Source organism: Oscillatoria sp. FACHB-1406, assembly GCF_014698145.1.
GTDB lineage: Bacteria > Cyanobacteriota > Cyanobacteriia > Cyanobacteriales > Spirulinaceae > FACHB-1406.
Genome location: NZ_JACJSM010000001.1, coordinates 346029 through 403699 on the forward strand (window position 1 = coordinate 346029; position 57671 = coordinate 403699).

42 protein-coding genes and 2 pseudogenes (2 of these 44 cut by a window edge) are annotated in these 57671 nt (G+C 47.6%); 23 read left to right on the forward strand and 21 right to left on the reverse strand.

The features are described from left to right. The 3 genes and pseudogenes from H6G50_RS01555 to H6G50_RS01565 all read right to left on the reverse strand — a co-directional run. Window positions 1-270, reverse strand: the beginning of a protein-coding gene (locus tag H6G50_RS01555) for a TIGR03943 family protein (RefSeq protein ID WP_190712574.1). Its footprint begins 516 nt before the window's first position; 270 of the gene's 786 nt are visible here — the first part of the coding sequence; the start codon lies at window positions 268-270; its stop codon lies off the left edge, out of view. A 77-nt stretch (window positions 271-347) separates the two neighbouring features. Further along, window positions 348-1379 (reverse strand): permease, encoded by a 1032-nt coding sequence (locus tag H6G50_RS01560; protein WP_190712576.1) that lies wholly within the window; start codon window positions 1377-1379, stop codon window positions 348-350. Window positions 1380-1452: 73 nt separating this feature from the next. Next, window positions 1453-2436 (reverse strand): annotated as a pseudogene (locus tag H6G50_RS01565) (YegS/Rv2252/BmrU family lipid kinase); the annotation flags it as partial. A gap of 348 nt (window positions 2437-2784) precedes the next feature. Here H6G50_RS01565 and H6G50_RS01570 point away from each other — a divergent pair. Beyond that, complete coding sequence (locus H6G50_RS01570; RefSeq protein WP_190713013.1) at window positions 2785-3144, forward strand: BON domain-containing protein; 360 nt, start codon at window positions 2785-2787, stop codon at window positions 3142-3144. Window positions 3145-3362: 218 nt separating this feature from the next. Here the strand turns inward: H6G50_RS01570 and H6G50_RS01575 are convergent, their stop codons facing one another. From H6G50_RS01575 to H6G50_RS01590, 4 genes are all read right to left on the reverse strand, one after another. After that, entirely contained in the window at window positions 3363-4430 is a 1068-nt protein-coding gene (locus H6G50_RS01575; RefSeq protein ID WP_190712580.1) for a DUF3616 domain-containing protein, read from the reverse strand. An 82-nt stretch (window positions 4431-4512) separates the two neighbouring features. Further along, a complete protein-coding gene (locus H6G50_RS01580; protein WP_242032661.1) occupies window positions 4513-4962 on the reverse strand; it encodes a DUF2294 domain-containing protein in 450 nt (149 codons plus the stop codon). Window positions 4963-5460: 498 nt separating this feature from the next. After that, entirely contained in the window at window positions 5461-6510 is a 1050-nt protein-coding gene (locus tag H6G50_RS01585; RefSeq protein WP_190712582.1) for a hybrid sensor histidine kinase/response regulator, read from the reverse strand. 85 nt (window positions 6511-6595) lie between these two features. After that, entirely contained in the window at window positions 6596-10942 is a 4347-nt protein-coding gene (locus tag H6G50_RS01590; RefSeq protein ID WP_190712584.1) for a PAS domain S-box protein, read from the reverse strand. A gap of 665 nt (window positions 10943-11607) precedes the next feature. Between H6G50_RS01590 and H6G50_RS01595 the strand changes: the two genes are divergently transcribed. Next, a complete protein-coding gene (locus H6G50_RS01595) occupies window positions 11608-12339 on the forward strand; it encodes a response regulator transcription factor (RefSeq protein WP_190712585.1) in 732 nt (243 codons plus the stop codon). A gap of 505 nt (window positions 12340-12844) precedes the next feature. Continuing rightward, a complete protein-coding gene (locus H6G50_RS01600; protein WP_190712587.1) occupies window positions 12845-14134 on the forward strand; it encodes a PRC-barrel domain-containing protein in 1290 nt (429 codons plus the stop codon). 55 nt (window positions 14135-14189) lie between these two features. On the opposite strand, the gene H6G50_RS01605 is transcribed toward H6G50_RS01600, so the two are convergent. Continuing rightward, window positions 14190-15299, reverse strand: coding sequence for a hypothetical protein (locus H6G50_RS01605; RefSeq protein ID WP_190712589.1), 1110 nt, complete (start codon window positions 15297-15299; stop codon window positions 14190-14192). A gap of 112 nt (window positions 15300-15411) precedes the next feature. On the opposite strand from H6G50_RS01605, the gene H6G50_RS01610 reads away from it, so the two are divergent. The 3 genes from H6G50_RS01610 to H6G50_RS01620 all read left to right on the forward strand — a co-directional run bounded on the left by H6G50_RS01610 (window position 15412) and on the right by H6G50_RS01620 (window position 18197). Then, window positions 15412-16356, forward strand: coding sequence for a metallophosphoesterase (locus H6G50_RS01610; protein ID WP_190712591.1), 945 nt, complete (start codon window positions 15412-15414; stop codon window positions 16354-16356). Continuing rightward, window positions 16357-17184: a TIGR02452 family protein gene (locus H6G50_RS01615; protein WP_190712593.1), complete on the forward strand. Its 828-nt coding sequence runs from the start codon at window positions 16357-16359 to the stop codon at window positions 17182-17184. It abuts the gene before it with no gap. 173 nt (window positions 17185-17357) lie between these two features. Next, complete coding sequence (locus H6G50_RS01620) at window positions 17358-18197, forward strand: hypothetical protein (protein ID WP_190712595.1); 840 nt, start codon at window positions 17358-17360, stop codon at window positions 18195-18197. A 50-nt stretch (window positions 18198-18247) separates the two neighbouring features. Here H6G50_RS01620 and H6G50_RS01625 read toward each other — a convergent pair. From H6G50_RS01625 to H6G50_RS01635, 3 genes and pseudogenes are all read right to left on the reverse strand, one after another. Further along, window positions 18248-18442 (reverse strand): annotated as a pseudogene (locus H6G50_RS01625) (IS982 family transposase); the annotation flags it as partial. 186 nt (window positions 18443-18628) lie between these two features. Then, complete coding sequence (locus H6G50_RS01630; RefSeq protein WP_190712597.1) at window positions 18629-20644, reverse strand: cation:proton antiporter; 2016 nt, start codon at window positions 20642-20644, stop codon at window positions 18629-18631. Window positions 20645-20729: 85 nt separating this feature from the next. Then, window positions 20730-21944, reverse strand: coding sequence for a DUF4336 domain-containing protein (locus H6G50_RS01635; RefSeq protein ID WP_242032662.1), 1215 nt, complete (start codon window positions 21942-21944; stop codon window positions 20730-20732). 192 nt (window positions 21945-22136) lie between these two features. Between H6G50_RS01635 and H6G50_RS01640 the strand changes: the two genes are divergently transcribed. Together H6G50_RS01640 and H6G50_RS01645 are read left to right on the forward strand one after the other, a co-directional pair. Next, on the forward strand, window positions 22137-22304 hold the full coding sequence (locus H6G50_RS01640; protein WP_190712599.1) for a metallothionein: 168 nt from the start codon (window positions 22137-22139) through the stop codon (window positions 22302-22304). A gap of 281 nt (window positions 22305-22585) precedes the next feature. Beyond that, window positions 22586-22900 carry a hypothetical protein gene (locus H6G50_RS01645; protein ID WP_190712601.1) on the forward strand — a complete coding sequence of 105 codons (315 nt, stop codon included), beginning with the start codon at window positions 22586-22588 and terminating at the stop codon, window positions 22898-22900. 146 nt (window positions 22901-23046) lie between these two features. Here the strand turns inward: H6G50_RS01645 and H6G50_RS01650 are convergent, their stop codons facing one another. Continuing rightward, window positions 23047-24846, reverse strand: coding sequence for an ABC transporter ATP-binding protein (locus H6G50_RS01650; protein WP_190712603.1), 1800 nt, complete (start codon window positions 24844-24846; stop codon window positions 23047-23049). 337 nt (window positions 24847-25183) lie between these two features. On the opposite strand from H6G50_RS01650, the gene H6G50_RS01655 reads away from it, so the two are divergent. Together H6G50_RS01655 and H6G50_RS01660 are read left to right on the forward strand one after the other, a co-directional pair. Continuing rightward, complete coding sequence (locus H6G50_RS01655; protein WP_190712605.1) at window positions 25184-25432, forward strand: type II toxin-antitoxin system HigB family toxin; 249 nt, start codon at window positions 25184-25186, stop codon at window positions 25430-25432. 260 nt (window positions 25433-25692) lie between these two features. Continuing rightward, window positions 25693-26094, forward strand: coding sequence for a transcriptional regulator (locus H6G50_RS01660; RefSeq protein ID WP_190712607.1), 402 nt, complete (start codon window positions 25693-25695; stop codon window positions 26092-26094). Window positions 26095-26301: 207 nt separating this feature from the next. Here the strand turns inward: H6G50_RS01660 and H6G50_RS01665 are convergent, their stop codons facing one another. The 3 genes from H6G50_RS01665 to H6G50_RS01675 form a co-directional block, all read right to left on the reverse strand. After that, entirely contained in the window at window positions 26302-27990 is a 1689-nt protein-coding gene (locus tag H6G50_RS01665; protein ID WP_190712609.1) for a serine/threonine-protein kinase, read from the reverse strand. Window positions 27991-28043: 53 nt separating this feature from the next. Continuing rightward, window positions 28044-28715 (reverse strand): phosphoribosyltransferase, encoded by a 672-nt coding sequence (locus tag H6G50_RS01670; protein ID WP_190712611.1) that lies wholly within the window; start codon window positions 28713-28715, stop codon window positions 28044-28046. Between the two features lie 74 nt (window positions 28716-28789). Further along, window positions 28790-29986, reverse strand: a complete 1197-nt coding sequence (locus tag H6G50_RS01675) for a GNAT family N-acetyltransferase (RefSeq protein WP_190712613.1) — start codon at window positions 29984-29986, stop codon at window positions 28790-28792. Window positions 29987-30317: 331 nt separating this feature from the next. On the opposite strand from H6G50_RS01675, the gene cruF reads away from it, so the two are divergent. From cruF to H6G50_RS01690, 3 genes are all read left to right on the forward strand, one after another. Then, complete coding sequence (gene cruF, locus H6G50_RS01680) at window positions 30318-31235, forward strand: gamma-carotene 1'-hydroxylase CruF (RefSeq protein WP_190712614.1); 918 nt, start codon at window positions 30318-30320, stop codon at window positions 31233-31235. 92 nt (window positions 31236-31327) lie between these two features. Further along, window positions 31328-32491: a 2'-O-glycosyltransferase CruG gene (cruG, locus tag H6G50_RS01685; RefSeq protein WP_242032663.1), complete on the forward strand. Its 1164-nt coding sequence runs from the start codon at window positions 31328-31330 to the stop codon at window positions 32489-32491. Window positions 32492-32604: 113 nt separating this feature from the next. Beyond that, window positions 32605-33549: an aldo/keto reductase gene (locus H6G50_RS01690; protein WP_190712616.1), complete on the forward strand. Its 945-nt coding sequence runs from the start codon at window positions 32605-32607 to the stop codon at window positions 33547-33549. 172 nt (window positions 33550-33721) lie between these two features. Here the strand turns inward: H6G50_RS01690 and H6G50_RS01695 are convergent, their stop codons facing one another. From H6G50_RS01695 to H6G50_RS01705, 3 genes are all read right to left on the reverse strand, one after another. Next, window positions 33722-34327, reverse strand: coding sequence for a class I SAM-dependent methyltransferase (locus tag H6G50_RS01695; protein WP_190712619.1), 606 nt, complete (start codon window positions 34325-34327; stop codon window positions 33722-33724). An 81-nt stretch (window positions 34328-34408) separates the two neighbouring features. Continuing rightward, a complete protein-coding gene (locus H6G50_RS01700) occupies window positions 34409-34885 on the reverse strand; it encodes an SRPBCC family protein (protein WP_190712621.1) in 477 nt (158 codons plus the stop codon). Between the two features lie 3 nt (window positions 34886-34888). Further along, on the reverse strand, window positions 34889-35077 hold the full coding sequence (locus H6G50_RS01705; RefSeq protein WP_190712623.1) for a CPXCG motif-containing cysteine-rich protein: 189 nt from the start codon (window positions 35075-35077) through the stop codon (window positions 34889-34891). Between the two features lie 266 nt (window positions 35078-35343). On the opposite strand from H6G50_RS01705, the gene H6G50_RS01710 reads away from it, so the two are divergent. Continuing rightward, window positions 35344-36885 carry a hypothetical protein gene (locus H6G50_RS01710; protein WP_190712625.1) on the forward strand — a complete coding sequence of 514 codons (1542 nt, stop codon included), beginning with the start codon at window positions 35344-35346 and terminating at the stop codon, window positions 36883-36885. Here the strand turns inward: H6G50_RS01710 and H6G50_RS01715 are convergent. Next, the gene (locus H6G50_RS01715) at window positions 36882-37082 is read right to left on the reverse strand and encodes a hypothetical protein (protein WP_190712628.1); all 201 of its coding nucleotides are present in this window, start codon (window positions 37080-37082) and stop codon (window positions 36882-36884) included. The genes H6G50_RS01710 and H6G50_RS01715 overlap by 4 nt on opposite strands. A 94-nt stretch (window positions 37083-37176) precedes the next feature. Here H6G50_RS01715 and rimP point away from each other — a divergent pair, with 94 nt between their 5' ends. The 5 genes from rimP to H6G50_RS01740 all read left to right on the forward strand — a co-directional run bounded on the left by rimP (window position 37177) and on the right by H6G50_RS01740 (window position 42945). After that, complete coding sequence (rimP, locus tag H6G50_RS01720; protein ID WP_190712630.1) at window positions 37177-37638, forward strand: ribosome maturation factor RimP; 462 nt, start codon at window positions 37177-37179, stop codon at window positions 37636-37638. A 44-nt stretch (window positions 37639-37682) separates the two neighbouring features. Then, window positions 37683-38966, forward strand: coding sequence for a transcription termination factor NusA (gene nusA, locus H6G50_RS01725; protein WP_190712632.1), 1284 nt, complete (start codon window positions 37683-37685; stop codon window positions 38964-38966). A 1-nt stretch (window position 38967) separates the two neighbouring features. Then, window positions 38968-39261: a YlxR family protein gene (locus H6G50_RS01730; RefSeq protein WP_190712634.1), complete on the forward strand. Its 294-nt coding sequence runs from the start codon at window positions 38968-38970 to the stop codon at window positions 39259-39261. 202 nt (window positions 39262-39463) lie between these two features. Then, on the forward strand, window positions 39464-42466 hold the full coding sequence (infB, locus tag H6G50_RS01735; RefSeq protein ID WP_190712636.1) for a translation initiation factor IF-2: 3003 nt from the start codon (window positions 39464-39466) through the stop codon (window positions 42464-42466). Between the two features lie 272 nt (window positions 42467-42738). Then, entirely contained in the window at window positions 42739-42945 is a 207-nt protein-coding gene (locus H6G50_RS01740) for a hypothetical protein (protein ID WP_190712637.1), read from the forward strand. A 118-nt stretch (window positions 42946-43063) separates the two neighbouring features. On the opposite strand, the gene thiS is transcribed toward H6G50_RS01740, so the two are convergent. Together thiS and H6G50_RS01750 are read right to left on the reverse strand one after the other, a co-directional pair. Then, window positions 43064-43288, reverse strand: a complete 225-nt coding sequence (gene thiS, locus H6G50_RS01745) for a sulfur carrier protein ThiS (protein ID WP_190712639.1) — start codon at window positions 43286-43288, stop codon at window positions 43064-43066. Continuing rightward, window positions 43281-44354, reverse strand: a complete 1074-nt coding sequence (locus tag H6G50_RS01750) for a thiamine phosphate synthase (RefSeq protein ID WP_190712641.1) — start codon at window positions 44352-44354, stop codon at window positions 43281-43283. The genes thiS and H6G50_RS01750 overlap by 8 nt, the downstream gene beginning before the upstream one ends. 138 nt (window positions 44355-44492) lie before the next feature. Between H6G50_RS01750 and H6G50_RS01755 the strand changes: the two genes are divergently transcribed. From H6G50_RS01755 to H6G50_RS01770, 4 genes are all read left to right on the forward strand, one after another. Further along, window positions 44493-45320, forward strand: a complete 828-nt coding sequence (locus H6G50_RS01755; protein WP_190712643.1) for an inositol monophosphatase family protein — start codon at window positions 44493-44495, stop codon at window positions 45318-45320. Window positions 45321-45546: 226 nt separating this feature from the next. Beyond that, entirely contained in the window at window positions 45547-47430 is a 1884-nt protein-coding gene (locus tag H6G50_RS01760) for an FAD-dependent oxidoreductase (RefSeq protein ID WP_190712645.1), read from the forward strand. Window positions 47431-47549: 119 nt separating this feature from the next. After that, window positions 47550-52850 (forward strand): AAA family ATPase, encoded by a 5301-nt coding sequence (locus H6G50_RS01765; RefSeq protein ID WP_190712647.1) that lies wholly within the window; start codon window positions 47550-47552, stop codon window positions 52848-52850. A gap of 103 nt (window positions 52851-52953) precedes the next feature. Then, on the forward strand, window positions 52954-57671 hold the 5' portion of the coding sequence (locus tag H6G50_RS01770) for a SpoIIE family protein phosphatase (RefSeq protein WP_190712649.1). 646 nt of this gene lie beyond the right edge of the window; the window shows 4718 of its 5364 coding nt (coding positions 1-4718); the start codon lies at window positions 52954-52956; its stop codon lies off the right edge, out of view.

Consider the following 57671-nt stretch of genomic DNA (forward strand, 5'->3'; position numbering starts at 1 on the left):
TCCGGGAGGGAAGATCGTAAGATGTTGGACGGTTTGACTATCGCTTGTACGACGCGGTTTGAAACGTTCCAAAAGTTTAAAGCCCCCCATCAACAGCAGGACAATCCCCGTACCGAGAACGAGGGATGAATAATTGGGGTGAATAAGCAAGCGCAGTTCGCCGGTTAACCAGAGTTCGATCAGTAGAGCGCCCCAAGCAGCTAAGGCGAGGAAATCGAGCCAAGGAACAATCGTTTGAGAAAATCGGTTTCGCGTTGCTTTTGCTGTCATAAATTATGAATGATGAATTACGAATTGTGAGTGATGAATGGGGAATTACGAATTACGAATTACGAATTACGCAAAAGTTAAAAGAAATAACTGTAACCTAGGGTCAAGATGAGGGTAAGTTGCGCCGCGATCGCGAATAAATAAATAATCGTCCTGGGTCGAAAAATCGACAGCATCAAGCCAATTCCTTTAATATCGATCATCGGCCCGAAAACCATAAAAGCGAGTAGCGATCCGGTGGTAAAAGTCGAAGCAAAAGCTAAAACAAAAAACGCATCCACCGTCGAGCAAATCGAAACAAGCGCCGCCAGCAACATCATTGCCAGAATGGAGGTAATCGTGCCTTGTCCTAAGCTTAAAACCAACTCGCGCGGCGCTAGCACTTGAATGGCTGCCGCGATCGCGCTTCCTAAAACCAATACGCCGCCTAACTCTCGCAATTCCTGCACCATATTGTTGAGAAAAAAGCGCAGTTTATCGACGGGCAGATTAAAAAGACGGCGTTCCGGACGCGCGATCGGCTCAAAAGTTGCATCAAAGCGCTTCGGTTGTCCTTGCTGACCTAAAATAAACGTTCCCGACTGCAATAGCGCTGGCATTGCTTTTTCCTCTATCGCTGGGGAAGGGCGTTGCTGACTGGAAACTTGGCGGCGAATAAGGCGTTGAGCCAAATCCGGCTGCAACATCGGGCGCGGATCTTTTTGAACGCTAAACAAACAGCCGATAATGGTGGCAATAGCTAAAGAAAAAACAATGCGTAAGACTACAACTTGTACGTCTTGGAACGCCACCCAAGTTGCCCAAATGACAACAGGATTGATGGTAGGGGCAGCGAGTAAAAAACCAATCGCAACCGATGTTGGCGCGCCTTGAACGAGTAAGCGTCGCGCTACGGGGACGTTACCGCACTCGCACACCGGAAATAGAAAACCCGCACAGCTACCAGCAAAGGCACCCAAAAGCGGGTTACGCGGTAACTTGGCGATGAGTTTGCCTTCATCCACAAATAAAAGTAAAGCGCTCGAGAGCAATACGCCTAATAACAGGAAAGGCATTGCCTCGACCAGCAAGCTCAAAAAGAGCGTAAATCCGTTATACAGTTGATTCATCGCGATCTGCATCAGCAGGAAATCGAGCTACAAAGCTGCCACCGAATTGTAGCCCATTTCGGAACTCGCGCCTTTACTGCGGCTCTGCCTCTTCTTTCAACTCAATCTTGACGTTAGGCAAATCCTCTAGTTTTTCAATCGGTTCTCCATCGGGGATAAGTATCGCCGGGACGAATAGCGTTAAGCCTTGGGGGATACACTCGACTTCTATCGGGGTCTTGCCTATGGGTTCGCCGTCCAGTGCGACTTTTTGGGGCGGTTCGGTAGAAATTTTTACCCGCTGCGCCCGCAAATAGCCGATATCGTCCCGTTCGACTGCTTCGCCGCGCATCCCAGTTTGTAAAAGGTGATAGCTTGCTGCGACCGCACTGGCGCGATCGCTCGGTGCGACTATTGTTATATCTAACAAACCATCATCCTCAATAATTCCCGCCGCGCCTTGGGCGAGAACTGAAGTAGGCGGTGCTACATTCGCTACCGTGACCGCCGCCGCCACCGTCGTAATAATTTTATCGTCGGTTTCAATTTTGACCTCAAACTGCTCGAAATTCCGCAGTTGTTGGATGCCGGACAAAATGTAGGCCAACATACCAAAGCGATTTTTGACCTCCCGACTGGCTCCTTCAATGGTTTCAGCCTCAAAACCGATGCCAGCAAGGAGAACCATTGGTTTGCCGTTGCACAAAGCCGCGTCTACAATGCGCGTCTTTCCTTCTACAATGACTTGACAAGCTTCTTCGATTGTCGTGGGAAAACTTAGGGCTGTCGCAAAAGCATTGGCTGTACCGCGAGAAATAATACCAACGGGAATGTTGGTTCCGAGTGTCGCTCCCGTTACCGCAGAAAGAGTTCCGTCGCCGCCCGAAGCGATAATTGCATCCGCTCCGCGCGCGATCGCATCCCGCGCTAACTCTCCGGGATCGCAATCTGCCGTCGTTACCCGAACCTCTAGCTCGAACTCCGGCTCTAAAAGGCTTTTGATAGTTGCCAAATCCTGTTCGGGGTTTCCTTGACCGGCAACGGGGTTAAAAATCAAACAAGCAGAACGAGTCATAGTTTCAGTTCGATATCTAACTCTCTCTAATCAAAACTAACCGCATTAACGGGTATTGCGAATCGCTTCAGAATTTTTGGCTTTAACACTTACCGCACCCTTGCATTTAACAGTACCAACATCAATGAACTTTATGATAATTTTAGGACTTTAGGTTGCTGCAACGCATCTATCTGGCGAATGAGCCGTCTTTTGGCGCTTTGCTGCTTGCCATCTTGTTCTGAAGTGTAGCGCCGTCAGCAAGTCTTAATTCTTTCAATGGATAGACGACAGAAGCTGACATTAACCCCTAAAATTGCGATCGCGGTTCACCAAAGAACAGCAAAATTAAAAATTAAGGAGTTTATCTTTATGGGTTGGTTACAACGAATTTTTGGAATTGGTAAAAAAGAGGCAGAGGAAGCCGCTCAAGCCCCTCAAGCTGCTCCTCAAGTATCGACTCCCACAGCAAGCGGTGACAACATTCCCCCCGAACGAGTTGGGTTGAATGGCGAATACGACCAAAGCGGTTTGGCCAAACGAGTTGCGCTCGCCTTTGACAATAACTCCAACCTGACTGATATTGAGACCCTCTGGGTTGCTCAAACCAGCGGCACTGTCGTTCTTAAAGGGAGCGTCCCCTCTCAAGATATCCTAGACCAAATGGTAAGCACCGCTCGCGGCGTAGAGGGTGCCACCTCAGTAGATACCTCCCAAGTGACGATTGGTTAGCAACTCGGGTGTAGTTCAAAGAATATATATAGCCATCGCCAAGACAGCTAGGACAAATTTGGGTAGGGGCGAATGCCATTCGCCCGGTTTTCTACCGCTCGGATTGTCCTCATCGATGTGTCTGTTGCTATAGAGTTAGCGCTTCGGAGGTACGGCTTTTGCCCCCTCCTCGAAGCGCAACCACAGCCTTCAGTTAACCCAGCGAGCGTTAATCTGTTTTAAGTTAGTTGAAATACATCTGCAAAAACCTCCCCAGAATTTGGCTTTCGCGTTGTATGGGGCGAATCGTAAACCACCATTAAAGCTTCTGTCCCCTCCGCTCCCGGATACAACGTTAGTCCTTCCGCGCGGTCTGCACCCGCCACAACCGGAAGATTAAAAAGTAACTTTAAACGTTGCGAATCTTGCGAGCTTAACGTACTGCCCAAACCCCGTCCGATATCCCGAAGCTGAAACACCTTTAAGGCTCCATCAGCCTCCATTGTCGGCCCAGCCAGCACGAGCAAATCCTCTCCTCGCCAACACAAATCTCGCACGCCCAGTCCGTCAAGCTCGAGAAAATGCTTATTGTAGAGTTCTCCGTTGGTGCCGAGGGGAGCGAGCGTAAAAACCCCTGTCGCGCTGGTTGTCGCTTCGATTTCCAAAATAACTGCCCAACCTCGCAGAACCGGGCCGCGCAAGCCCAAAAAGATGCGATTTCCCCGCACTGCTAATCCCTCGATATCAAGCCCATTTTCTTTTGAGGGCAACCCGCTCCTAACAATTGTCCCTAAATGAGGATCGGTTGCCAAAGCATCAATGAGAATGTTACTCGTTTCAGTCCTTTGTAGGGCGGCTGCGGTTAAACTTGTCTCAGCGTTTTGATAAGATTCCACTAATTCGCCGTTCGCGACGGGAATGCGAGCGAGTAAATAACGATTGGGTTCGGCTTTAATTTCAGTCAGTCGCGCGATATCTTCAGTTTCATTGTTTCCTTTCGCTTTCTTTCGCTTGGTACTGTGCGAACCAACGACCCAAAGATAACCGTCTGCGTAATCTAACCCTTCGACATCGATTTCGGTTTTAGGGTCTAAGAATGGGAAAAATGGACTGAGGGGGAAGTGCCGCCAATGACCGAAAGTATCAGCTTCGGTCGGCGAAAGGCGCTCGATACCTAAACCTTCATCAGAACCCAGCCATAGGTTTCCTTCAGGAGTTAGCGCTACAGCAGAAAGCTCGTCAGATACTTGATTTTCCTTGGAATCGAAGCGGAGTCGAAGGCGAGAGAGTGAAATAGAGTCTGGCATAATTGGCAGTGAGAGATGACGACTTCAGGTTCCAATTAACATCGATAATGAGTGGCTTACCGGATTGTTCTCGCGTAATAATTTAGCGATCGCACTGTCCCCGTTCTAACTTGACTTTCGGGATAGCATTAGGATTGCGCACTCGAGGAGTCTGGGTCAAAATGGCTAAAATTCCCGTATAGCCTGTTTCTAAGGTTGTATCGCAGAGCAGTTCGACAACCTGCACTCCTAGAATTTCCTCAATCAGAGCTTTAAGATGGGGCTTAATGGCACTCTCAATTGTCGTGCGCACGACTTGATTAAGATCTGAGCCGCCATTTTTCAAGAGTAATTGTTCGACAGGCGTAATTGCTTCTTCTCCAACCACCGCTAATTTATTTGCAAAAAGATGGCAAATTAGCTTTTGAGGTCGATGTCCGAGGTGACAATTATATAAAGCTTGAAGGCTTTGAGCTAAACTTCTTTCGAGTTCTCCGCTTGTCGGGTAAATCGATGGAATAAGTCCTGAATATGATTCTTCTTCCCACATCATGGCGATAAAAGTTAGGGATTATACGGAATTTTGCCAGGAAGTGCGGTTACTACAGTTTAAACTTCTGCGATCGCGCACTTTTTACGACTATGGATAAATTTTGGGCAAATATTAGCGTTTGGAGGTTGAGGGACAGTAAGCGACCGTTAACCTTAAAACTAAAAGTTCAAGCCCAAAGCTTTATAGCAGTAGCTATTGAGGTTGCGGCAAGAATAACTTGAAAGTTTTTACCCTTCCAATTGGGGCATACCGCCACCTTTCCGAGCTTCGCTATACATATGATTTAAGCAAAGTGCTGGACAAATTCACATCTCCCAAATTTAATATTTTTTACATTTTACAGCCTACATCAATCCGTTTTTAGGGGGGTTTTACTATGGATAAAGGGTTATAACCGAACTTTTACTGTACCGCCAGATACTTTATAATTTCTAACCTAAGCTCGGCTCCGGTAAAGCAAAGTGGCTTAAGGGGTTGAAAAGCTTACCTTCAAAAGCATTAAGACTTTTTAATTGGTAAATAGAGGCTAAATAAAGTCCCCTTTCCAAGTTCAGATTTAACGTCAATCCTTCCGTGGTGTGATTGCATAATTTGGTTGCACAGGTATAATCCCAACCCGCTCCCCGATCGCAAATGATTGCCCTGACGAAAACGCTCGAACAGTTTAGCTTTTTCGTTCTCTGAAATCCCGATTCCGGTATCCTCAACTTCCAAAATCAGTTCTTCCCCTCGGCGAGAGAGGCGCAAGTCGATCGCTCCCTCATCGGTAAATTTAATCGCGTTGCCGATTAAATTGGTTAGCACGCGGCGCAATTCCATGCGATCGCCCCGTACTGTATCGATCTCCTCCTCAATCTCAACGCGCAAATCGAGTCCCTTTTCCATCGCTAACGGCGAGAGTTCGCGCGCCACCTCTTCAATCAACTCGGGCAAGTTGAAATCGATAAAACTGAAAACTTTTTTGCCGACATCGTAGCAATAAACTTCTAGCAACGTATTCAACATCGACAAAAGGTTTTGATTGCTGCTAATCGCACTGCCGAGTGCCTGTCTCATTTCTGGCGAGACTTCTCCAAACGTACCCTGGCGCATTAAACCCAACATTCGATCCGCCGCAATTAAAGGCGTGCGCAGATCGTGAGTAAGACAATGAACGAAGTTCTCGCGCTGGTCGATACTCTGCTTGAGGCGCAACAGAGAACGCACCCGAGCTTGCAATTCATCCACCTTGAAGGGTTTGCGAATAAATTCATCCGCTCCTGCATCCAACCCGGTTACAACGCTGGATTGGTCGTGGGCGGTAATCATTAAGATCGGGATGAAGGGCAAGCGGGGATTGCTGCGGAGGCGGCGGGCGACTTCATAGCCGTCCATTCCTGGCATCATTACATCGAGCAGGATTAAATCTGGGTGAGCTTTTTCGATTTGAGCTAGCGCTTGCGCGCCGCTTTCGACCAGCTTGACTTCGTGGCCTTCTTGCTCGAGGGCGAGTTGCACTAAAAGGAGGTTATCGGGATAGTCATCAACAGCGAGAATGTAGTTACTCATGCAGCTTTTAGGATAGAGTATCGGCGCTAAAGAGCGTACCGATGGAGAAGGAACAACCAAATAAGAGAGAGCCTTATTGACACACTCATATTGACGTACAGCGAGGTAAATTAATGCTGAAGGTCGTACCCACATTAACTTCGCTTTTTACGTCAATCGCGCCCTGCATCATCTCAACTAAAGATTGAGTAATTGCCAAACCCAAGCCCGTACCGGAATGTTGGCGGGTCAAGGTTTGATCGACTTGCCGGAATGCTTCAAAGATTTTTTCGATATCTTCCGGGCTGATGCCAATCCCTGTATCGCTAACGCAAAGCTCGATGCGTTCTGACCCAACCTCTCTCACTTTCACCGCAATCCTACCGGATTCGGTAAATTTAATTGCATTGGAGATGAGATTGGTAAGGATGCGGCGCACCGCACTCGAGTCGTTAACAACAGTGGGATTTGCCATCTGACAATTAACTTCGATCGCGAGGTCTTTTTTCTGGGCGAGGGAGCGGAGTTCTTCGACGGTCAACCGCGTCAGACCGTTAAGGTCAAAAGATTCGGGTTGTAGTTCCCAACGACCCGCTTCAATTTTAGAGAAATCTAAGACTTCGTTTAACATCTCCAATAAATGTTTGCTGTTATTGAAGATGCGATCGACCATATCTTTCTGTTTGGGAAGCAGAGAACCGTACTGTTGCAATTGCAGCATCTGCGAGAAACCGCCGATCGCATTTAAGGGCGTGCGCAATTCGTGGGACATGGTGGCCAAGAATTCCGATTTTAGTCGAAAAGCTTGTTGCAGTTGCAGGTTTTGTAGGTGAATTTGCTGGCGCTGTTTGGCGAGTTCGTCGGCGCGGGACTTGAGGATCGCTTCGGCTTGCTTGCGCTCGGTAATATCATTTAAGGTGCCGTAAAGCCCGGAGATGCTACCATCTTCGCTTTCTTCGACGCGGGCGTACATCTCCAACCAACGAAATCCCTCTTCTTTCGTCGGGCAGCGGAATTCGCAGCGGAAGGAGGTACGGCGCTGCGCGATCGCGTCGGCAAAGAGTGTCGCGACTAACTGCCGGTCTTTAACCGCATAAATATAGTCGAGCAGGGGCGTATTCAAACTCTCTTCTACGGTGAAGCCGAGAATCTCCGTCCAAGCAGGACTCAGAAAGATCCAGCGTCCGGTGCAATCGGTTAAGAAAATCACTTCTTGAACGCTGTTGATCACCGAACTGTAGAGGCGACCGATGGCACGCAGTTTGCTGCGGCGATCGATTAGTTCGCGCTCGAGTTGCTCGTTGAGCGCGACTAAGGTGGCTTCGGCTTCTTTGCGATCGCTAATATCCCGCGCGATCGAAACAATGACGGACAGCCCATTATAATCGGCAGCGGGACTGATGCGATTGGTGGTTTCCAACCAGAGATACCCGCCATCGCGCTGGCGCATCCGGAAGCTTTGGGTATATTCCTGTCTTGAAGGCGAGAGCGCCTCTTTAACACTTTGTAATGCGACTGCATCTTCTGGGTGCAGAAACTCATAAAATGAACGCCCGATCAGTTCGTCCGGTTCGTACCCCAACAAGCGGCGACAGGCGGGCGAAACGTAAAGATAAACGCCCTCTAAGGTTTGCGTGGCAATGAAATCCGAGGAGTTCTCCGCTAGCATTTGATAGCGCTTAATCCCTTCGACCAACTGGGTTTCTGCTGCTTTGCGATCGCTAATATCTTTGTGGGTTCCCGTCACCCGCGTTGGATTTCCAGCCTCATCGCGCGCTACGACTCGGCCGTAATTTCCGAGCCATTTCCACTCGCCCGATCGCGTCTTTAAGCGATAATCGTAGTCATAAGGCAAGGAACTATCTTCTAGGTGAGCCTGCCATAGTTCCCGAACCCAAGGCAGATCCTCGGGATGAACTCGCGCTCTCCAATCTTCAACGCTCATGGGGAATTCATTCGGCTCGTAACCCAGCATCTGATACCATTGCGGGCTGAGGTACAGGGTTCCCGTCGTAATATCCCAGTCCCACAAGGCGTTCCCCGAGGCTTCTAGAGCGAATTGCAAGCGCTCTTTTGCCTCCTGCAACTCAACTTCGGCCTGTTTGCGCGCCGTAGTATTTTGCAATGAACCCACCATGCGCAAGGGTTTCCCCTCAGAGTCCCATTTCGTTTCTCCCCGTGCCAAAATCCATTTATAGCTGCCGTCTTTGCAGCGCATACGATATTCGGCAGTATAGTGAGGTGTCGTGCCGTTGAGATGGACTTGCACGATTTCTTGGACGCGATTAATATCGTCTGGGTGCAGAAGTTCCGCCCAGGCAAGATAGTGATTTTCGATTTCGCTGTCGCTGTAACCGAGCATCTTTTTAAACAGCGGCGACATGAAGGCTTCGCCCGTCGGAATATTCCAGTCAAAAATTCCGTCGCCCGTACCGGTGAGGGCTAACTGCCAGCGTTCTTCGCTTTGTCTGAGGGCGGCTTCCGCTCGCTTGCTTTCGGTAATATCTCGACCTTCAGCGATCTCTAAGATTACCTCTCCTTCGTCGTTAAAGACGGGTTTGAGGGAAAAATCAATGATGGCGACGGTATCGCCCGCCCCCCGAACTTCAACTTCGTAGCGGATGAATTCTCCTACTGCGGCGCGCGCGATCGCATCTTTTAACTGTTCCTGCTGCGGTGAGAGTTCTCCCTCAATAGGAGCGATCGACTGCCACCAGGCTGTTTTATAGAACGGAAGACCGAGAACCTCTTCTGCCCGCAAGCCGCCAAATTCGAGGGCGCTTTCATTAGCCTCTAGCAGGATGCCGTCGGGTTGCAATAGCCCCATAAATTGGAACGTCGAGTTAAACAGCGCCCGAAAACGACGTTCGCTCTCTCGCAACTGAAATTCGGTATGTTTGCGAGCGCTTATGTTTTTGATTTGAGCGATTACATACAGCGGTTCGCCGTTCTCATCGCGTACTAGCGAAACGTTCAACGAAATCCAGACGTGATGCCCCTGTTTGTGAATGTAGCGCTTCTCCATTTGATAGCGTTGAATTTCGCCCTTGAGGAGTTGTTGGAGATAATCTAAATCGGTATCGAGATCTTCGGGATGGGTAATCGTTTGGAAATCGATCGCGAGCAATTCTTCGGCATTGTAACCGACCAGTTCGCACAAGGCTTGATTGACCTTTAACCAGCGCCCATCCGGCGCAACCAGCGCCATCCCAATTGCAGCGTATTCAAACGCTTCGTAAAAGCGCTTTTCGCTCTCTTGGAGGGCTGCTTCTACCTGTTTTCGTTCGGTAAGATTTAAACTCGTGCCGATGATGCGATAGATGCGTCCTTCTGCATCCTGTACCGGGTTTAAACTGGTCAGCCACCAAGTTGCGTTCTCGCTCAACGGGACATATTCTTCGTAGGTTATTGTCTCGCCTGCGGCTATACAGTTCGCGTAGTTCTGACTGAGTTTTGCGGCGACTTCCGCCGGGAAAAACTCTTCTGGGGTTTTACCCTTAATTTCTCGGTCGAGTAGCCCCGTCAAGCGCTCGTGGGTAGGGTTCAAACCGGCATAACGAAATTGACCATCTTCTGCTATGTCAATGACAAAAATCCCTAAATCGACTCCGTTATAAATGCTGCTGAGAAATTCTTCTTTCTCTCGCAACGCAATTTCTGCTGCTTTGCGCTCGCTGATATCCTTCATCGCCACTACTGCTCCCAGTTTTTTCCCTTCTGGAGAGATAATGGGTGCGCCGCTGGCTAAGAGGGAGCGAAGCGGTCTATCTTGGGTTGCGATCGCGAGTTCGGCATTGCGTACATTTTCTCCTTGCAGCGCTCTAAATAAAGGAATTTCCTCCTTACGCAGCAGCGTTTTGCCGTCGGCTTGGTAGAGACTGTAATGTTGCGCCCATTCTTCGGGAGAAATATCCTCCCTGGTAATCCCGTGAAACTCTTGAGTGGCTTTATTGAACAGCGTTAGTTCCGCTCGTTCGTTACAGGCGACAATCCCGTCAGAAAGATTTTCGAGTAAGGCTTGCAGAAATTGTTGCTCTTGTTTGAGTTGGGCTTCCACTCGCTTGCGCTCTGCGACTTCAGCCAGTAGCATTTTGTTGGCTTCCTCCATTTGAACGGGGGAGGGAAATGTCAAGATCTGCGGTCCGTAATAAGCCACCGCATAAGTTGTTCCTAACGATAGGGCGGCTGTTACGGCTCTGACACTGCCCGATAGCCAATAATCGGAATGCCACAGCGTCCAAATATCGGTTAAGTAACTACTGCCACAGACCACTAGAAAAGCTGCAAATAAAATTAGCAAGCCGTTGAAGGGAATATCGGGTCGTCTACGGGCAATATGAACGAGCGTTAGCGGTATCGAAAAGTACGAGATGGCAATCAGAATATCGCTGAGCCAATGCAGCCCAATTAACTCTGGCGGCATAAGAGCGCTCGCCCCACTGGTAGTAGCCATAAAGGGGTTAATTGCCCAAAAATTTTCAGAATTTGCGAACCTCAACATGGTCTTGAAAACTTTTCAAAACATTAGACTCAATCGAGTAGTGCATAAATATCTATAAATATCTGTAAATATCTATCTATAGAATCTGTAAATGTAGCTGCGGATGGAAGCGGGAAAGAGACTTAAGGGAGTCTGAGAAACAGCCCCGGCAGATTATATTTCTTTCTTGAGATTTTTTTCAGGGCAGTTAGGTTGTTCTCTTATCCACAAGTCATTAGGGACAAGCTTCTACAGTAAGCTCTGTTGGCTACAACTTAAGTATAAATGAATAATTGCATTATAAAGAAAAGCTTAAGAAATAAGGGTGAAGATAGCCCCCGGCAGAAAAGATTGCGGGGGCTATATCACAGTTTAAAATAATGTTGCTTCGGAATTATCTTCCGATCGGTAGGTTTTTCGCGAAGTCTTTTTGAGGAGGAAGGGAGCTTATCGGTTCTCTCGAAATCTCTAAAGAGAGGGATTGTATTATTTCTTTAGATAGATGCGAGCGCTCAATCATGCTTTGATAATGGGGTAAATAATGGTGTTAAATAGCTAGAAGGGAGTACGACTCGCGATAATCCTTAGCCGGATTTTTGGGTCGTCTCAATTTCTGTCCCTTCTTAACCCGATACTTTATGAGCAAGATTCGCGTTGTTCTTATAGAAGATCATGACCTAACTCGCATCGGTCTTTGCGCCGCTCTCAAGCAGAGCGAAAAGGTTGAAGTTGTCGGCGATGCAGCGAATGCACGTCAAGGTTTAAAGACAATTGAAACGATGCAGCCGGATGTTGCCGTGGTGGATATTGGCTTGCCCGATTGGGATGGGATCGAGTTGACGCAGCGTTTGAAGCAGTCGCTCGTTAACAGTTCGGTACAAACGCGCGTGTTGATACTCACCTCCCATAGCAGCGAGGACTCGGTTCTAGCCGCGTTTGCAGCGGGTGCAGATTCTTATAGCCTCAAAGATGTAAGTTTGGAGAATTTAGTCCACGCGATTCAATTAACCCATGAGGGGAATGCTTGGATCGATCCGGCGATCGCGCGGATCGTGTTAACGCAGGCGCGTAAAGGTGAAGATCGCGATCGCCTTGAACGCGAGGAAGTGCTTCCGGAAACGGCAACGAGAACGATTGACGCGATCGAACCGGAGTATCAACAGTTAATAGAAGCTTACCCGCTGACGGAACGGGAGTTAGACGTACTCGAATTGATTGTTGCAGGGTGCAGCAATGCAGCGATCGCAGAAAAATTACATATTACCGTCGGAACCGTTAAAACCCACGTCCGTAACATTCTCAGCAAACTCTGTGCTGACGATCGCACCCAAGCCGCCGTTCGCGCCCTACGTTCGGGCTTAGTCGGCTAAAATACCGCATCCTCGCTCGCTCTGCCAATTTCCGCAACCTAACAATTAAACTTCTCCAAAAGAAATTTTTGCTTCGGGTTCTTCTTCGTAGGGAAGCCTCCACAGGGCTTTTCTGCCTCCAGGAAGATTCAACCTGGAGTTTTTTAAGCATTAATGGAATAGAGCTAGTGTTAACACTGGTAATTTTTTTGGGTAAGAAAATTGCTCGCCGAGCAATAGGCTCGACTCTGAATGGGCATTCTATCGTGAATTTCTTTCCAGAGTCTCGTCGATTTCTAAAGGATCCTAAATTTTAAATTAAAAATGCCTCTCAATCTCTTAATTCATTATTAAAATTAAATTTTGTAAAGCATAACGCACAGAAATAAAACCGATAAGTAAATCAAATTAATGGGATTCACGGTCAATTTCAGCAAGTTAGTAATTCTCTTTATAAATTGAAGTAGAAAACTTGCAAAAACGAAGGAGCTAATGAGATGGAGAGGGAAAGAGGAAGGCAAAGATAATGTTGAAAGGGAACTTTGTGATCGGTAAACCGATTGTCCGACAAGCAACGCGAGAACCTTTAGGAAAAAGCATTCAAGATTCGCTGGTTGTCTCTGCTAACGGTAACGGCTCCCGTCGAAATTGCGATCGCATCATCGGATTTTGGGTCGGAGAATCGGAACCTGGAGACGAGACCAGCATTCTGCCACTAGGAGCAGTTTCTGCAATCGGAAAGGACGCAATTGTTGTCGATGCAGACGGGTGGCTCGCACTCAGTCATAGAAGTAAGTTTCAACGCTATCGAAGCAGCAGAGACTTAGCAATTAATCGCCAAATCCTAACTCTAGACGGACAAAATCTAGGGCGGGCGAGCGATATTTACTTCGACCCAGAAACTGGCAAGATCGAAGGCTACGAAGCTTTTGGCGGCAAATATGCCGACCCTGAAACCGGAAAAAGCTTCGTTCCGGCTAACCGCATTATTGAAATTAGCGATCGCGAGATTAGGGTTGCACCGGAAACGATCGAACGGATGCAAGAAAGAAAGTTCCACGAGTGCAAAACTCCTATTCCGCCTGCGATTTCCCTAGAAATGCTCCAAAAAGCCTTTGTTGTGGGTCGGGTGGCTCGCGAACAAGTTTGTACGCCCAACGGCATACCACTCCTCGTATCCGGTCAACTCATTACTTCCGCTCACGCTGCGGTCGCTCAGAATTTAGGCATTCTCGAACAGTTATATGCTGCGGTTGGGGGTGATGATTTGGGGATGATTCCTGGTGAAGCGCTAACTTGTAAAATGCCCAATCCGCTCGCGCGTGCTTGGGGACGGCGCGTTCGCAAAATGGTCGAAAATCCAGACGGCTCCATTATTGCCGCTCCGGGTCAAATCGTAACCGAGCGCGAAATCGCTCGCGCCATCGAACACCACCAAGAAAAAGCTCTCCTCGATGCTGTGGGTTATTCGATTGATGAAGCAAACCTCAAAGGATGGTGCAAAACTTGTAGCGAGCTAAAGACTTGCAACCTAGCCGCTTGGATTGAAGCGGCAGCAAGCCGAGGCAATTCGGTCGCTAAAGAACTTTGGGAAAGTTCGGTTCCGCTGATGCGCAAACGCGAAGACGAAAGCGAAGATTTAAGCCGAAACGAGCAAATCCAAAATGCTCTCGGTCGTCCCGTCGTGCAAGAAATTCGCGATCGCAATAATAGTCTTATTCTTGAAGTCGGCGACTTAATTACCTACCACGCGGTCAAACAAGCGATACGAGCCGAAATGCTCTCGAAATTATTAAGTGCAGTCTACGAAGAGTAGCCAGTAATTAAAAGATCGAGAGTCGATAAGTGGGGTTTCCTGGATAGACTGGGAACTATCGATCGATCCCGAGTCGCTGGCGCAAAAAGATTGCCATCTCCTGTCCCACAACAGGACTGCGAGCGACTAAATGACCTTCGCTATCGGTCAGTTCTAGCTTACTAAAATCGAGTTCCTGCGATCGCGTCCACATCTCCTGCGCCACTCGATCCTGTCGAGATGCACTCAGATCGTACCACTCATCTTTTAAACTCACCGCCAAGCGACTGCCAATAAAATCCGCTTGAATCGACTGAATCAAACCATCCGCATACTGGCTAGTAATTTGAGCAACCTGCGTTTTAATCGCTGCAATTAAACGCTGTTCTGGGGTAAGAACCGGTTCCGGTGGCGCTTCCACCACGATGGGTTCTTCAGGCTGCGCTGCGATTTCAGCAGGAATCGGAGTTGCAACTTCTGAAGGGGTATCTATCGGCGCGACAGGTTCTTCTGCGGCGGTAGGAACTTCCGATGCAGGAGAATCCTTCGCCGGTTCGCTAACCGATGGCAACGGGACGACCGTAACGGGAACTTCTACCACCGATGGCGACGGGACGACCGTAACGGGAACTTCTACCACCGAGGGAGAAGGATTAACAGTAACGGGTGTTTCCAACGACGGCGAAGGAGCAACAGTCACCGGAACTTCAATAACGTTGGGTGAAGGAGTAACGGTGACGGGGGCTTCAACCTTATTAGGCGCAGGCGCGACAGCAACGGTTTTTGGTGGCGAATCAGGGATTAAAACGGCGATGAAAGCAATAACAGCGGCGACGAGTCCGGCTAAGATTCCAGCAAGCGCGCCATTAGAGAGTTTTTCATTCAGGGAAGCTGGGAGGAAAGAGCGCAGCTTGGCAAAAAAACCGCGTTTGGGTGGGGGTGCAACTGCGGTTTTCGCTACATCTGCGGCGCGTAGAGCGGGCGCAATAGGCGCGAGATCGGTCTCTAACGCTTCTAAATCTTCTGCGAGGCGAGTGAAAGCCGTCGTAGGCGGTAACGCATCGATTGTAGCCGATTCGAGACGGCGAGCGACGCGATCGAGTTGTTGAATCGTCTCCCGCAGAGACTTTAGCGCGTCCGCCTTCGATAAAGTGTCCGGTCGTTCTGGCGCTCCTTCCGACATCATTCCCTCCGACTGAAATACACATCTAAACGAACAGTGTACAATTATCAGCTTTGATTTCTGCCTCAGAAGAGGGATATACTCAATTTGGCTCTCTACACATCCCCTTCGACCGATGAGTTTAAAACGCCGTCAATTTCTCGGACTGAGTGCTTTAGGTGGATTGTCGTTAGCGCTGGGCAGTCATTTCCTCGCCAAAGCGCCCTCGCCTCACGAAACCGCCGACGCGCGCGAACCGGTTTCCTTATCCCCCGCTTCCAACTTACCCCTGCTGCGCTTTGTTTCGGTGGGAGATACGGGCTCGGGAGCAGAAGATCAGTATGCCGTCGGGCGCGCGATCGCGCAATATCGCGAGCAAAATCCTTTCCCCTTCGTCCTGCTCGCGGGCGACAATATCTACACCAACGGCGAAATCGAGAAGATCGAAGCTGTATTCGAGCGTCCCTACGAATCCTTACTCGCGAACGGCGTGAAGTTTTATGCGACCCTAGGCAATCACGACATTCGCACTGAAAACGGCGACCTCCAAATTGAATATCCCGGGTTTAATATGGGAGGGCGTTACTATACCTTCCGCAAAGAGGACGTGCAATTTTTTGTCCTCGATACCAATCAGTTCTACGTCCCCGATGCGTCGAATAATCCCGCAGGCGACGCACAACTCGCGTGGTTGGAGTTGGAGTTAGAACGCAGCACTGCACCGTGGAAGGTGGTACTCGGACACCATCAGATTTATTCTTCCGGTCATTACGGTGTGAATCAAGCTTTTGTGGCCAAGTTTTCGCCCCTGTTTGAGAAATATGGCGTGCAAGTTTATATTAACGGTCACGAACATCATTACGAACGCTCGAATGCGATCGCCGGAACGACGTATATTATCTGCGGTGGCGGCGGAGCGTATTTGCGTCCGCTGGAAGCAAGGCAAGAGTTTTCGGCTTATGCCGAATCGCGGTTTAGTTTTGTGACCTATGAAGTATACCGCGATCGCATGGTTATTAAAGGACTTGGCACCGACGGGCAGGTTTTTGATGAAGGAAGCATTGCTTTGAAAGCTGTATAAATGTCCCTTAAAAATATTGCTCGAGAAACGCTAGAAATGCTCGATCGCGGTTTCTTTATCGCTCCTAACGGCGAGCAAATTTCCTTGCAACCCGCCTTAGAAAACGCGATCGCACAAACTCGCCTTTACACCCCCGAAGAAGGCGCACAGTTACTAAACGCCGCCCCTTCCTCACCGGGCAACCTTGCAACCCTTGAAGTCACCGATGAAACCACCCAGATTGCAGCTTACCGCCTCGTTGTAACCGAATCCGTCCCCGATCTCGTCCTATTAAACTTTGCCTCAGCCCGCAATCCCGGCGGCGGATTCCTCAACGGAGCTAAGGCGCAGGAAGAAGATTTGGCGCGCTGTTCGGGGCTATATCCTTGTTTGCTAACGCAACCGGCTTACTACGAAGCCAATCGAGCCAATGAATCGGTACTTTACAGCGATCGTATCATCTACTCGCCCCGCGTGCCGTGGTTTCGCACTCGCAGCCACGATGCCCCCAACACCCTATTTTTAGCCTCAGTGATTACCGCCCCCGCACCGAATGCTGGAGTCGCCCTTCAACGCAATCCGGGTTGCGCCAAGGAGATAGAGACAGCGTTACGCCGCCGTGCTGGGATAGTGCTGGCGATCGCTGCTGCCCAAGGACATCGCAACCTACTTTTAGGCGCTTGGGGCTGCGGCGTATTCCAAAACCAACCGCCTTTAGTTGCCGATGCGTTTGGAAAATGGCTCTCTTCCGAACGATTTTTCGGGGCATTCGATCGCGTCGTCTTTGCAATCTACGATCGCACCGCCGATAAAGCAACTCTCAAAGCGTTTCAAGCGCGATTTTCCTAGTCCGCTCTGCCGAACTCACATCTATAAGACTCTCAGCTTTTTCGAGCCAAGATTCCGGGCAAAATCCCGCTAATCACTCTTGACAAAATTATTTGAGTACAAGCTGGATAGATCGCACGTACTGCTTTCTGTTTTATCATATAGTGTATCAACACTACATCTCAATTAACCTTATGGGAGCTACTCGAAAATCCAAGAATCCAGTCGTTGAGAAGTTTTATAAGAAAGATAACATTTGTAATATCTGCCAAAAGGAAAGTCTATTATCAATAGATCACGTGCCTCCTCAATGTTGCCCACCTGCTAAAAGTAGAGTTACTTCTAAATTGTTATATCAATTTATCGGTGATACTTCTTTTCGTCCACGCCAAGACCAAAATGGTATAACATATAAAACAATTTGCGCTAACTGTAATAACTTATTGGGATCGAAATATGATAAAGCTTTAGGGGATTTTTCAAAAACCATTGAGAGTTTTGTTGAAAGTCACTTGATTTTGCCCGATTCTTTTGAAGTTGAATTTCATCCCAATGCAGTTATGCGTTCTGTTTTAGGCCATATTCTCGCAGCAAAAACCGAAACCGATAATATTGTATTGGACGAAATAATTCGACCATCTATAATAAATCCATCCACACCGATTCACGAAGACATTCATGTTTTTTACTGGGTTAATCCTTATGAAAAAACCATAATTCTTAGGGATTATTGTAGGTTGGCAGTGCCTGGGAAATTTGATAAGGTTGGATTTTTTAATCTCATAAAGTTTTATCCGGTCGCTTTCTTAGTTACCTATAAACTTCATCATTACAAAGGTCTGCCTAGCTTGCATGACTTCAATAGCCTTTCAATTCATGATAAAATACAGGTTAAGATTGACCGAAACTCTACTCGAAAAGAAAGTTTTCCCGAACGAATATCTGATAGAGATGTCTTGCTTCATGGTAGAAGCGCCGATGATTCTGTCTATTCATTGCCAAAATCGAAATCAAAAAAAAAGAAAAAGTTTTAAGTTTGTAAAAGTCGATCGCAGTCTGATATAGCCTTATCCAGAACTCAGGTTAAGTAAAAGTGCTTGAAGTTGCGGTAGTGATGTAGGTGGAAAGCAACCAGAATCGTCATGATTTCGCTCAGAGCCAGTCCACGTTGGCGTTGGCGGTTTTTTACCCCTTCGCTGAGTAATCTTTTTTGCCACTGGGGTTCAAATTGTTGGCAAAAATCGTCAATGTTACAGAACAGTTCTTCTAAACTAGACATAGGGAGAGACCCGTTGCAGGTTTGATCGTTTGCAGCTTACAGGGTCTCTCCCTTTTTTGGCTAGCCCGCACCTCCGCTACGCGATCGCATTCCCCTTATCCCGAACTGACGTTAGAATGGATTGGAAGGCGAATTTTAGAGATTGAAGCCCTATCGATCGCTACTCGGACTCCTAACGCTAATCGTTCAAATCGCCCCAGAACTCGATGAATCGTCCGCTAGCAAGGCTCTCAGGGCGGCAACTTCGGAACGCTTGCCGACGACTAAAAGGCGATCGCCCGATCTCAACGCCGTTTGTGCTTTAGGATAATAACTCGTCTCGCCGCCGCTTTGAATCGCCATGACCGTCACGCCGGTTAAGTTGCGCACGTTAGCAGAGGCTAGGGTTGCACCATCGAGGGGAGAAGGAGTAGGAACGTCAATCCATTCGTTGTGCAGGCTAGTTGCCGCCTCGCTGATATCGTTTTGGAAGGCGATCGCGGCGCGTTCCGGGCGAATATTGAGGTAGCGATTGGTGCGTAGCGTCGAAATGGTGTCGTCGATCGCGGGTTTGCTTTCGCCGAGGGTAGAAAGGAGGTGGGAACCAATCTCTAAAGCTGCCTCAAACTCCGGTTGGACGACCTCTGTGGCTCCCATTTGGGTCAAAAGGTCAATTTCGCTATTTTCGTGCGATCTCGCCACAATGTCCAAATTTGGGGCGATTTCGAGGGCGTGTTTGAGCAGCAGGCGGGTACTGCCGGGATCGGGAAGCGCAATGGCGAGGGCTTTTGCTTTTTCTAAATGCGCTTTTTCCAAAACCAGCTTCGAGTCGCTATCGCCGAAAATATAGGGCATTCCTTCGGATCGTAACTTTTGGATTGCGGCTTCGCTATTGTCGATGACGATGAGAGGATAACCGCGATCGCGTAAAATATTGGTCACGACGCGCCCGACGCGCCCGTATCCCGCTACAACGATATGATTGCAAAGCGTTTCGGGGACAAATAGGGGCTTATCGCGCTGCCACTGGCGCAAGTATCGTTCGAGTGGGGGAAAATTAGCGAGTTTATCCGCAAGGCGGGGCGAAAATTTCATCGCGATCGGAGTAATCACTAAAGTAATCGCTGTCGTTCCCACCAACAATAAATACTTTTCCCGTTCGATTAACCCCATTTCAAAGCCTTTTAAGGCTAAAACAAAGGAAAACTCTCCAATTTGATTGAGTCCTAAACTCACTAATATTGCTGTTTTAAAGGAATATCCAAACCTCAGAATAATCGGCAGCACAATCAGCGCTTTTCCGACCATAATCAAGACAACTAATTCCAGGATAATAACGGCGTTATTCCATAAAACCCCTGGATCGATCAGCATCCCGATTGAAACAAAGAATAAACTCGCGAAAGTATCTCTAAGCGGTAGAACTTTAGCCAGGGCTTGGTCGGAATAATCGATTTCTGAGAGCATCAAACCTGCCACAAACGCTCCCATTTCAATCGATAACCCCAAACTTGCCGTCAGTAAAGCAACGCCCAAACACAAAGCAATCGTCACTAACAAAAATAATTCGCTATTCTCCGTTTGGGCAATCCGTTTAATAATCGGCGGTACGAGCCAATATCCCGCTGCTAAAGCTAGAGTAAAAAAGAGCAAAACTTTCAACAGGGCGACCCCTAAAGCCGTTCCAAAATCTTCCGGATTTTTGAGCGCGGGCAACAAGGCTAACATTAACCCCAATGCTAAATCTTGAACGATTAAAATTGCCAGCATTGCTTGACCGTGAACCGTATTCGTTTCGCCGCGCTCGGTAAGCGTTTTTAAAACAACAGCGGTTGAGGAAAGCGATAAAACTGCTCCTAAAAATAAGCCTTCGAGGGGAGATCTGACAACACTTAAAACGAAGGATCCCAAAGCAACCAATAAAATGGTCGAACCCATCTGTAAGACGCTGCCTTGGATGGCAATATCCTTAACGCGCTTCAATTCTGTGAGAGAAAATTCAACGCCGAGGGCGAAAAGAAGAAAAGCAACGCCGATTTCTGCGAAGGGTTGAATGCGTTCGGGCGTATCTAAAAGTCCGAAACCCGAAGGGCCGACTAAAATTCCTATTGCCAAGTAACCTAAAAGCACGGGTTGCTTGAGGCGATTCGCCACGAATCCTCCGATCGCGGAGGCACTTAAAACCGAAGTCAAATCGAGAAGGAAGGGACTGACGGCTGCCATTGAATTTTAGGAAAGTGAAACCAGATAGTTTCAATATTAAACGAAGATTAATTTTGTCTGTAATTACGAATTACAAATTATTGGGTCAACGGGCAGGGGGAACAATACGAGTCCGAACTAATATTTCATCGATTTGTTCCATTACTTCAAAATCGGCTCGCGGTAACGAATTTTTCCCTTCCAAAAAGGTAAAGGCTTCGCGGAATTGCTGCCAGTCGGCAGTTATAGGCGCGCTGAAGTGGCAGGGAACGATGCGCTTGAAGTCCCAACGTCCAATGCGCTTAGCCCAGTTTAATGTCTCTTTGGAGTTGCGATTGAGAATGAGGGTTTGTAGGATGGGGGCGACGAGTAAGTTGCTTTTTCGGAGTGCGGCAAACGATTGTTGCCAATTTTCCTTCCATTTAAACGGATAAATCCCAAAATAAGCTTTTTTCGATCGCTCCGGGGCATTAGAAGCCAGAAGAAAGGCTTTGAGTAAGGGAATAGTATCGAGAACGCTGGCGCGAAAATAAAGGGCAAACAGACAGATTCGCTGCCATCCTTTGCGGCGGAGTTGGGGACTATCTTCGATGCGATCGCGCGCTTCGTCCCGAGCGTGAAACAATAGAGGATAGGGATCGAGTTGTACGACTTCGGGCGGTTCTTCGGGGATAGAAACAATGGTATCGGTCACGAGCAACGAACGCGATCGCTTGTGGAAAAAAGCCACCTCAGAAAACGGACGCAGCCCTAAATCGATTGGCCCCAATATCTCATAATCGAACTCATCGGCGAACGGCGTTTTACTGCTATCTGGCGGCAAAACCTCCGTCCTCTCCGGCGGAAAACCCAACCAACTCAACGGCAAATCAATCGGGAAACTCCATTGCTGGGGCGCGACATACACTTGCGCGTTGGGGAAACAGCGTGCAAAAGGCCCTACAAATACCTTATGCTCCAAACCGGAAATCGTCGGTAAAATAATATACTTCACCTCGCCGTGCTGCGCTTCCAACTCCCGCAATAGGCGCTTGCATTCTGGCGTTGGGGCGACGGGAGAATACACCAACAATCCGCCTGCTTCCAACTTCACCACCGTCATTCGCACCGGAACGACAACATAAAAAATGCCTTGGACTTGCTCGAACGTCCAGAGTGTATCGGGTATGATTTCTTGGCGCAGTGTCTGTCGCCGTGCGTAGGGATAGATGGGAACCAACGGCCAAAATCCCCAAAACCAATCTCCCGGACGACTAGAGGAGTTTAGAGTCGTTATTGTATCGCGCCCGCGTTCTTCTGTCCCCATAACCCAAATCGGCATTTTCTCTCAGTTTCTCATAAATAAACGCTAAATCAATAATTGACAATAGGATGGTGACTTTTAAGAGTGCTTACTTTAAATTTTGTATCTATTTTGCAATAAAGTTGATGGGCGGTAAGATTTATATTATTCATTCGGCGAACTTTTCGTTAGAATAAAGACAGATTTTTACACTACAAAGGAAAAATTCTGATGGCTACTGCAACTAAAACGAAATGTGCTTGCCCTAAGTGCCAGTGCGAAGTTTCAGAAGACAAAGCTGTTGTTAAAGATGGTCAATTCTATTGCTCTGAAGCTTGTGCAAACGGTCATCCTAATGGGGAAGCTTGCTGCAATTCGGGCTGTCACTGTCACGAGTAAAGCGCGAAAGTTTTATCAAGCTAATACCAATTTAAGATTGCGTTGCCTAGAATAAACTTTCCTAAATTCTCAGGATAACGGTGCGTTACGCTTCGCTAACACACCCTACTTTTTATTCTAGTGTAAACGGGTTGTACTCTTAGAAAAGTCGCGAGCGTTTGTCAGAAAAAAATGAAGTGTAGCGAATAAGGGCGAAGAAAGTTCGCCCTTCTTTTATCATTTATCTTACCGATCGCTCTTGTTTACAAATATTAATTCTTAATGTTAAACAATCGAGCCTCATGCGCAAAATTCATATTGCTCTGTCTGTTGAAGATATCGAAGTATCTGTTGTAGATTATACGCAACGTTTGAGTTGCGAGCCTTGCGTTGTTGTGCCGAATGAATATGCTTTATGGCGAACGGATGAGGTCAATTTCTCAATTCGGCGATCGCAATCCGGTCAACAAAAACTTCGTCATTTAGGCTGGGAAGATTCTTCCGCCAAAGAGTTCGCCCAATCGCAAGATGTTAATGGCATAGTTTGGGAAAATTTTGCAGCTTCGCAACAGGATGAAGAAATTAATCGTATTTGGCCTAGAGAGTCGGTCAAGTAGAATATATTCTCATCGGGAAAACACGCTCTATGGTAGGGTGGGCATTGCCGTTTCTGGGATTGAACCGAAAATAAGGCATCAAGTCGGCAATGCCCACCTGTGTAATTTTGTCAAGACTGAGTGTTTTTAGATTAATCGAGTAGGATTTACGATTCGCGATCGAATTGTTGGGCATAAAATTGTGCGTAACGACCATTTTTCTCCAATAATTCTGCATGAGTTCCAGCTTCGACAATTTGACCTTTTTCAAGCACAAATAAGCGATCGCTGCGGCGAACGGTAGCGAGGCGGTGGGCAATGACAAATACCGTGCGATCGCGCATAATTCGTTCTAAGGCTTCTTGGACTAAAGCTTCGGATTCCGAGTCTAAAGCAGAAGTGGCTTCGTCTAGAATGAGGATTTGCGGATTGAGAAAAACAGCGCGCGCGATCGCGATTCGCTGGCGCTGTCCGCCGGATAAGTTCGCGCCGCGTTCGCCGACATAAGTATAATAACCTTGGGAAAATTGACTGATAAACTGGTGGGCATTCGCCACTTTTGCAGCCGCTTCTACCGCCGCGAGATCGAAGTTTTCTTGTCCGAAAGCAATATTTTCTGCGATTGTTCCGGAAAATAAAATTGTTTCTTGGGGAACAATCCCAATTTTTCGCCTTAAACTCGGTAGCGTGACATCGCGAATCTTAATCCCATCGATGAGAATTTCTCCCGCATCGGGATCGTAGAAGCGAGGCAGTAAATTTAAGAGCGTACTTTTGCCCGCACCAGATGCACCGACAAGGGCAATTGTTTCGCCGGGATGGACGAGGAAGTTAATATTTTGTAAGGTGGGAGTTTTGCCCTGAAAACTGCTTTCAAGAGGGCGAGAATTGGCGGGAGTATCTTCGTCGTCGATTGACGCAAAGTAAGTAGCAGCGGGATAAGTAAAATTAACGTTGCAATATTCCACTTTTCCCATAACGGGGGGTAATTCTTTTGCACCGACGGTTTCGATAATCGTGGGTTGAGTGGCGAATAACTCAAAGATACGATCCACAGAAGCCTCGCCTTGCTTGACTTCGTTGTAGTTATTGGTAGTAATCGCGATCGGATCGATGAGCATCGCGACACCGACGCAATAACTAACAAAAGAACTGCCGCTTAAGTTGCCTCTAGAAATTTGCCAGCCGCCGAGTAGAAATAAGAGCAAAACGCATAAAGCTTGTAAAAAACCAATGACAGGAAATTGAACGGCTTTGAGCTTTTCGGTGGCGTATTTAATGCGGCGATGGCTTTCTGCTTCGCGGTTAAAAACAGCGATCGCGCTTTCTTCGGCAGCGAAGGCTTTAATCGCGCGCATTCCGGCAAAGCGTTCGACAAGTAAGGCGGAAAGATTAGAAATTCGGCTTTGACTGCGGAGGGAAAACTTTCGCATTTGTTCGCCAAACCAGCCGATCAAAACCGCCATTAAAGGCGCGATAATAAAGGTAGCAAGGGTGAGTTGCCAGTTGAGATAAATAACGTAGCCTAAAACAACGATAACTTGCAGAACGCAGGGTATAAATTGATGGAAGATTTTTTGGACGACTTCGCCGACGCGATCGACATCTTCGGTGAGGCGATAGGATAAATCCCCGGTTTTGCTCGATTCAAAGTAATCGATATTGAGGCGTTGTAGGTGAGCGTAAAGACGAGTTCTGAGATTATAAGCAATGGCGAGCGCTGCTTTCGCCATTAAACTATCTTGTCCGTACTGGGCTATTTTTTGAATGAGGAAGATTGTAGCAGCAACGGCAGCTAAACGCGCGATTTCGCTAACATTCCCCTCTCCCACCGACTGCGCTACCCACTTCGACAACCACGCCAGCACGGGCCAACAAGCTGTAAATACAAGAGTACAGCACAGTGCGAGCGCGATCGTTCCGCTTTGAGGGCGAATGTAAGGGGCGAGTTTCCAGTAATTGGACATAGGGAATGAGGCTTAGGAATGTTTGGTAACATTATAAGCAGGCGATCGCCCTACCGTTCGGATAAGACCTCAGTATCCTTACGACAAAGGTTACAGAGTGCATCCGATCTCTCGGACTTGCAAACAACTTCGCAATTTGCTAAGATTTGTAGAATAGATCGGTACACGAGGGCATGAGTTCGCCTACTTATAAGGAAGCGACTTAAACACTATCCAGTCGTGCGAACTCAACGATAGGTCTATTCCTGTCAGCGTCTACTAGAACAATTTATTAAACGATTCATCGAAAAGTTATGCTTAAACAACTTTTTTTTATTGCTAATACAATACCATTTTTATGCGTATCATTTCAGAATCAAAACTCAAGCGTTTTTGGGAGACAAAAATTGATTCTCAAGAGCCTTTAAGAACATGGTGTAAATTAACGAAGACAAGCAATTGGAAAAATTTTGTCGAAGTCAAACAAACGTTTTCTTCGGCAGATATTGTAGGAAAATTAACAATATTTGATATAGGGGGCAACAAATACCGCTTAATTACATTTATAGACTATGAACGCCAAAAGATATTTATACGCTATATATAGCGTTTTTCATATGCGTGAGGTACAGATTCCAAAATCAAATTGGTAGGGGCGCAAGCCTTGCGCCCGTTGGGTGTACCTCACTCGCGTGAAAACTGCTATATTAACTCACTATGAGTACGATCGAAATAAATGGAAAAAAGACCCGTGGAACAAAACATGAACTATAGTTTGACTAATAAAAATCAAAAAAAGCAACCCTTGGAGATTATCGAGCTTTTGATAATCTCCATAATTAGATTAACAAGCTCAGTGATTTCCCAATGATTCACTCATGTAATTACGTTGAATTAATCAATATCTTTCCTCCGCGCCCTATAACCTCAGAGGCTCAACTCTTAGCGACTCAGGAAATAATTGATTCTCTACTGGACAAAGAGGAGTTGAATTCTGATGAGCTTGAATACCTTGATGTATTAGGAACATTAGTTTATGAATATGAAAAAACACAAGAGTTGATTCCCGATATTTATGGTGTAGAGCTATTAAAAGCCTTGATAATGGAATTGGGTTTACGACAAAAAGACCTTGTTCCTGTTTTTAAGACTGAATCTATTGTGTCCGCTGTGCTGAGCGGTCAGAGGCAGCTTACAGCAAAGCATATCCAACAACTTAGTGAGTTTTTTCATATCTCACCTGCTGCCTTCTTCCCCATGTGTCACTAAAGTGCGTTCTAAAAACCCGGTTTCTCCAAAAAACTCGATGCCTTAACCAGTTTGCTCAAAGAAACCGGGTTTTTGCTATTAATACCATTTCTCACGGGGTCTGCACTAAATCAATAAAGCAGGGCAAAGGGGGATGAGGTTGATTGAGTACAAAACTTATGGGAATTGGGATTAAGGAAGCATCTGGTTATTTCTTCAACTCGATCGCTAACTCTCAATTATCCAACGTATTAGCGGTAAGAAAACATAAAAACTGAGTCCCAATCCGATCGCAATTCCCATCCCTAATAACGCACAAAAACCAACGCTCAGATCGAGGCGAGAAAGCGAAAGAAGTTCTTCAATAATAGAACTCGACCAATGGTCTTGCCAGAGGGAAAGCGCGAAAAATCCGGTCGTTCCGATCGCGGCAGCAAAAGCATGGAACAGCAGATGGCTGGGAAATCCCAAACCGAGGGGCAGTATAGCACTAGCGGCGGCAATAGCGACTAAAAAGCGCGCGATCGCGTTATAAGGCATTCCTGTCCAAAGCAACCACGCCATCCCGTACCCCAAAAACCCCAGCGAAGCCGCCGAAAAACGCCGCCGAGTTTGCCCGTAGCCCCCCGCTTGACTCAATCCCCAACCCGTCCCCAACCCGACGCAGGCAAATAAAAGCAGTTCTGGATGCGCTTCGATGCGAACCCCTGCCAGCAGTTGCGGCAAATTTTCCGTCACCAAGTCGGCAAACTTCCACCCCAAGGGAGTCCAATTCGCGAGGACAAAGCCCAGCAACGTGCCGCAAACCGCCCCAATCGCACCGCCCCACATCGAACGAGTAATAGCAAACAGTGCCGCCCCCGTAACTTTAACCAGACGACTGAGACGCGCTAAATTTTGCTGCGCGCTGGCGTTACTCTGTACCCAGTGCTGTTGGCTGCGGCGGAATACCTGCCCCATCGTTTGCCGAAAGCGCGTCCCCCGATGAAAATGCGTTCCCGGAATTTTTCTCAAACGCTGTTGCAAGGCGCGCGCGCTTTGCGGGCGTTTTTGCATCTCCCATTGCACCATCTCCTCGAGCAAAGCGATTAAAACCGGACTGGCGTTCGCGGCGTGATGCCACTGCAAAGCGCCCGTTTGCACGTCCTCCAATTCGAGGGGGTGCTGTCCGGTCAGCAGGTGAATCATCGTGCGCCCTAGGGCATAAATATCGGCAGAAGGTTCGACAAACTGCCCTGCAACCTGTTCGGGGGGACTGTAACCGGAGGAAAAGAGGCGCGTCGAACTGTCGGTGGAATCTCTCTGTTTTACGCCGCCGAAGTCAATGAGAACTAACTGCCCTTCGGCTAACGTTCCCGTTACGGGATCGGGGGGACGAAACCCGCGCAGCATCAGGTTTGAGGGTTTGATGTCGCGGTGAATGACGTAAGAGCGGTGCAAAACGTCTAAAATTTCGGCAGCTTGAGAAAGCCAGTCGATAATTAAGCTTTCCGGACAACCGCGCGGGAAACAATCGCTTAGCACTTCTTCGAGGGTGGGGCCGACGATTTTTTCCATCACCAGACAGTACAGCGGTTCTTGTCTGGGTCGGGGAACGACGAAGAAGCTGTCGGAGTTGACGCTTGGGATACCGGGATGCCGAAGATTGCCCAGCATAATCGCTTCGCGTTCAAAGAGTTTGAGGGCTTTATCGGAAGCGTGGGAGAGGACTTTTAGAACCCGTTCTTGGCGTTCTTGCAAGTCCCAAACGGTGTAGATGGCGGCGAATCCGCCCGCGCCGAGGCGTTCGAGGGGAAGGTAGCGATCGCACAATTGCAAGGATGTGCCGCAGCGCGAACAGAATTTTTGTCGGGCGGACTGGTCGGTGAGGGGAAAACAGTCGGGGTTAATACAGTGCAATCGGTCGGGGAACGACATTAAAAATTAAAAATTAAAAATTAAAAATTGGAAGTTCCACTGGGAAAGGTTAATTATCCTACGGCTGGAGACTGGGCTAGCAGCGCGCACACTTCTTCGTCACTCGTGGGAGAAAAGTCGCCGTACCAATATCCTAAAAAATGAAAGGGGTCGGGTTGCAACAGGGAAACAACGCGATTGGCACGCTCCTGTAATTGCGCGATCGCATCGGGCGGAATTACAGGAGCCGCAACGATGATAGCAGTGGGTTCGCGACCTTGCAAGCTGCTCATGGCAGCGGCAACGGTGGAACCGGTGGCAATTCCATCGTCAACGAGAATAACGGTGCGATCGCGAATTTCGGGGAAAGGTCGTTCGCCGCGATAAACTAAATCCCGCCGCGCTAATTCTCGAATTTCTCGCGTTATGGTTTGCGCGATCGCAGTTTCAGAAACTTTCAGCGATTGGATTAAGCGATCGTTGAGAACCATCGTTCCCCCCAAGCCGATCGCGCCCATTGCTAACTCTTCGTTACCGGGAACGCCGAGTTTGCGAACCAAACAGACATCTAAGGGCGCGCCGAGGGCCTTAGCAATTTCCGCCGCGACAGGAACCCCTCCGCGCGGCAATCCCAGCACGATTACGTCCGAACGGTCGGCAAAGTCGCTCAACTTTTCGGCAAGCAAGCAACCGGCTTCGGTGCGATCGCGCAAAGTGCCGCGTAGGGATGCGTGGGGTTGCCTCATTTTGCTGACCTCCTCGAACGATTGATTCCTCGCCGCTTGCTAATTGTTTAAGTTTTAAGTGTTAAGTTTTAATTTCAAGTTTGAGGTTCTTGGGGGGGTTTGGGCGAGGATTCTTTTTTGAGACGGCTGCCGCTATCGAGAATCTTTTGGGCGCGAAGGACGGAGTTGAGCGAGGACATCCGCGTTGGAATCGGCGTTCTCGGTTGGAGTCCTTGCAGCATTTCCGACAGTTGCCGCGCGTCTAAGCGTTTAGTTTCTCGGATTTTGTGCCACACCGATCGCGACATCAGCAGCGTGTGTTCGATTCGTTCTGCCCCGACTTGCTCGAAATACTCTTCCCGTTCCGGTTGGTAGTCTGCCGAGGTCAGTTGTAGGGCTTGCAAGGGCAAATCCTTGACAGAATTCACAATATATGATATTAACTCCGGATACAACCAAGTATAAGCCGGATGAACGGTGAGTTGGACTTGGTGCGGCTGCATTCCATCCCGACAAACGCGAACGTCAAAATAGCCGATCGCTGCTTTGCGTTGGGGTTCAAAGATATAGCCTTGGAGATTGCGCCCGCGTCCGAGCCAGCGATCGAGATGATTCCGCACTTTCCCCAGAACGCTGCATTTAAAATCGTTGACGTGGCGATCGAAAACTTGGCGTAAAAGCGGCGGCATCGATACCGTATCGAGTTGATAGAGCAACTTCGCATCGGCGTTGTTAACCGGAAGAAGATTCGGCAGGTTGGGTTGGCGCTCGGCTAGCGTTTGCCATTGCTCCGGGGCAAGCTCCCAATAGGTCAGTTGAGCTAAAGGTTGAAAACCGTTTTGCCGGTAAAGCCCGAGGGTTCTTTCATGCTCGATATTGACCTCTAAAATCCAAGTTCTCGCTTCCACAATTGTTTCAAAACAGTGACGCAACAGGCGATCGCCAATTTCCGTCGGCGAAAGGGTTGCGTTTTCGGCAATTTCTTCGAGCAAGACGCGATCGATACGCCAAGTGCTTTGGGAATTATTGAAGGGAGAAACCTGCACCATTCCTAAAGGGCGCTGATTCTGTTCCGCTACATAAGCACAGAAGAAGTGGCGATGAGAGTTGGGGAACAAACTTAAAAATTTAAGCACGCCGTACCAACGACGGACATTTTCAAGCTGTTGGTTTAAGGTCGTGCAGTCGTGGGCCGGATCTAACTCGCAGGACTGGACAGCCAAAGCTTCGATCGGTTCTAAGTCTCGATATTGGAGAGCGCGAATTTCGACGTGGGGCGTGGTTTCAGTCATTAGGGGCTAAAAGATACCATCGAGCGGTTAGGAGAACAGACGCTGAGCGATCGAGAGGCTAAACCAGCCGATTGCACGCTGCCCCTATATCTTAACCATTTTCTAGAGCGTCCACGACAGCTAAGGGCGGATATTTGTAGCCGAACGCAGAAATTTGTCAATTTAGACGCATCAATCCTCGTAAACATTTGTAAACTATTATTTAGCCGATTTACAAACTCCTGATTTTCTGAAGCGAAAATTGCGGAATGTCCCCAGGCAAGGTCGGAATGACTGAGATGCTTCTTCGCATTCCAGTAATTACACGCAAACTCAAGAGGATTTAATTTTAATGAAATCACTTGCTATGGCAGAGCGATCGCTGCTCGTCAGTCACATTTTATCGATGGTCTTCGGTTTAGCAGGTCTGCTGCTCATTTTACCCAATGCCACTTTGGTGGGAAATTTGCCCGGATTCGGTCAAAAAGTTTTTCAATGGTCGATGGCGGGGGGTGGAGTCGTTTATATGCTCTTTGGCACAGCAGCAGTCGCCCTTTATGCCTACCGAACTTTGGGCTTAAAACCATTACTCACTTTCATGATTCCGGCAATTCTGCTCTCGCTCAGTAGCGAACTGCTCGGAACGAGTACGGGTTTTCCCTTCGGACACTATCGCTACCTCGAGGGCTTAGGCTACAAAATCGCGGGTTTGGTTCCCTTTACCATTCCCCTATCCTGGTTTTATCTCGGCTTTTCCGCTTACGTTTTAGCGCGCGCGGGACTGAAAGCCTTAGCAGTCCCCCGTTTGTGGCAAATTGTCGGCGCGATCGCCTTTGGCTCGCTCCTGCTTACCTCCTGGGATTTTGTCCTGGATCCGGCCATGAGTCAAACTAGCGTTCCCTTCTGGATTTGGGAACAACCGGGCGCGTTTTTCGGGATGCCTTACCAAAACTTTGCCGGTTGGTTCGGTACGGGCGTTGTTTTCATGAGCGTCGCATCGCTATTGTGGAGCAAACTTAACGTCCCTGCGTTCCGCGATTTAACCTTTCCTCTAACTGTTTATCTTAGCAACCTCGCCTTTGCGACAGTGATGAGTCTTGCCTTCGGGTTTTGGGTTCCCGTTGTCTTAGGAATGGTTGTTGGAGTGGCTCCCGCGATCGCATTCTATGTCGTAGCAATGCAAGAGCGCGCCCTGCCTCAGCCTTCTACTCACCCTGAAGCTACAGTTGACGCGATCGACAGCGAAAAAGTTAAAATCCCAGTCGCTTAATCTTCAATAATTGGGGCGCAAAGTTTGCGCCCTAAACCTTAAAATCGCCAACCCGCCCAAAACGTTATCAATTGTCAATTCTCAATTATCAATTGTCTCTTACCTACTTACTCCTCAGCCTTCCCGCCGTCCTGATTTTCCTCTCACGCTTGCTGAAAGGAGCAAAACGGCGCGGCGCAATTGCGCCCCAACAACCCACCCCAGAAATGCAGGCAGCCGTCAGCATCGTCGTTCCCACCCTTAACGAAGCCGATCGCATCGCCCCCTGTTTGTCCGGTTTGAGCAAACAAGGAGAGGAAGTTCGCGAAATCTCCATTGTCGATAGTAACTCCCGAGACGGAACCCGAGAAATCGTCAAAACGGCAGCAGAACGCGATCGCCGCTTTCGACTCCTCACCGACGATCCCCTACCTCCCCACTGGATCGGCCGTCCTTGGGCGCTACACTACGGATTTTTGCAGAGTTCCCCCGAAAGTCGCTGGATTTTAGGGATTGATGCTGATACGCAACCCCAAGCGGGATTAGTCGCCAGCTTACTCGCTATTGCTGAAGCAGAAGGCTACGATCTGATCTCCCTCTCGCCTCAATTCATCCTCGAATATCCCGGCGAATGGTGGTTGCAACCCGCCCTACTGATGACGTTGCTGTACCGATTTGACGCTTCCGGAGTCGATGCCAAAATTAGCGATCGCGTCATGGCAAACGGGCAGTGTTTTTTCTGCCGTCGCAGCGTCTTGGAAAGCGTCGGCGGTTACGAAAGCGCTAGATCTTCCTTTTGCGACGACGTAACCCTCGCTCGCCACATCGCCGCCCGAGGCTACAAAGTCGGATTTTTCGACGGGCGGCGCGTGCTAAAAGTGAGGATGTACGAAGGATTAGCCGAAACCTGGCGCGAGTGGGGGCGATCGCTCGATCTTAAAGATGCCTCCTCAAAAGGGCAAATTTGGAACGATTTATGGGTGTTACTCTGCACTCAAGCACTCCCCATACCCATCTCGATCCTCGGTTGCGGATTAATTGCAATGGGTTACGGCACGCTACCGCTAAAAATCCTCACCGGACTCAATTTAGGGCTGGTTTTCATCCGATTTGCATTGCTCGTTGCGATCGCACCCTCTTATTACCGTCCCCCAAAAAAATCCCCCGCTTCCTTACTCTTTTGGCTTTCTCCCTTCGCCGATCCCCTTGCTGTCCTGCGTATCTTCTTATCTGCGGCAAACAAACCCAAACAATGGCGAGGAAGAAGTTATAAATAATGAATAATGAATGGGAAATAATGAGTTTTGAATGATGAAGGGTGAGGAATGAATAGCTAATTACGAATTACGAATTACGAATTACGAATTACGAACTACGAATTATCAAAACGATGCAGACCACCACATTAGGAAAAAACGGCCCCACCGTAACCGCTCTTGGGATAGGAACTTGGGCTTGGGGCGACCAACTTTTTTGGAACTACGGCAACAGCTACGATAAAAATCAAGTGCGAGAAGCCTATCTAGCTGCAATCAATGCCGGAATTACCTTTTTCGATACCGCCGAAGTTTACGGTTTGGGCGAATCAGAATCTCTAATCGGGCAATTCATGAAAGAAGATGGCCGTTCGGTCGATATTGCCACTAAATTCGGGCCCGTTCCTTGGCGCTTTTCTGCCGATTCAGTTTACGAAGCCGTAACAGCGAGCCTCAAACGCTTACAATTATCGCGTGTCACCCTCTATCAAGTCCATTGGCCCTTTAGCTTTTTCCTCAGTCAAGAAACATTGATGAATGCCCTTGCCGACGAAGTTGAAAAAGGGCGAATTGGTGCGATCGGTGTAAGTAATTATTCCGCCCAACAAATGCGCGAAGCCCATCAATTTTTAGCAAAACGCGGCATTCCCCTAGCCGTCAATCAGGTTCAATATTCCCTACTCTCGCGTCAAATCGAACGTAACGGCGTACTCGCTACAGCACGAGAATTAGGCGTAACCATTCTCGCTTACAGTCCCTTAGCGCAAGGATTATTGACGGGAAAATATAGTCCCCAAAGCGGTAATTCTCCCGATGGCGCGCGGCGGTTTAGTGGCGCTTTCAGCACCAAAGGCTTAGAGAACATCGCCCCCCTATTGCAAGTCTTACAGGAGTTGGCAACGAAATATCAGAAAACTCCTGCCCAAATTGCCCTCAACTGGTTGGTCGCGCAAGAAACAATTCCAATTCCCGGGGCAAAAAATGCACGGCAAGCGATCGATAATGCGGGAGCATTAGGTTGGGCGCTTTCTGTTGAAGATGCGGCACAATTGTCAGCGATGAGCGAATCGTTAATATAGAGGGTAGAGCGCACAATAGTCGGTCTAGTAGGGTGGGCAGCGCCCACCAGCCAAAACTTTTGCGTGTTTAGAAATATACTTTCACAAGCAAGTAAAACTATATCTCGATAACTTTTATTATTTTCGACATAATTTGACAATAAAAAGCACAAAAACCATTGAGAATAGACATTCATTCTCTCTCAAAACTACTCAAAAGAACTGGGCCTAGTAAAGGTTGATGTCCCAAACACCGCAAATCCGCATCTTCTCCCAATTGTTCGCGCTGTTCGCGACTATAAAACCGCACGCTTCCCGGCGTAATTAGCAATTGCGGCAAAAGTTCACCCATCGAGAAATCGGCTAAATAATACCGCCCGCCCGATTTTAAAACTCGCCGCACCTCAGCTAAAACTCGTTCTGGATGAGGATAATGCAACAAACTGATGGTATTGAAAACTGCATCGAATTGTTCGTCCTCAAAGGGCAACGATTCTGCATTGCTTTGAAGATAACGGATGCGAGTTTCTTCATTGTTTCGCCGCGCTCGATCGAGCATTTCTGCCGATAAGTCCAAACCAATTCCTTGCAAGCTGGGATAATTTTTTGCCAAACGAGAGAGAAGTTTTCCCGTTCCGCAGCCTAAATCGAGAACTTCGGCAGATTCGGGCAGTTCGATGCAATCGAGCAAGCGCTTGTGGATGGCTTGATAAAAGACGGTTGTGAGTAGAAAATCGTAGTTAGGGGCCCAGCGATCGAAGAATTTTTGTTTCTTCCTAAACAGTTCCAAATCGTTCATATTGCCACCTATTTCTAAACAATATATGTAAAGAGCGTACTATTTTTTTTCAGTCCCAGCCAGCCTCAAGTTAGAATTGCTTCATAGGTTTGAAATTTCATGATTGCGGGCGGCGCGATCGCATTCTCGTTGCGTTACTTCGTGCCGGTAGCGGAACATTGCTTGCAACTGTATATTCACCAGCCAACCCAATAACGCTTCGCCCCAAAAGCCGCCAGGTAACTCATAATTAATGCTATCTGTCAAGTCCGTATTGCCATTTTTTTCAACAAAATCATGACGATGTACCCAAGAAACCATCGGTCCTTTTTCCTGTATATCAATAAAGAATCGATAGGGTTCGCAAGCAGTATGTCTTGCAATCCAAGGAATCGGGATTGGGCCTAGCCATAACCAAAATTCCGATACCGCGCCCACCCCTAAACCGCCTTGACGACGAACGACGCGGACGGGTTGCCAAGGAGGAGTCAAAATTTGCAAAATATCGGAACGTTCGTGAAATTCCCAAACAGTTGCAACGGGCGCATTGATGGTGGAGGAGTAGTGAAAGTGAAGCACGAGTTATTCTTGGTAGTCGGTATCAATTTCTATTTCGAGCGTCTCTTCATCGATCCGCACGTATAAAATATTGGGTCGGCAGCAAACTTGACAATCTTCAATATAGGATTGTTCGAGTCCTGCACTCAGATCGACAAAAGTCGAATTCGTTTCGCCGCAAAATGCACAATAATATTCAGCCGTATTTTCCATAAGTATCAGGGTACGAACTGTATCAAATTTTAGCGATCGCGAGGGAGACAAAGCAAGAGTAGGACTTAGCTCCTAGAGCGCGACAGTTAAAATGTTAAGATCGAGGGCGTAATTAAGATTTGTGAAGTAAGCCGCTCCATTTTTTCATCAGCGCCGGAAGGTCTATTCTAAGTCTAAGGGTTTTAAGATAGTATGAGTATTCTTTCCATCTTCCCCGCGTCTTTGTGTGTGAAGTCTAATTCGCATTAGGCATAACCGTTTTTAATATGGTTTTCAACAAACTGCCCTCTCTTCTTTATCGAGTCAAGCGCAACAACAATTTAGGATTCGAGCGACTAATGGCAACATTAGCAGCCCTAAATTATCTCCTGGTACTGTTCGATTTGACTTACATTCCCCTGCGCGATTTTTGGTTGCAAGGTCGCATTCAAGCTTCGATTAATGCAGGTCCAGTCCAAGCAAAAATTCCCCCAGAACCGATAATAGTTCCCATGTTACCCATTCCGGTCTGGTACGACTGGGTAAAAGGGATCGAACCTCACAGAGATACAGAACGTTACCTCGATCTCGTTGCAGATCTAGAAAAAAGAGTCCTTCAATCGCCTTCATTACAAACTCCAGAAGTTGCCGACTTGCTTGCCCAACTGAGAACGCAAAGTGACGAAATGGTAACAACCAATCCTTTTGCCCTTGCGAGTAAAACCGGCACGCTGGAGAAGATTAAAAATCGAATGCGCCAGCACGTTTTCGGTACGGCAGAAGCATCTGCAAAAGAAGCATTTCAGCGCTTTTGGGCAGCGGAAAACCTCACGCCCGATCGCTACCCGTCGGAAATCGCCTTTTTTAACCGCCAAATCCGTCCCCTCATCGCAACGAACTATTACCGTCCCACCGGAGAGAATGGCGAACCAATTAATAACTTTGGACTGCTTGACTTCCCATTTTTCTTAATCTTTGCCCTCGAATTTCTCGGACGGACATGGTTCCTCAGTCGTCGCTACACTTCGATTAGCTGGTTTGAGGCGATGACGTGGCGCTGGTACGATATCCTGCTGCTGCTGCCGTTTCTGCGCGGGTTGCGGATTATTCCCGTGGTGACGCGCCTCCATCAAGCCAAGCTAATTAATCTCGACAAAATCAAACGGCAAACCAGTCAGGGAATTGTGGCTGAAATTGCTGAAGATATTACTGAAGTGGTGGTGGTGAACGTGCTGACGCAACTGCAAGAATCGATTAGCGCCGGAGAGATCGAGAAGTTATTTGCTCGCACGACGCAAGAGCAATATATCGATCTTAATAATATCGATGAAATTAAAGAAATTATTGGGCTGTTTTTGAATGTGATTGTCGAGCGAGTAATGCCAGCGGTGCAACCCGATATTGAAGCGTTGTTGCAGCATAGCGTCGATCGCGCGATCGCGCAAAGTCCCGTCTATCAGAACTTCAAACTGCTACCGGGATTTGAACAACTCGAAAAAAAGATTTCCCAACAACTTCTGTCGAGTTTGTACGATGGGCTGCGGGAGGGACTCAAAGGTTTGACACAGAGCGATCCCCAACTCGATCGCCTCTGGAAACAATTTAATCAAAGCCTGATTTCAGTTTTACAAACGGAAGTGAAAACGCAACCCACTCTCAATCGTTTGGAATACCTGCTGACGGCCCTCATTGAGGAAGTGAAAGTGAATTACGTCCAACGACTTTCCCAAGAAGATGTCGAACAATTGCTCGAGCAAACGCGGAAATTGCGATTTGCAGTGCGAGGCAAACCCGCGATCGTGGTTAAACACTCAAATCGCGCCCCTTAGTAGAAAGTTGTCAATCGGGCCAGAGAATGGTTAAGATGGAGGGAGAGCAACCGAGTTTTGCTCTTCTGGGCGCGGGCTTGAGAAAGTCGCAAATTCCGGAATTCCGCAACCTGCCCGCGCGCGGGCAAAGGCGTTGCTGAGTGCGAAATATCGCTCAAAGACAGGAAGTGGGTGCAGCCCGCTTTTTTTATTGGCATCGAGAATTGAGGGTGGAAACGTTGAGGGTATTGAGCTTCGCGAGAAAACTTTACAAATTCTCTGATGACTAATGACTGATGACTGATAACTGAAATGACTCATCCGTTAATTCCCAAGATTCTCGAAATCGCAACGCCCATCGCCGAACAGTTGGGTTTAGAGGTTGTTGGGGCAGTGTTTCAGACTAACAAAAAGCCCCCCGTGCTGCGCGTGGACGTGCGAAATCTCCAAACCGATACAGGTTTGGACGATTGCGAAAAAATGAGTCGGGCGCTAGAAGAACAACTGGATGCAACTCAAGCGATCCCCGATGCTTATGTTTTAGAAATTTCGAGTCCTGGTACTTCTCGCCAGCTACTGAGCGATCGCGAATTTATTGCCTTTAAGGGATTTCCCATCCTCATCAAAACCTATAGCCCCTACCAAGGGCAAAAAGAATGGCGAGGACTCTTACAAGGGCGCGACGAACAAGCGGTTTATCTCAATCAAAAAGGGCGCGCGATGGCACTCCCCCGAGACGCGATCGCAAAAGTACAACTTGACGACAACCCTTGACCTGCCCTCTATTCTAATCCCCGAATTTCAGGAGACTTATAAATATGTCTTTGGTTAGTTTGCCCGGTTTAAAAGAAATGATCGATGAAATTAGTAAAGGGCATAATTTACCTAAATCCGCCGTACAAGAAGCCTTGCGAGAAGCCTTACTCAAAGGTTACGAACGCTTCCGCCGCTCCCAACAACTCAGCAGTCGCCAGCCCTTCAGCGAAGATTATTTCGACAACTTTGAAGTCGAACTCGATACCGAAGAAGAAGGCTTTCGCATTCTCAGCAAAAAACTGATTGTCGAAGAAATTGCCAATACCGACCATCACATTGCCCTAAAAGACGTACAGCAGGTGACTTCAGAAGCCCAAGTCGGCGATTCGGTAATCCTCGATGTCACCCCAGAACAAAAAGACTTCGGGCGCATGGCTGCCATTCAAACCAAGCAAGTCCTGCTGCAAAAACTGCGCGACCAACAGCGCAAGATCGTGCAAGAACAGTTTAAGGATTTGGAAGGAACTGTTTTAACCGCGCGGGTTTTGCGTTTCGAGCGGCAATCGATCGTTATGGCCGTCAGCAGCGGTTTCGGACAGCCAGAAGTCGAAGCCGAACTGCCCAAACGCGAACAACTCCCCAACGATAATTATCGCGTTAACGCCACATTTAAAGTGTTCCTCAAAAAAGTGCGCGACGGGCTGAGTCGGGGACCGCAATTGATTGTCTCGCGCGCTGCTGCGGGTTTGGTGGTGTATTTATTCGCCAACGAAGTGCCGGAAATCGAAGATGAAGTGGTGCGGATTGTCGCGGTTGCCCGGGAAGCAAATCCGCCCTCGCGTCACGTCGGTCCGAGAACGAAAATCGCGGTCGATACTTTAGAGCGGGATGTGGATCCCGTCGGCGCTTGCATCGGTGCGCGGGGATCGCGCATTCAAGCGGTGGTTAACGAACTGCGAGGCGAAAAAATCGATGCGATTCGCTGGTCGCCAGATCCCGCGAGTTATATCGCCAACGCTCTCAGTCCGGCGCAAGTCGATCGCGTTGTGCTAGTCGAACCCGAGGAACATCAAGCGTTGGTTCTCGTCCCAGAAAATCAATTGAGTTTGGCGATTGGCAAGGAAGGTCAAAACGTGCGCTTGGCAGCCCGCTTGACGGGTTGGAAAATTGATATCAAAGATAGTGCGAAATATCAAGAACAGCCCGAGGAGGATCGGAACGAATCGGTAGCGAGGGAAGAGGAAAGCCGTTTAGAATTAGAAGAGGTAGAGAACCGACTTGAAGGGGAAATCCCCGAAGGGCTAGAACCTGAATCTGAGGACTCCGAAGCAGCGATTGACGATTAAAATGGGAGAATCCCAAGCGAAACAACCTAACGCGCGCCGCTGCATTAGCTGCCGCAAAGTCGCCCCGAAAGATGCCTTTTGGCGAGTTGTGCGAGTCTATCCATCGCGAACGGTACAATTAGATTGGGGTATGGGACGGTCTGCTTATCTGTGTGCTACCGAGTCCTGCCTGAAAGCAGCCAGACACAAAAATCGCCTGGGGCGAGCGTTAAAAACCGCAATCCCCGAAACGATTTATCAAAGCTTGGAACTGCGCCTCGGCGCGGGCGCTCTAAGCGCTCCCCCGAAAGAATAAAGAAAAAGTAGAATATTCCAACAAAATTTAGAGGTAGACTGGTAACGCGAGCGCTGGGCAGCGATCGAAGCGATCGCCCTTTTTCCCTCCCCCACCCAACGAAAATCATTACATTAAAAGTGAATCTTCAACAAAAAACACCCAAGACAAACCCTCAAAAACAACCCAAACTCAAACTTATAGGTCAAACGGGGCATACTGGATGAACGCAGGAAAAACGAGAATTTACGAGCTATCTAAAGAATTGAACCGAGATAACAAAGATATTTTGGAAATTTGCGAACGGCTTAACATTGCCGTAAAAAGTCACAGCAGTACCATTGACGATGCCCAAGTCGAACGGATTCGGGCAGAAGCAAAACGCTATCCTCACAAAGCACCAAGCGGTGTGGGGTCGAGCGATTCCGTAGGAAACCGCCCAGCAGCGCGGGGTAACGAACGAAACCCCGAACCCGCCCGCGAACTCCGCAAACCCCAAATTCGAGAAATCTTGAAATCAACGACCCCTCCCTCTTCCCAAGCATCGGCTCCCACCCCCCCAAAATCTATGGTGCAAGCTGCTCGACCGCGATCGCCGCTCGAACCTAGCAAGTCGGTCGAGGAGGCGCTCGAACCTTTAGAAACCCCCAACCGCGAAGACAAGCCCTGGGAGGGCGAAACCGACTCGGATTTCGCCGCTTCGCCCGAACCGGAAGCGTCCTCGCCGCAATTGCTATCGCCGCCGCCGCGCGGTGCGAAATCTCCGGATTTCACCAAAGTTAGCGCGATCGAGAAACCGATCCTCAGCAAACCGAAGAAAAAGGTGAAACCGGGCGAAGCCCGGAGCAGCAGTCCTGCCCCCCGCCCCTCTGCCGGAACAGAAGGAAAAACGCCCGTCAAACCAGCAGCGCCCGTGAAAGGTTCGGGGAAAGGCCCTGCTCTGGGAGCCAGACCCAAACCCCCCAACGCGCCGAAACTCGATGCGACCTTAGCCCCCCCGCCGGAACGAACGGTTCCGACTCCCGACGACGAGTTAGAGGAAGAAACCTTACTACTCGATCCGCCGACCGAAAAACCCAAACTCAAGCGCCCAACTCCCCCGCGCGCCTTCAAACGCGATGCCGAATGGGAAGATGAGGAAGAAGAAGGGGCAGACGGTAAAGGCAAAGTCGGTAAAGCAGGCAAGCTAGCCGGTAAAGGGAAGCGTCGCAGCACGATGCTCGAAGATGAAGAGGAAGATCTAGAAGAACTCCAAACTCAGCTTCAGAGTCAAAGTTCGGTCAGTATTTCCATTGCTCGCCCGCCCAAGCCCGCAGCAATGCAGGCTGCCGAACAAGCAACGGTAGCCGCTAAGAAAGCCAGAAAAGCGACTCCTAAAACCGGAGATAGTAGTTCCAGCCGCAATAAGACTCGCGAACGACAAACGGCGAAAGTTGCGCCGACTACGCCCGATCGCATCGTCTTGCCGGAAAGTCTGACCGTGCGCGAATTAGCCGAACGACTCTACATCTCTGAAAATGATGTAATTACCAAGCTCTTCATGCAGGGGATTGGGGTAAAAATCACCCAAACCATCGACCTGGCGACAGCGAAACTCGTCACCGACGAACTGGGCGTGACGGTTGAAGCTCAGCAGGCCGAAAAATCTGCCGCTGCGAAAACGGAGATGATTGAAGAGCGAGATCTTGAAAGTCTCCAGCGCCGTCCGCCTGTTGTTACGATTATGGGTCACGTCGATCACGGTAAAACAACCCTGCTCGACTCGATTCGCAAAACCAAAGTCGCTCAAGGCGAAGCGGGCGGAATCACCCAGCATATCGGCGCGTACCACGTTGATGTCGAACACAACGGTCAAACCGAGCAAGTGGTGTTTCTGGATACGCCCGGTCACGAAGCGTTCACGGCGATGCGCGCGCGCGGCGCTCGGATTACCGACATTGCCATTTTGGTGGTGGCAGCAGACGACGGCGTGCAACCGCAGACGCGGGAAGCGATCAGCCACGCGAAAGCTGCCGGAGTGCCGATTATTGTTGCGATTAACAAAATCGACAAGCCCGACTCCAATCCCGATCGCGTCATGCAGGAGTTGACCGAACTCCAACTCGTTCCCGAAGAATGGGGCGGCGAGACGATTATGGTTCCCGTGAGCGCAATGACGGGCGAGAACCTCGATACGCTCTTGGAGATGATTCTGCTGGTAGCGGAAGTCGAACAACTCGAAGCCAACCCCGATCGCAACGGAAAAGGTACGGTCATTGAAGCCCACCTCGATAAAGCGAAAGGTCCGGTGGCAACGCTATTGATTCAAAACGGCAGCCTGCGCGTCGGCGATATCGTCGTAGCCGGTTCGACGTTTGGGAAGATTCGCGCCGCGATCGACGATCGCGGAAACCGGGTTGAAGACGCTACGCCATCCTTTGCCGTTGAAATCTTGGGACTCAACGACGTACCCTTAGCTGGGGACGAATTTGAAGCCTTCGACAACGAAAAACAAGCTCGAGAGCTAGCCGAATCGCGAGCGATGGCGATTCGCGAAACTCGCCTAACCAGCGCCCCCGGTCGCGTCAGCTTGAGCAGTTTGTCCGCCCAAGCCCAAGAAGGAACCCTCAAGGAACTGAATTTGATTGTCAAAGCCGACGTGCAAGGCTCGGTCGAAGCACTCCTCGGCGCGCTCAAGCAGCTTCCTCAAGGCGAAGTCCAAGTCAGCGTCTTATTTGCCGCTCCCGGCGAAATCACCGAGACCGATGTGGACTTTGCCGCAGCGAGTAGCGCGGTTATTGTCGGTTTCAACACCGCTCTCGGTAGCGGCGCGCGTCAAGCCGCCGATCGCGCTGGCGTAGACATTCGCGAGTACAACATCATCTACAACCTCCTCGACGACGTACAAGCGGCGATGGAAGGTCTCCTCGAACCAGAAGAAGTGGAAGAATACCTCGGTACTGCCGAAGTTCGCCAAGTCTTCAACATTGGAAAAGGATCCGTAGCCGGGTGTTACGTGCAGTCCGGGCGTATCGTCCGCAACCGTCGCATCCGCGTCCGTCGCGGTAACGAGGTCATTCATGAAGGCACTCTCGACTCCCTCAAGCGCGAGAAGGAGAATACCACTGAAGTTAAAGCCGGTTTTGAATGCGGAATTGGCACGGCTAAGTTCAATGAGTGGAAAGAAGGCGATCTGATTGAGGTTCACCAAATGATTCTCAAGCGCCGCACGCTGTCAGTTAAATAGGGTGGAGATCGCCAGATCGATATCGAGCGCGGCGAGGCAAAAAAACCTCGCCGCGCTGTTACTGAAGCGTTTTGCAATCTAGTTTACATAACGTTAGAAAAAATTAAGTTATCCTAGGAGTTGAAGAGCAAAATTCAATTTATTAACGCTTCCCGCACTTGCCAACAGGGTAGAGAAACCCAACCCTCTAACCCGGTTTTGGGTAAAAGATGGGTTAAGAAGTCGAGGAAAGATTACTCTTTAGGATAAATCCATTTTTTGGAGGTAATGTCGTGCCAAATCCATGCCCAACATCCGCAACCCCTTTTTCTGAAGAGGATCGGCAAATCTGGGAAAATTTAAAACGCGCGATCGCGTCGAGTTCTGGCTTTCAACGCTGGCAAATCGAACAACAATTAAAGGACAGTCCGGCGGTATCCGGCTCGGATTCCCTGATTCGCCTCTACTTGCGCGAAACTTTGGAAACTTTAGCGTATTAGTCGCGGACTCTCAATTCATTACTCAGAAAAACTTGACAAAATAGACGGTTCATGCTCAGATGGGCAGATGAGGGAGGCTTTCGAGCGCTCCCTTTAACATTGTCAAAATTTCCCGAGTTTAATCGCCCATTCCACCGCCCACAATCGTCACAATTTCCAAGCGATCGCGCTCTTGTACCGTCGTCCCTTCCCAATACTGCCGGTGTAGAATTTCTCCGTTATATTCCACTGCAATCAAACGCGGATTTAACCCCAAACGTTCCAGCAATTGCGGTAAAGAAAGCCCCGGCGGACAGCGGAACGGTTCGCCATTCACTTGCAAGGTAATTTCAGAATCAGCCATGAACTTGCGGATTTCCCTCTAAGCGTAGTACCTTATGTTTTCGAGTGAGTTGCGAGAGTAGGTATTGAGCGACGAGCGTCGGTTGTTCGGCTTCCATAATGGCACGAACGATCGCCACTCGCTCCCCCCCCGCAGCAATCACCTCGTGAATATTTTTCGGGTCGATACCGCCAATCGCAAACCAAGGAACCGTTGCATTTTCGGCAGCGTAACGAACGTAATCGAGGCCTGCCGCAGTTTTACCCGGTTTCGTGGGCGTAGCGTAAACCGGCCCAACGCCGATATAATCTGCCCCTTCAGTAATCGCGCCTTGCATTTCTTCGGGGTTAGTAGTGGAACGTCCGATAATACGTTGGGAGCCGAGTAATTGCCGCGCCAAGGCGATAGGAGCATCCTGCTGACCGAGGTGTACGCCGTCCGCATCCACAGCGAGGGCAAGATCGATGCGATCGTTGACCAAAAATAGCGCGCCGTAATTGTGGCACAATTGGCAGAGACGATGGGCATTTTCAACGCGATCGCGATCGTCCGCCTCCTTATCGCGGTACTGCACCACATTCACGCCGCCCTGCAACGCCGCTTCCACCACCCCAAACAAATAGTCGTGGGGCGAAGTCACCAAATACAACAACCCCTCCTCTAACTGCTGATGGCGCTGGCGAGACAATAACTGACTTTCCAGAACGTAAACCCGATAGCGCATTTGCTTGCAAGCCAGCCCCATGCGCGGTTCGTACAGCTTGCTATACTCCTCCAGAACCCGCAACGCCTCCTCAATGCGGCATAAATTTGCCTGCAACAACACCTCGATACTGTCGCGCTTTTCCTCCTGCGGGTGAGACAAATCCGTCCCCGGATCTCCGAGGGTATCCCGGGCATTCCGCAACTCCGGCGAATGCCAAGCCGCCAACTCTTGCCGCATTTCCTTGCATTCGCCCGTCAGTTGACGCTCGTTCAACCCAAACCGACACCACTCCTCAATAATCCGCAATCCCTCCCGCGCGCGGTCTAAATTTGCGTCTAAGATGCGGTAAATGACCTGTTGCTGACCGTTCTGCTCGCCCATACCCCTACTGCTCCGTACATCTATCCATATTAGGCGAAGACGGCTTCAGGGAAACACCGATCTCCCCCGCCCCCGTCTCCTCACAGTGCTATCTTTGCGCTACATTGAACTCCAACACTACTGGAAATTGGGGGAGAGATGGCCAACGAGTTTTGGGATAACATTCTACAACTGACGCGAACCACGACCGAAGAAATTGGCAAGCAGTTAGTCAAAGATTTCGGACAAATTCAAGCCGTGCGCAAAGATGATGGTTCGTTAGTGACGCAAGCCGATAAATGGGCAGATAAAGCACTTCGGGACGCAATCGCCGCCGCTTTCCCCGAACACGGGTTTTTGAGCGAAGAAACGATTCACGTTTTTCCTGCGAACGATTGGTGTTGGATTATCGACCCCATCGACGGCACGACTAATTTTACGCGAGGCTTGCCCATTTGGGGCATTTCCCTCGGACTACTCTACCGAGGAACGCCCGTTTTCGGAGCCGTTTATTTTCCCCAAATCCAGCAATTTTTCCACGGATACTGGTATGGCGACTCCGGTTTAGAAGGGCCTACTGGCGCATTTCTCAACAATCGCCCCATTCATACCAGCCCCGACGAACCCAGTCTCAACCACCTCTTTAACCTCTGCGCGCGCAGTACCGATGTGGCGACTCGTCCCTTTCCCTGCAAAATGCGCCTGCTGGGCGTAGCGAGTTATAACTTGCTGCTGGTGGCTTGTGGCGCAGCGTTAGGAGGAATTGAAGCCACGCCGAAGATTTGGGATATTGCCGCCGTTTACGCGATCTTACAGGCAGCGGGTGGGGCGTGGGTTTCTCTGAGCGACGAACCGATTTTCCCGCTACAAGTCGGACTCGATTACGGGCAGCATCCTTATCCAACCTTAGCAACCAGTCGCGCCGAACTCGTCCCAATTTTTAAACCGTTGGTAGAGCAAATCAGTCAACCCAAAGTGACTCGGTAGTAAGTTGAGTTTCCTGTGGGTAGGGTAGTTAGAACCACTTACTTGCCAAAATTGGGCAACTGCTGCATAACAGAATAAGTAAGTACAAAAGTCGAGTTTGAGCGAACTCTCGGCTATTTTGCTCTAATCTTACCTACATCAAATTATTATTGAGAGGAAATACTCGCGTATGGGACTGCATAAAGGAGTTAATAAATATTTTGATGATGCGAAACTCGAGGCTGGAGTGTCTGAAAGCAGGAGCGAAAATCCCTGGCAATGGCGATGGCCGAATACAGCGGACTTCAACTTTAATTACTATAAGTTGCTGGAGGATAGTAAAAATAGCGCGATCGCGCGCAATACCAATCCCAATCTTCGGATTGCCATTATAGGAGCCGGAGTAGCTGGACTGACTGCCGCACGAGAATTGTTTCGTTGCGGCTATACAAAAATTGATATTTTTGAAGCGAGCGATCGGATCGGCGGGCGTACCTATTCTATCCCTGTTGAAGGACAAAAGACCGTTCTAGAAATGGGAGCGATGCGGATGCCGTTTTTTGACACACCGGGTAGTTGTAATAGCATTATTGATTATTACACCACTCGTTTTGGCATTACCACCCAAAACTTTCCCGATCCGGGTTCTTCCGTAGCAGACACCGGAATTTTTATCAATAATGGGTACGGTCCCGATCTAGATTGTCCCTATCCTCAACCTCACCTCGATATTTGGCACAAAGAGGCAAAAGAACCGCCCAGCCCAAAATATGTGGCGGTCTATCAAAAATGGTCTAATTTTGCCAACATGGTAACAGAAGTTGCCAAGAAAAAATACAACACGCCACATTGGAAGGACTTTTGGCACGCAGTCGTCAATAACTACTGGGAGTATAACTTTCGAGAACTTGTCGTTCTTAAGGCAATTAAAACCTACCACCCCTGTCGAAAAGGATTTTTCGGCGGTTTAGGGATGAATGAAGAAGAAGCCGAGCTATTTTATACAATTGGAGCAGGCGATGGATCTTGGGGCGCTTTTTACGATATTTCTTGTTTGTACCCAATTAGAACTTTGTTATTTGGATTTGGAAGCAATCATCAATTGATTCAAGGAAAGTTCAATCCTGAAGGAGAATTTAGTCCAGGATCGGAGTACCAAAACTTACTTCAGGATAATCTCGGAAATCCCCTGGCTTCACCTCAGTATCTCGGCGTGCAGTCCTTTGCCGAATGTTTATTTTTTGAACCCGTTGTTAGTAACTTAGTCGATCGAATTTCTCTATATCAAGCCACTCAAACAGAAAAATACGACATCAATATTTATACTCGCAATCCCGTCCGTAATATTGAATATCTTCAGAGCAGCGATCGCTTAAAAATCATCTCGAAAAGCTTAGAGTGCGAATACGAAGCAGCAATTCTTACACCTCCTACCTGGGCATCGCAACTGAGTTTCAACTTTTCTGAGTTCGATTTTAAAACTCAGCTTCCGTTTCAAGTATTGAACAGCTTTAAAAACTCCCACTGGATAACCAGTTGTAAAGTATTTTTTCCTTTAAAACAACGTTATTGGGAGGTATCTAATATTCCGCAAATTATTAGTACAGATACATATTTGCAAGGCGTTTATGGATACAGTCTCGATACTTCGGAGCGAGATGCTGGGGTTTTACTGGTTAGTTATACCTGGGAAGACGATGCTAATAAATTTATCGCCGAAAGCGATGATGGTGCTTTTGCTAGACAATGTTTGCAAGAACTGGATGAGATTTTAGAGCGATGCAAAAACATCAACCGACCGATTTCTCCTTTCGTCGATACCGATAAACCTGCCGTCATTCATTGGTCGAGAAAACCCAATTATCGGGGCTGTGCAAAACTTTATCGAGAAATGACTTGGAATGAAGATTATGCTTTACTCAGATATAACCAGAATTTTAGCGATCGCTCTCATCTGTATTTTGCTGGGGAAGCATTTTCTGTCGAAGGAGGCTGGACAGAACCTGCTTTTCGTTCCGCATTAGACTCCGCAATCCACCTCATTAAAAATACAGGCGGTGAGTTTAACGGAGACTTTAACTACAGTCAATATCCCCAGTACGATAACTGGAAGCCCATATCAAAATCTTAACCATTTAAAGAGCGAAATCTAGCTTTTATCCCTTGAGTTATAAAGCTAGTAGAGTTAGTTTAGAAACTCTTAGAGTTTTTAAACTCTAACCATCGCCAAGGTAATTAGGACAAATTGAAGTGAGTTCTCAGATTCTAGCCTCCAGTTTAACATTTAAACCCATGAACTTTTTAGACGGCTACTCCATCAGCGAGCTTATTTACAAAAGCGATAATTCTACGATTTATCGCGGCTTTCGGGAACGAGATCGAACTCCCGTTATTCTTAAGCTTCCCAGCGAAACCTCTCCTACTCCTGAAACAATTGCTCGTTACAAAAAAGAATATGAGATTGCTCGCGCTCTCAAATCTCGAGGAATAGTTACAGCCCTCGATTGTCAAGAAAGTTTTCATAGCGTTGTTTTAGTATTTGAGGATATTGGGGCTGTTCCTTTAAAACAAAGAGTATCTGCGGGATTAGGACTCGCTGAATTTCTCGATATTGCTATTCAACTCTCAGAGATTGTAGCGCAAATTCACGAGGGAGGAGCAATCCATAAAGACATAAACCCTAATAATATTTTATTTGACCCCAAGACTCAAAATATAAAACTCATTGATTTTGGTATTTCCACAACTTTTACCCACGAAAATTTTAGTCCTCAATCGGTAAATGTGTTAGAAGGGACACTCGCCTATCTTTCCCCCGAACAAAGCGGAAGAATGAATCGCCATCTAGATTATCGTACCGATTTTTATTCTTTAGGCATTACCTTTTACGAACTGCTTCTGGGCCAAATTCCTTTTACGACCCAAGACCCTTTAGAATTAGTCCACTGCCATATTGCTAAACAACCTACGCCACCCCACCATCTCAATGAAAAAGTCCCTGAAATCATCTCCAAAATTGTCTTAAAATTGATAGCAAAGACGGCAGAAGAACGGTATCAAAGTGCTTGGGGTCTAAAGTGCGATCTCGAATACTGTCTCGAACAATTGCAAATGACAGGGGTAATTGTTCCTTTTCAACTCGGCATGAAAGATATTCCCAGCCGATTTCAAGTTTCCCAGAAACTTTACGGTCGAGAAGCAGAAATAGAAAAGCTTTTAAAGGCGTTTGAGCGAGTTGCGATGGGAGAAACTTCGGGGGCATATACCATTCTAGTTTCGGGTTATTCTGGGATTGGAAAGTCAACTTTAGTCAGAGAACTATATAAAGAACTGCCTCGTACTCACGGTTACTTTATTTCCGGAAAGTTCGAGCAGTTTCAACGCGATATTCCTTACTATGCGCTAATTTCTGCTTTTTCAAATCTCGTCGAGCAACTGTTAACAGAAACAACAGAAAATTTACAGAAATGGCGCGATAAAATTCTTGCTTCTCTCGGTGAGAATAGCCAAATTATTATAGACTTAATTCCTAAAGTTGAGTTAATTATTGGGTCTCAACCTGCCGTTCCTGAAATGAGAGGGATAGAAGCTCAGAACCGCTTCACTTTAGTCTTTCAAAACTTTATACGAGTCTTTTGCGATCGCGAGCATCCTTTAATTCTCTTCCTAGATGATTTACAATGGGCCGATTTAGCGACACTGAAGCTCCTGGAACTGTTGACGAGCGATCGCAATACGCAATATCTCTTACTAATCAGTTCGTATCGAGACAATGAAGTGGATGCAATTCATCCATTACGACAAACCCTAGAAATTATTGCTAGTCATCATCAAGAAGCGATTGCAGAAATTAGGCTAGTTCCCCTAGAGTTAGAGCAAATTGAGATGCTTATTGCCGACACTTTGCACCACAGTTCCGAATCTGTTCGTCCTTTAGCACAACTTGTGTTGAATAAGACCGGGGGAAACCCTTTTTTTATTAATGAGTTTTTAAAAGTTTTATATCGAGAAGGACTTTTATATCTTAACTTTTCTAGGCTGACAGATAATACTAATCGCGATCTAATTTGGGAATGGGATCTCGCTGCGATTGAACAACTCAAAGCAACTGATAATATTGTCGATCTAATCGCGGGTCGGTTAAGAAATTTGCCTGACTTTGTAAGGGACGTTCTGCAATGCGCAGCTTGTTTAGGAATTCAATTCGATCGCAATTTGCTTTCACAGATTTGTAATGCTTCAGAAGAAGAAGTTTTAAACGCACTCGAAGAAGCTGTACGAGCCGAATTACTCCTGACTTTATTCAGCTATAGCAAAACGCACATTCTAACCCAATATAAATTTGCTCACGATCGTATCCAACAAGCCGCTTATAATTCTTTAAATCCTTCAGACCGCATCGCATTACAGTTAAACATTGCTCGCTTGCTTCTCCAGCATACACCTTCCGAACATCTGAGCGATCGCATTTTTGAGATTATCGACCGTTTTAATCTCGCAATCTCCCTCGTCACGGATGCAACAGAACGGCAAGAAGTGGCGCGACTGAATTTATTAGCGGGGAGAAAAGCAAAAGCTGCTGCTGCTTATTCGGCTGCTGTAAAATATTTAGAAAAAAGCTTGTCGTTATGTCCTCAAAATAGCTGGGAAAGTTACTATGACTTTACTTTAACAGTTTGTGAAGAAGCCATTGAAGCTCACTACTTAAATACAAATTTCGAGCGAGCAGAATCTTTAGCAGATATCGTCCTGAAAAATGCTAAGCAAAATCTCGATCGCATTAAAACTCAAGAATTAATTATCCAAAGTTATACTGCACAGAATAAACCCTCTCAAGCACTCGAACTCGGTATCAGTACGCTCGAAATTATCGGACTCCCTTTAGAAACTGACTTGGAATGGGAGCTTTCTTTACCCGCACTCGAATCTCTCGAGCGAGTTGCACAGATGAGTAACCCTTTGGATTTGTCGGCGATGCGAGTTTTAATGGTGATTTGTCCTTCTGCTTACTTTATTGACCCACAAAAATTGCTTGCTATTGTATTAACAATGGTCAATTTGACCTTAAGAAAGGGGCATTCTGCACTTTCAGCGTATGCCTATGTTTGGTATGCTGCGCTAAGTTCTGCGCTCGGTAAATTTGAGCTAGGATATCAAGCTGGACAACTCGCCTTAAATTTAGTCGATCGCTACAATGCTAAAGACCTTAAAGCCAAGGTATATAACTTGTTTTGTGCTTTAGTGCGTCACTGGAAAGAACCTGCTAGAAATAGTATTCCCATGCTTCAAGAAGGGATTCGATTTGGATTTGAAACCGGAGACCGCGAGTATGCGTGTTATTGCATTAAAGACTATTGCGTTCACCTATTTATGAGCGGGGAGCCTCTGCAATGGGTCGTCACGAGAATGCAAGAAAATGAACCTAAATTGTTAGAATCTAAGCAATACTATTCAATTTATCAAACTCAAATTTGGCAACAAGTTTGTTGCAATCTTCTCAATCCAAAATCATATTCTCCTAGCTTACAAGGAGACACCTTCGATGAAGTAGAAATTTTATCAATTTTACAGGAATCGAACAATAGGACTCTCCTCTGTGTTTTTTATTTAGCTAAACTCAACCTTGCCTATCTATTTAAAGATTATAGTGCCGCGCTCTACCATGCTCGTGCTGTCGATGAATATCTCGATGCAGTGATGGGATTTCTCTACGTTGCCATCCATAACTTTTATGATTCACTTGCATTGTTAGCTTTAGCCTCTGAAAATCCTTCGGTAGATTTAGAACGAGTAGAATCCAACCAAAAACAACTTAAAGAATGGGCAAACTTAGCACCAGCGAACTTTAAACATAAGTACGAATTAGTGGAAGCAGAACGAGCAAGGGTTGCCGGTAATTACTGGCAAGCTGCCGAACTTTACAATTGTGCGGTTAGAGGAGCAAATGAGAATTGCTATCTTCAAGAAGAAGCACTGGCGTGCGAATTAGCGGCTGAGTTTTATTGGGAACGTAATTTAAATCCGCTCGCGCAAACTTACTTCCAGTCTGCGATTGAAAGTTATAGGAATTGGCAGGCTTTTGCAAAAGTAAAACAGTTAGAAAAACGCTATATTAGCATTTTTGGAGAGTTAATTCATACAACTCATAATACACAAAAAACAAATGAAATTTCTCTAAAAACTATAAAAACAACTTCTGATTCGCAACATCTTTTAGACCTGGCGAGTATTATTAAAGCCTCTCAAACAATTGGTGGCGAAATTATTCTAGCGGACTTATTAAAGAAGCTATTAAAAATTCTTATTGAAAATGCGGGCGCGCAGACGGGCTATTTACTATTAGCACAAAACGGAAATTTTTTTATTGAAGCCGCCGGTTCGATCGATTCTGAGAATGTCTCAGTTTTGCAATCGCTCCCGCTCGAAAATCGCTTGCCGCTCTCGGTTATTAATTATGTTGCCCGACTCCACGAAAGTGTGGCTTTAGATAATGCCACATTAGAGGGAAATTTTACGAACGATCGTTATATTCAACAGAATCAAGCGAAATCGATTCTTTGCGTTCCCGCGATCGAACAAGGACAATTAACGAGTATTGTTTATCTCGAGAACAGTTTAACGCCGGGAGCGTTCTCGCGCGATCGCGTCGAAGTCATTAAAATTCTAGCCACTCAAGCAGCCATTTCCATTGAAAATGCCTGCCTCTACCAAACTCTCGAAGATAAAGTCGCAAAACGTACCGCCGAACTTGCTGAAGCAAACGCCGAAATTACTCTTCTCAATGAGCGTCTCAAACAAGAAAACGTGCGTTTGAGTGCTGAAGTTGAAGTCGTTAAGCGATTGCAGGCAATGGTTTTGCCAAAAACTGCCGAATTGCAAGCGATTGAATCTCTAGATATTGCTGTTTATATGGAACCTGCTGATGAAGTGGGCGGCGACTATTACGATGTTTGGAAATACGATGGTGGTGTAAAAATTGCCATTGGTGATGTCACCGGACACGGCTTAGAAAGTGGCGTTTTAACAATTATGGCTCAAACCGCTGCCCGCAGCATTCATAACGAAGGTCAAACTAATCCCTGCCAATTTTTAAATAGCCTTAATCGCACGCTGTATGACAATATCCAGCGCATGAATTCGGATAAAAGCATGAGCTTTATTCTGCTCGACTATCGCGACGGTACGCTTGAATTTAGCGGACAACACGAAGAGATTATTGTGGTGCGAGCCGAGGGAAAAATTGAACGCATTGACACGATCGATTTAGGGTTTCCACTGGCGTTGGAACCTGACATTATAAATTTTGTGGCGCAAAGGCAAATAACACTAGAGTCTGGAGATGTAGTGTTTTTATATACTGATGGAATTACTGAAGCCTTTAACTTGAAGCGAAAAGAGTACGGCATTGACAGGCTGTGTGAAGTTTTATTAGCTCACTACCGCGAAAATGTTGAAAAGATTTGTCAAGCTGTTGTTGAGGACGTGCAGCGATATATCGGCGATCAAAAAGTATTTGACGATCTTGCAATAGTGGTGGTGAAACAAAAATAGAGAATCTTGTTTCTTTAATATTATAGAACTAGGGTGGTTTATCCGTTGTTAATTGTCAATTGTCTTTTGTCAATTATCAATTATTCATTAACGGGTCGCTTTTATGAAATTTTTACAAGGATATCAACTTACGCAACAGATTCACGAAGGTTTGTCCACGGCAGTATATCGGGGCATTCGCGAACGAGACGGAAAACTCGTGACGCTGAAAATGAGCCGCCATGAGTACCCAAATGTGGCGGTTAATGCTCGACTCAAGCACGAGTACGAAATTTTAAAGGGTTTGTCATTGAAGGGCAGCATCCGAGCTTATGCTTTAGAAAACGACAATCATCGTCTCGCGATCGTTTTTGAAAATAGTACGGGTATTTCGCTGAGACGGTATTGTAGGCTCAAGACTATCGATCTGCGACTCTTTTTAAAAATCGCGATCGCGATTGTTAGCGCTCTCCAAGAACTTCATCATCACAAAATCATCCACAGAGATATAAAACCAGACAATATTATTATCGAGCCTCAAACCGCGCAAATCAAGCTCGTCGATTTTGGTCTAGCGGCACGCTTTAGTGCTGAAACTAACTCATTTGAAAATCCCCAAGCAATTGTCGGAAGTTGGCCTTATATTTCTCCGGAACAAACGGGAAGAATTAATCGAACTGTCGATCGCCGAACTGACTATTATTCTCTGGGCGTAACTTTATATGAAATTTTACTGAAGGAGCGACCGTTTCTCACAAATGACCCTTTAGAAATGGTTCACTGTCACCTTGCCCGACAGCCCATTCTCCCTCACGAAAAAAAACCTTCAATCCCGCTTTCGGTTTCTGAAATTGTGATGAAACTTCTGTCAAAAACTGTCGAAAGCCGGTATCAAACCGCCTTTGGAATTTTGGCGGATTTAAAAAAGTGTTACGAGCGACTGAGTGCAAGCGGTCAAATTGCTCCCTTCCCCATTGGCATTGTAGACGATGCCAGCCGCTTTGTCATCCCTCAAAAACTTTACGGACGGGAGCTAGAATTTCAACGCTTGAATGCGAGGCTCGAGCGGTTCTTTTTGCCTCCACCAGCAACCGCCTTAACGTCACCGCCAGCCTCTCGAGTCCTTGAAAAGCAGTTGCCTCAATTCATTCTCATTAAAGGCGAACCGGGCGCGGGAAAATCTTATTTAGTTAACCAATTTTTTGAGCGCTCTAAACAGCATCAATGTTTTTTTATTGAAGGTAAATTCGAGCAATTGCAACCGAACACGCCTTATGCTTGTTTGATTCAAGCGTTCCGGGTGTCTATCGATAAACTCCTCGCCCAAAACCAAGCAACTTTGGAAAAGTGGAAAGGAGAGTTCGAGCAAGCGTTAGGCGTTCACGGACAATTGATTGTCGATGTCATTCCTGAATTAGAAATGATTATCGGCAAGCAGCGTTCCGTTCCCAGTTTGAAGCCCAACGATAGCCTCAATCGTTTCAACTCCGTTTTTAAAAAATTTGTTCGCGTTTTCGCGCGTCCGGAACATCCCCTCATTCTTTTTCTGGACGATCTTCAATGGGCAGATACTGCTTCGCTGAGTGTAATCCGCGTTCTGTTAAGCGGACTCGATAACCCACATTTTCTCTTACTCGGTACCGTTCGCGATAATGAGGTTCAGGGCGAACATCCGTTGCAAGAAACCCTAGATGGTATTTCAGAAATAGGCGTAAAGATTGAGGAAATCGAACTCTCGCCGTTAAGTTTTGAGTCAACGTTGGAACTGATAGTTGAAACCTTACAGTGCGATCGCGATCGCGCCCGTCCGCTCGCCCAGCTTTGCCAGCAAAAAACCAACGGTAATCCCTTTTTTCTCAATCAAATTCTCAAGTCTTTTTATCAGCAAGGAATTTTTGAGTATAACAGCGATCGCGGAAGTTGGAACTGGAATATCCGACAGATTGAGCAAGTTAATATTTCTGAAAATGTAGTTGAGTTTGTCAGCCAAAAACTTGAGAAGTTTTCAGAGTGTCATAAACAACTTCTGGGGTTAGCAAGCTGTATCGGCAGTCAATTTGACGGAGAAATGCTAGCTGAACTTCAGAACAATTCTCATCTAGATATCGAATACGTTCTTTATAAAAGTTTGCAGGAAGGACTGATTATCGACCTCAAAAAGTTAGGGCGAGTTGGGCTTGGTGGCGAGGAGAGTTCAACAAGTCTATTCTCGGTTTCACAGCGCGTTTATCAATTCTCTCACGACCGAATTCAACAAGTTTGCTCTGCCTTTCTTTCTGAGGAACAACGCTGTGTTAATCATGCAAAGATCGGGCGCTGGTTGCTTGCTAAAAGTAGCGATCGCGAGCTTGAGGAAAAGCTCTTTAAGATTACGCGACACTGGAACGCTGGAGAAGGCGCTCTGACTTCGTTAGAAGACTACAAACAACTGATGCTGCTTAATTACCGCTGCGGGGTAAAAGCGAAAAAATCGACAGCGTTTGCTTCGGCGCGGGATTACTTTGCTCTAGCTTTAACGCACTCGCCTGTTAACAGTTGGAGTGAGGAGCGAGAGCTAACTTTTGTGTTGCATCGCGACTTGGCGGAATGCGAATATTTATGCAATAACTTAGAGCGCGCGGACGAACTTTTACAAGTTGCTTTAAAGCACGCCCAAACTATCTTAGAAGAAGTCGAGCTACAAGAAATTCTCTGCGCTCTTTACAGTCTCCGAGGTCAATATCGAAATATTCTCAAAACAGGGGCGAGCTATCTCGATCGCTTCGGAATTCACATTCCTCTCGATAACCCCGAACTCCTGCAAAAGATGCTTGCGGAATATTTTCAATGGTATCGAGAAGTTTTTGAAAAAATTGAGGTTGTTTCTCTTGCCGATCTACCTGAAATGGTCGATTCGCGCATGAAAGCTTGTGTGGGGTTGCTTAATAATATGACTCCGGCTGCTTATTTTTGCGATCGCCATTTACTAGCTTTAATCGGGCTGAAATTGTTGCAAATCACCTACGAGTACGGCAACGCCAGAAACGTCGCCGATGCTTACGCGGCTTGGGGCGTAGTTCTGAGCGCGCAACTGCAAGAATATAAGGCGGGTTACGAGTTTGGAAAATTAGCCGTCGCGCTCAATAAACGTCAGGAACTTGTCTCTCACTCTTTCAATCTTTTCGGCGCGCTCATTGCTCCTTGGCGACAATCTTTAAAGCAAAATATTCCAATTCTGCGGGCGGCTTTTAAGGCGGGAGCCGAACTGCGAGATTTACAAACTAGCTTTGGTGCTAGCCATCTCATCTCGCAGCGAATTGTTGCTAATGAAGATTTAGAGAGCATCTTAGAAGAAATTAACGAGCATATCGAGTTTTTTCGGAAAACTCACGATCTTGTTTTTCTGGCAACTATTCAAATCAAACAGCATTTTCTGCTCAACTTAAAAGGTCAAACGTTTTCTAAATTCTCGTTGAGTAGCGAAGGATATGACGAGCAACAGGGCTTAGAAATTTGGCAGAAGGCGAACTTTACGCCAGGGATAGCCCAATATTGGATGTACAAAGCGAAAGTTGCGTTTCTTTATGGCGATTACTCGCAAGCCGTAACGATGGGAAAAATGGCGGTGGAACAGGCAATTTTTGTACGAGGGTCAATCCTGCAAGCCGAACCTTATTTCGATTGTGCGTTGAGTATTACCGCCATTTTTAAGGAGTTGCCTTCTGAAGAAAAACCGGAGTATTGGCAATTGCTAGAAACCTGCCATCGTACCTACGAATTATGGGCAGAGAATTGTCCGGATAATTTTCTAAATCGGTTGCTATTAATTGAAGCGGAAATCTGGCGAATTCAAGGGCGCTTAGAGGAGGCAATGGAGCTATACGATCGCGCGATCGCGTCGGCTAAAGATAACGGTTTTTTGCTCAACGAAGCGATCGCTAACGAACTCGCCGCCAAGTTCTGGTTAAATCGTCAGAAGCCTGATTTTGCTCGCTTGTATGCTTGCAAAGCTTACTACATTTATCAGCAGTGGGGGGCGCTCCGCAAAGTGGAAGATTTAGAAGCGCGTTACCCAGAATGGTTTTTGTCCCCGACTGTGCCGCAAAAGGGAGAAATTACGCTGCAAACGCCCTCAAATCACGACAAAACGCCACAGATTTTCGATACAGCGGTGGTCACGCAAGCAGCGCTTGCCATTTCCAGCGAAATCGAAATCGAGAAATTGCTAGAAAAGTTAATGCAATTAGCGATTGAAAATGCTGGGGCGCAGCGCGGTTTTTTAATCGTCGCGGAGGGTCAAGACTGGCGGGTTCAAGCTTCGGGAATTGTCGATCGCGCCCTTAAAATTGAGGTGCTGCAAAACTTAGAAATCGCGAGCGGGGAAATGTTACCGCTCTCGATTTTGCAATACGTGCAACGGACGCGAGAAGATGTGGTTCTCGCCGATGCTCGCCAAGATCCGCGCTATCGCGACGATCCCTATATCCAGCAGGCGCAACCCAAGTCTGTCCTCGTCGCCCCTATCCTCGATCGCGGCAAAGTTAGCGCGATCGTGTATCTTGAAAATAATCATACGACCCATGTTTTCGTGCGCGATCGCGTCGAAGTTATCAAAGTTCTCGCCGCTCAAGCTGCAATTTCCATCGACAAAGCGCGCCTCTACCAAAACCTCGAACAAAAAGTCGCCGAACGCACCGCAGAACTTGCTGCTGCTAACGAAGAAATCACCCTCCTCAACGAACGCCTTGAAAACGAAAATATGCGGATGAGTACCGAACTCGATGTCGCTAAAGCCCTGCAATTTATGGTATTACCAACCGCCGAAGAATTGCAGGCAATTCCTAACTTAGATATTGCTGGTTT

What these genes read in the sequence shown, in the direction of transcription:
- cruF (WP_190712614.1), top strand. Translation starts at nt 30,318, where the DNA reads ATGAAATCACTTGCTATGGCAGAGCGATCGCTGCTCGTCAGTCACATT.
- H6G50_RS01595 (WP_190712585.1), top strand. Translation starts at nt 11,608, where the DNA reads ATGAGCAAGATTCGCGTTGTTCTTATAGAAGATCATGACCTAACTCGC.
- H6G50_RS01695 (WP_190712619.1), bottom strand. Translation starts at nt 34,327, where the DNA reads ATGAACGATTTGGAACTGTTTAGGAAGAAACAAAAATTCTTCGATCGC.
- H6G50_RS01755 (WP_190712643.1), top strand. Translation starts at nt 44,493, where the DNA reads ATGGCCAACGAGTTTTGGGATAACATTCTACAACTGACGCGAACCACG.
- H6G50_RS01580 (WP_242032661.1), bottom strand. Translation starts at nt 4,962, where the DNA reads ATGATGTGGGAAGAAGAATCATATTCAGGACTTATTCCATCGATTTAC.
- H6G50_RS01640 (WP_190712599.1), top strand. Translation starts at nt 22,137, where the DNA reads ATGGCTACTGCAACTAAAACGAAATGTGCTTGCCCTAAGTGCCAGTGC.
- H6G50_RS01615 (WP_190712593.1), top strand. Translation starts at nt 16,357, where the DNA reads ATGTCCCTTAAAAATATTGCTCGAGAAACGCTAGAAATGCTCGATCGC.
- H6G50_RS01620 (WP_190712595.1), top strand. Translation starts at nt 17,358, where the DNA reads ATGGGAGCTACTCGAAAATCCAAGAATCCAGTCGTTGAGAAGTTTTAT.
- H6G50_RS01665 (WP_190712609.1), bottom strand. Translation starts at nt 27,990, where the DNA reads ATGTCGTTCCCCGACCGATTGCACTGTATTAACCCCGACTGTTTTCCC.
- H6G50_RS01605 (WP_190712589.1), bottom strand. Translation starts at nt 15,299, where the DNA reads ATGATGTCGGAAGGAGCGCCAGAACGACCGGACACTTTATCGAAGGCG.
- thiS (WP_190712639.1), bottom strand. Translation starts at nt 43,288, where the DNA reads ATGGCTGATTCTGAAATTACCTTGCAAGTGAATGGCGAACCGTTCCGC.
- H6G50_RS01730 (WP_190712634.1), top strand. Translation starts at nt 38,968, where the DNA reads ATGGGAGAATCCCAAGCGAAACAACCTAACGCGCGCCGCTGCATTAGC.
- H6G50_RS01635 (WP_242032662.1), bottom strand. Translation starts at nt 21,944, where the DNA reads ATGCCGATTTGGGTTATGGGGACAGAAGAACGCGGGCGCGATACAATA.
- H6G50_RS01715 (WP_190712628.1), bottom strand. Translation starts at nt 37,082, where the DNA reads ATGCCAATAAAAAAAGCGGGCTGCACCCACTTCCTGTCTTTGAGCGAT.
- H6G50_RS01650 (WP_190712603.1), bottom strand. Translation starts at nt 24,846, where the DNA reads ATGTCCAATTACTGGAAACTCGCCCCTTACATTCGCCCTCAAAGCGGA.
- H6G50_RS01655 (WP_190712605.1), top strand. Translation starts at nt 25,184, where the DNA reads ATGCGTATCATTTCAGAATCAAAACTCAAGCGTTTTTGGGAGACAAAA.
- H6G50_RS01645 (WP_190712601.1), top strand. Translation starts at nt 22,586, where the DNA reads ATGCGCAAAATTCATATTGCTCTGTCTGTTGAAGATATCGAAGTATCT.
- H6G50_RS01660 (WP_190712607.1), top strand. Translation starts at nt 25,693, where the DNA reads ATGATTCACTCATGTAATTACGTTGAATTAATCAATATCTTTCCTCCG.
- H6G50_RS01560 (WP_190712576.1), bottom strand. Translation starts at nt 1,379, where the DNA reads ATGAATCAACTGTATAACGGATTTACGCTCTTTTTGAGCTTGCTGGTC.
- H6G50_RS01630 (WP_190712597.1), bottom strand. Translation starts at nt 20,644, where the DNA reads ATGGCAGCCGTCAGTCCCTTCCTTCTCGATTTGACTTCGGTTTTAAGT.
- H6G50_RS01705 (WP_190712623.1), bottom strand. Translation starts at nt 35,077, where the DNA reads ATGGAAAATACGGCTGAATATTATTGTGCATTTTGCGGCGAAACGAAT.
- H6G50_RS01600 (WP_190712587.1), top strand. Translation starts at nt 12,845, where the DNA reads ATGTTGAAAGGGAACTTTGTGATCGGTAAACCGATTGTCCGACAAGCA.
- H6G50_RS01575 (WP_190712580.1), bottom strand. Translation starts at nt 4,430, where the DNA reads ATGCCAGACTCTATTTCACTCTCTCGCCTTCGACTCCGCTTCGATTCC.
- H6G50_RS01670 (WP_190712611.1), bottom strand. Translation starts at nt 28,715, where the DNA reads ATGAGGCAACCCCACGCATCCCTACGCGGCACTTTGCGCGATCGCACC.
- infB (WP_190712636.1), top strand. Translation starts at nt 39,464, where the DNA reads ATGAACGCAGGAAAAACGAGAATTTACGAGCTATCTAAAGAATTGAAC.
- H6G50_RS01570 (WP_190713013.1), top strand. Translation starts at nt 2,785, where the DNA reads ATGGGTTGGTTACAACGAATTTTTGGAATTGGTAAAAAAGAGGCAGAG.
- H6G50_RS01750 (WP_190712641.1), bottom strand. Translation starts at nt 44,354, where the DNA reads ATGGGCGAGCAGAACGGTCAGCAACAGGTCATTTACCGCATCTTAGAC.
- H6G50_RS01585 (WP_190712582.1), bottom strand. Translation starts at nt 6,510, where the DNA reads ATGAGTAACTACATTCTCGCTGTTGATGACTATCCCGATAACCTCCTT.
- H6G50_RS01590 (WP_190712584.1), bottom strand. Translation starts at nt 10,942, where the DNA reads ATGGCTACTACCAGTGGGGCGAGCGCTCTTATGCCGCCAGAGTTAATT.
- rimP (WP_190712630.1), top strand. Translation starts at nt 37,177, where the DNA reads ATGACTCATCCGTTAATTCCCAAGATTCTCGAAATCGCAACGCCCATC.
- nusA (WP_190712632.1), top strand. Translation starts at nt 37,683, where the DNA reads ATGTCTTTGGTTAGTTTGCCCGGTTTAAAAGAAATGATCGATGAAATT.
- H6G50_RS01690 (WP_190712616.1), top strand. Translation starts at nt 32,605, where the DNA reads ATGCAGACCACCACATTAGGAAAAAACGGCCCCACCGTAACCGCTCTT.
- H6G50_RS01710 (WP_190712625.1), top strand. Translation starts at nt 35,344, where the DNA reads ATGGTTTTCAACAAACTGCCCTCTCTTCTTTATCGAGTCAAGCGCAAC.
- H6G50_RS01675 (WP_190712613.1), bottom strand. Translation starts at nt 29,986, where the DNA reads ATGACTGAAACCACGCCCCACGTCGAAATTCGCGCTCTCCAATATCGA.
- H6G50_RS01610 (WP_190712591.1), top strand. Translation starts at nt 15,412, where the DNA reads ATGAGTTTAAAACGCCGTCAATTTCTCGGACTGAGTGCTTTAGGTGGA.